50 protein-coding genes, 1 tRNA gene, 1 other RNA gene and 1 pseudogene (1 of these 53 running past the window's edge) are annotated in these 56,924 nt (G+C 67.2%); 33 read left to right on the top strand and 20 right to left on the bottom strand.

Annotated elements, in window-relative coordinates; genetic code table 11:
* Positions 1-1,474, bottom strand: the 5' portion of a protein-coding gene (locus RM50_RS01110; protein ID WP_043449002.1) for a glycoside hydrolase family 32 protein. Its footprint begins 206 nt before the window's first position; 1,474 of the gene's 1,680 nt are visible here — the first part of the coding sequence; the start codon lies at positions 1,472-1,474; its stop codon lies beyond the left edge, outside the window.
* 118 nt (positions 1,475-1,592) lie between these two features.
* Positions 1,593-2,210, bottom strand: a complete 618-nt coding sequence (locus RM50_RS01105; protein ID WP_043448999.1) for a YdeI/OmpD-associated family protein — start codon at positions 2,208-2,210, stop codon at positions 1,593-1,595.
* Positions 2,211-2,316: 106 nt separating this feature from the next.
* Here RM50_RS01105 and RM50_RS01100 point away from each other — a divergent pair, with 106 nt between their 5' ends.
* From RM50_RS01100 to RM50_RS01075, 6 genes are all read left to right on the top strand, one after another.
* Positions 2,317-3,054 (top strand): hypothetical protein, encoded by a 738-nt coding sequence (locus RM50_RS01100; protein WP_043448996.1) that lies wholly within the window; start codon positions 2,317-2,319, stop codon positions 3,052-3,054.
* Between the two features lie 9 nt (positions 3,055-3,063).
* Positions 3,064-3,603, top strand: coding sequence for an NUDIX hydrolase family protein (locus RM50_RS01095; RefSeq protein WP_043448992.1), 540 nt, complete (start codon positions 3,064-3,066; stop codon positions 3,601-3,603).
* Between the two features lie 88 nt (positions 3,604-3,691).
* Complete coding sequence (locus RM50_RS01090; RefSeq protein ID WP_043448990.1) at positions 3,692-4,723, top strand: DUF6707 family protein; 1,032 nt, start codon at positions 3,692-3,694, stop codon at positions 4,721-4,723.
* A gap of 72 nt (positions 4,724-4,795) precedes the next feature.
* Positions 4,796-5,524 (top strand): SRPBCC family protein, encoded by a 729-nt coding sequence (locus RM50_RS01085; protein WP_043448988.1) that lies wholly within the window; start codon positions 4,796-4,798, stop codon positions 5,522-5,524.
* A gap of 50 nt (positions 5,525-5,574) precedes the next feature.
* Entirely contained in the window at positions 5,575-6,861 is a 1,287-nt protein-coding gene (tgt, locus tag RM50_RS01080; RefSeq protein ID WP_043448985.1) for a tRNA guanosine(34) transglycosylase Tgt, read from the top strand.
* Positions 6,862-6,896: 35 nt separating this feature from the next.
* On the top strand, positions 6,897-7,646 hold the full coding sequence (locus RM50_RS01075) for a dienelactone hydrolase family protein (RefSeq protein WP_043448984.1): 750 nt from the start codon (positions 6,897-6,899) through the stop codon (positions 7,644-7,646).
* Between the two features lie 70 nt (positions 7,647-7,716).
* Here the strand turns inward: RM50_RS01075 and RM50_RS01070 are convergent, their stop codons facing one another.
* Positions 7,717-8,478: a queuosine precursor transporter gene (locus RM50_RS01070; RefSeq protein WP_043448982.1), complete on the bottom strand. Its 762-nt coding sequence runs from the start codon at positions 8,476-8,478 to the stop codon at positions 7,717-7,719.
* A gap of 190 nt (positions 8,479-8,668) precedes the next feature.
* Between RM50_RS01070 and RM50_RS01065 the strand changes: the two genes are divergently transcribed.
* The 3 genes from RM50_RS01065 (at position 8,669) to RM50_RS01055 (ending at position 11,233) form a co-directional block, all read left to right on the top strand.
* Complete coding sequence (locus tag RM50_RS01065) at positions 8,669-9,331, top strand: TetR/AcrR family transcriptional regulator (RefSeq protein ID WP_043448980.1); 663 nt, start codon at positions 8,669-8,671, stop codon at positions 9,329-9,331.
* A 21-nt stretch (positions 9,332-9,352) separates the two neighbouring features.
* Positions 9,353-10,264, top strand: a complete 912-nt coding sequence (locus RM50_RS01060) for a TIGR01777 family oxidoreductase (protein WP_043448978.1) — start codon at positions 9,353-9,355, stop codon at positions 10,262-10,264.
* A 111-nt stretch (positions 10,265-10,375) separates the two neighbouring features.
* The gene (locus tag RM50_RS01055; RefSeq protein ID WP_043448976.1) at positions 10,376-11,233 is read left to right on the top strand and encodes a hydroxymethylpyrimidine/phosphomethylpyrimidine kinase; all 858 of its coding nucleotides are present in this window, start codon (positions 10,376-10,378) and stop codon (positions 11,231-11,233) included.
* 136 nt (positions 11,234-11,369) lie between these two features.
* On the opposite strand, the gene RM50_RS01050 is transcribed toward RM50_RS01055, so the two are convergent.
* Together RM50_RS01050 and RM50_RS01045 are read right to left on the bottom strand one after the other, a co-directional pair.
* Positions 11,370-13,118, bottom strand: a complete 1,749-nt coding sequence (locus RM50_RS01050) for a pyruvate dehydrogenase (RefSeq protein ID WP_043448974.1) — start codon at positions 13,116-13,118, stop codon at positions 11,370-11,372.
* A 103-nt stretch (positions 13,119-13,221) separates the two neighbouring features.
* Positions 13,222-13,836 (bottom strand): TetR/AcrR family transcriptional regulator, encoded by a 615-nt coding sequence (locus RM50_RS01045; RefSeq protein WP_043448972.1) that lies wholly within the window; start codon positions 13,834-13,836, stop codon positions 13,222-13,224.
* 97 nt (positions 13,837-13,933) lie between these two features.
* Here RM50_RS01045 and RM50_RS01040 point away from each other — a divergent pair, with 97 nt between their 5' ends.
* Positions 13,934-14,236 (top strand): hypothetical protein, encoded by a 303-nt coding sequence (locus RM50_RS01040; RefSeq protein ID WP_043448970.1) that lies wholly within the window; start codon positions 13,934-13,936, stop codon positions 14,234-14,236.
* Positions 14,237-14,333: 97 nt separating this feature from the next.
* Here RM50_RS01040 and RM50_RS01035 read toward each other — a convergent pair whose 3' ends face one another.
* Positions 14,334-15,728, bottom strand: coding sequence for an MFS transporter (locus RM50_RS01035; RefSeq protein WP_043448969.1), 1,395 nt, complete (start codon positions 15,726-15,728; stop codon positions 14,334-14,336).
* A gap of 244 nt (positions 15,729-15,972) precedes the next feature.
* Here RM50_RS01035 and RM50_RS01030 point away from each other — a divergent pair, with 244 nt between their 5' ends.
* From RM50_RS01030 to RM50_RS01020, 3 genes are read left to right on the top strand one after another with little or no spacing between them, the layout of a single operon-like run.
* Entirely contained in the window at positions 15,973-16,644 is a 672-nt protein-coding gene (locus tag RM50_RS01030; RefSeq protein ID WP_043449074.1) for a response regulator transcription factor, read from the top strand.
* A complete protein-coding gene (locus RM50_RS01025; protein ID WP_043448967.1) occupies positions 16,641-18,095 on the top strand; it encodes a HAMP domain-containing sensor histidine kinase in 1,455 nt (484 codons plus the stop codon). Before RM50_RS01030 ends, RM50_RS01025 begins: the two co-directional genes overlap by 4 nt.
* Positions 18,088-19,116 (top strand): TAXI family TRAP transporter solute-binding subunit, encoded by a 1,029-nt coding sequence (locus RM50_RS01020; protein WP_240471785.1) that lies wholly within the window; start codon positions 18,088-18,090, stop codon positions 19,114-19,116. The genes RM50_RS01025 and RM50_RS01020 overlap by 8 nt, the downstream gene beginning before the upstream one ends.
* A 234-nt stretch (positions 19,117-19,350) precedes the next feature.
* Here RM50_RS01020 and RM50_RS01015 read toward each other — a convergent pair whose 3' ends face one another.
* The gene (locus RM50_RS01015) at positions 19,351-20,862 is read right to left on the bottom strand and encodes an XRE family transcriptional regulator (protein WP_043448964.1); all 1,512 of its coding nucleotides are present in this window, start codon (positions 20,860-20,862) and stop codon (positions 19,351-19,353) included.
* A gap of 149 nt (positions 20,863-21,011) precedes the next feature.
* Between RM50_RS01015 and aceA the strand changes: the two genes are divergently transcribed.
* Both aceA and aceB read left to right on the top strand, forming a co-directional pair.
* A complete protein-coding gene (aceA, locus tag RM50_RS01010; RefSeq protein ID WP_043448961.1) occupies positions 21,012-22,328 on the top strand; it encodes an isocitrate lyase in 1,317 nt (438 codons plus the stop codon).
* Between the two features lie 217 nt (positions 22,329-22,545).
* Complete coding sequence (gene aceB, locus RM50_RS01005; protein WP_043448958.1) at positions 22,546-24,198, top strand: malate synthase A; 1,653 nt, start codon at positions 22,546-22,548, stop codon at positions 24,196-24,198.
* Positions 24,199-24,384: 186 nt separating this feature from the next.
* Here the strand turns inward: aceB and RM50_RS01000 are convergent, their stop codons facing one another.
* Positions 24,385-25,578, bottom strand: coding sequence for a CynX/NimT family MFS transporter (locus RM50_RS01000; RefSeq protein WP_043448957.1), 1,194 nt, complete (start codon positions 25,576-25,578; stop codon positions 24,385-24,387).
* A 142-nt stretch (positions 25,579-25,720) separates the two neighbouring features.
* Between RM50_RS01000 and RM50_RS00995 the strand changes: the two genes are divergently transcribed.
* A complete protein-coding gene (locus RM50_RS00995; protein WP_043448954.1) occupies positions 25,721-26,680 on the top strand; it encodes a D-2-hydroxyacid dehydrogenase family protein in 960 nt (319 codons plus the stop codon).
* Positions 26,681-26,710: 30 nt separating this feature from the next.
* Entirely contained in the window at positions 26,711-27,244 is a 534-nt protein-coding gene (locus tag RM50_RS00990; protein ID WP_043448951.1) for a GNAT family N-acetyltransferase, read from the top strand.
* A 4-nt stretch (positions 27,245-27,248) separates the two neighbouring features.
* On the opposite strand, the gene RM50_RS00985 is transcribed toward RM50_RS00990, so the two are convergent.
* Entirely contained in the window at positions 27,249-29,429 is a 2,181-nt protein-coding gene (locus RM50_RS00985) for an amylo-alpha-1,6-glucosidase (RefSeq protein WP_043448949.1), read from the bottom strand.
* Between the two features lie 59 nt (positions 29,430-29,488).
* Complete coding sequence (locus RM50_RS00980) at positions 29,489-30,550, bottom strand: glycosyltransferase family 4 protein (RefSeq protein ID WP_043448946.1); 1,062 nt, start codon at positions 30,548-30,550, stop codon at positions 29,489-29,491.
* A 211-nt stretch (positions 30,551-30,761) separates the two neighbouring features.
* On the opposite strand from RM50_RS00980, the gene RM50_RS00975 reads away from it, so the two are divergent.
* Positions 30,762-31,460, top strand: a complete 699-nt coding sequence (locus RM50_RS00975) for a DsbA family oxidoreductase (protein ID WP_043448943.1) — start codon at positions 30,762-30,764, stop codon at positions 31,458-31,460.
* Between the two features lie 36 nt (positions 31,461-31,496).
* Complete coding sequence (locus tag RM50_RS00970; protein ID WP_043448940.1) at positions 31,497-32,147, top strand: TetR/AcrR family transcriptional regulator; 651 nt, start codon at positions 31,497-31,499, stop codon at positions 32,145-32,147.
* A gap of 14 nt (positions 32,148-32,161) precedes the next feature.
* Here RM50_RS00970 and RM50_RS00965 read toward each other — a convergent pair whose 3' ends face one another.
* Positions 32,162-32,824 (bottom strand): LytR C-terminal domain-containing protein, encoded by a 663-nt coding sequence (locus tag RM50_RS00965; protein ID WP_043448938.1) that lies wholly within the window; start codon positions 32,822-32,824, stop codon positions 32,162-32,164.
* Positions 32,817-33,116, bottom strand: coding sequence for a type II toxin-antitoxin system VapB family antitoxin (locus tag RM50_RS00960; protein WP_205622207.1), 300 nt, complete (start codon positions 33,114-33,116; stop codon positions 32,817-32,819). The genes RM50_RS00965 and RM50_RS00960 overlap by 8 nt, the downstream gene beginning before the upstream one ends.
* A gap of 162 nt (positions 33,117-33,278) precedes the next feature.
* Here RM50_RS00960 and RM50_RS00955 point away from each other — a divergent pair, with 162 nt between their 5' ends.
* Together RM50_RS00955 and RM50_RS00950 are read left to right on the top strand one after the other, a co-directional pair.
* Entirely contained in the window at positions 33,279-34,208 is a 930-nt protein-coding gene (locus RM50_RS00955; protein ID WP_043448932.1) for a hypothetical protein, read from the top strand.
* An 84-nt stretch (positions 34,209-34,292) separates the two neighbouring features.
* A pseudogene (locus RM50_RS00950) lies at positions 34,293-35,927 on the top strand (stealth family protein); the annotation flags it as partial.
* 68 nt (positions 35,928-35,995) lie between these two features.
* On the opposite strand, the gene RM50_RS00945 reads toward RM50_RS00950, so the two are convergent.
* The 3 genes from RM50_RS00945 to RM50_RS20965 all read right to left on the bottom strand — a co-directional run bounded on the left by RM50_RS00945 (position 35,996) and on the right by RM50_RS20965 (position 38,965).
* Positions 35,996-36,925 (bottom strand): phosphodiesterase, encoded by a 930-nt coding sequence (locus RM50_RS00945; RefSeq protein ID WP_043448927.1) that lies wholly within the window; start codon positions 36,923-36,925, stop codon positions 35,996-35,998.
* 159 nt (positions 36,926-37,084) lie between these two features.
* Positions 37,085-37,597, bottom strand: coding sequence for a glutathione peroxidase (locus tag RM50_RS00940; protein ID WP_052259876.1), 513 nt, complete (start codon positions 37,595-37,597; stop codon positions 37,085-37,087).
* Between the two features lie 48 nt (positions 37,598-37,645).
* Entirely contained in the window at positions 37,646-38,965 is a 1,320-nt protein-coding gene (locus tag RM50_RS20965; protein ID WP_240471784.1) for a M23 family metallopeptidase, read from the bottom strand.
* 168 nt (positions 38,966-39,133) lie between these two features.
* On the opposite strand from RM50_RS20965, the gene RM50_RS00925 reads away from it, so the two are divergent.
* A complete protein-coding gene (locus RM50_RS00925; protein ID WP_043448924.1) occupies positions 39,134-40,069 on the top strand; it encodes an oxygenase MpaB family protein in 936 nt (311 codons plus the stop codon).
* Positions 40,070-40,155: 86 nt separating this feature from the next.
* Here RM50_RS00925 and RM50_RS00920 read toward each other — a convergent pair.
* Positions 40,156-40,240: transfer RNA gene (locus tag RM50_RS00920), tRNA-Ser, on the bottom strand.
* Positions 40,241-40,635: 395 nt separating this feature from the next.
* Here RM50_RS00920 and ffs point away from each other — a divergent pair.
* The 4 genes from ffs (at position 40,636) to RM50_RS00905 (ending at position 46,444) form a co-directional block, all read left to right on the top strand.
* Positions 40,636-40,732, top strand: an RNA gene (gene ffs, locus RM50_RS20250) — signal recognition particle sRNA small type.
* Between the two features lie 21 nt (positions 40,733-40,753).
* Positions 40,754-44,167, top strand: a complete 3,414-nt coding sequence (locus tag RM50_RS00915) for a DNA polymerase III subunit gamma and tau (protein ID WP_082006924.1) — start codon at positions 40,754-40,756, stop codon at positions 44,165-44,167.
* Between the two features lie 87 nt (positions 44,168-44,254).
* Positions 44,255-44,854, top strand: a complete 600-nt coding sequence (recR, locus tag RM50_RS00910) for a recombination mediator RecR (protein ID WP_043448920.1) — start codon at positions 44,255-44,257, stop codon at positions 44,852-44,854.
* A gap of 231 nt (positions 44,855-45,085) precedes the next feature.
* Entirely contained in the window at positions 45,086-46,444 is a 1,359-nt protein-coding gene (locus tag RM50_RS00905) for an aspartate kinase (RefSeq protein WP_043448918.1), read from the top strand.
* Positions 46,445-46,520: 76 nt separating this feature from the next.
* On the opposite strand, the gene RM50_RS00900 is transcribed toward RM50_RS00905, so the two are convergent.
* Together RM50_RS00900 and RM50_RS00895 are read right to left on the bottom strand one after the other, a co-directional pair.
* On the bottom strand, positions 46,521-46,736 hold the full coding sequence (locus RM50_RS00900; RefSeq protein WP_043448916.1) for a hypothetical protein: 216 nt from the start codon (positions 46,734-46,736) through the stop codon (positions 46,521-46,523).
* Between the two features lie 129 nt (positions 46,737-46,865).
* The gene (locus tag RM50_RS00895) at positions 46,866-47,108 is read right to left on the bottom strand and encodes a hypothetical protein (RefSeq protein WP_043448913.1); all 243 of its coding nucleotides are present in this window, start codon (positions 47,106-47,108) and stop codon (positions 46,866-46,868) included.
* Between the two features lie 140 nt (positions 47,109-47,248).
* On the opposite strand from RM50_RS00895, the gene RM50_RS00890 reads away from it, so the two are divergent.
* The 4 genes from RM50_RS00890 (at position 47,249) to RM50_RS00875 (ending at position 49,610) form a co-directional block, all read left to right on the top strand.
* Positions 47,249-47,704, top strand: coding sequence for a MarR family winged helix-turn-helix transcriptional regulator (locus RM50_RS00890; protein ID WP_043449059.1), 456 nt, complete (start codon positions 47,249-47,251; stop codon positions 47,702-47,704).
* Positions 47,705-47,790: 86 nt separating this feature from the next.
* Complete coding sequence (locus RM50_RS00885; RefSeq protein ID WP_043448911.1) at positions 47,791-48,372, top strand: SSI family serine proteinase inhibitor; 582 nt, start codon at positions 47,791-47,793, stop codon at positions 48,370-48,372.
* The gene (locus RM50_RS00880; protein WP_156133802.1) at positions 48,341-49,285 is read left to right on the top strand and encodes a 3-methyladenine DNA glycosylase; all 945 of its coding nucleotides are present in this window, start codon (positions 48,341-48,343) and stop codon (positions 49,283-49,285) included. The genes RM50_RS00885 and RM50_RS00880 overlap by 32 nt, the downstream gene beginning before the upstream one ends.
* Positions 49,278-49,610, top strand: a complete 333-nt coding sequence (locus RM50_RS00875; protein WP_043448908.1) for a serine protease inhibitor — start codon at positions 49,278-49,280, stop codon at positions 49,608-49,610. The genes RM50_RS00880 and RM50_RS00875 overlap by 8 nt, the downstream gene beginning before the upstream one ends.
* Before the next feature lie 103 nt (positions 49,611-49,713).
* Here the strand turns inward: RM50_RS00875 and RM50_RS00870 are convergent, their stop codons facing one another.
* Complete coding sequence (locus tag RM50_RS00870) at positions 49,714-52,845, bottom strand: S8 family serine peptidase (protein ID WP_052259873.1); 3,132 nt, start codon at positions 52,843-52,845, stop codon at positions 49,714-49,716.
* Positions 52,846-53,094: 249 nt separating this feature from the next.
* Complete coding sequence (locus RM50_RS00865) at positions 53,095-53,280, bottom strand: hypothetical protein (protein WP_043448904.1); 186 nt, start codon at positions 53,278-53,280, stop codon at positions 53,095-53,097.
* Between the two features lie 268 nt (positions 53,281-53,548).
* Between RM50_RS00865 and purS the strand changes: the two genes are divergently transcribed.
* Genes purS through purL form a run of 3 tightly spaced genes read left to right on the top strand, consistent with a single transcriptional unit; the run spans position 53,549 to position 56,881 of the window.
* A complete protein-coding gene (gene purS / locus RM50_RS00860; protein ID WP_003798434.1) occupies positions 53,549-53,800 on the top strand; it encodes a phosphoribosylformylglycinamidine synthase subunit PurS in 252 nt (83 codons plus the stop codon).
* Between the two features lies 1 nt (position 53,801).
* Entirely contained in the window at positions 53,802-54,575 is a 774-nt protein-coding gene (gene purQ, locus RM50_RS00855; protein WP_043448902.1) for a phosphoribosylformylglycinamidine synthase subunit PurQ, read from the top strand.
* Positions 54,572-56,881 carry a phosphoribosylformylglycinamidine synthase subunit PurL gene (purL, locus tag RM50_RS00850; RefSeq protein WP_043448899.1) on the top strand — a complete coding sequence of 770 codons (2,310 nt, stop codon included), beginning with the start codon at positions 54,572-54,574 and terminating at the stop codon, positions 56,879-56,881. The genes purQ and purL overlap by 4 nt, the downstream gene beginning before the upstream one ends.
* The last annotated feature ends 43 nt before the right edge of the window (positions 56,882-56,924 follow it).

The following is a 56,924-nucleotide window of genomic DNA, read 5'->3' as shown; positions in this document are numbered from 1 at the left end:
CCACGGACCGGGCCGCGCGGTAGCTGTCGTCCACGCCGGAGCCGCCCTGCCGGTCCTTGCCCCCGGCCACGGCGTCGCCGTCCCGGAGCACGAACGCGCGTCCCGTCGTGAAGTCGTAGCCGACCGTGGCGTAGGTGGTGCCCCCGCTCTGCAGGAGGAGCCTGGCCTCACCGGTCCCGCTGGCAGGTCTTGCCAGTTCGACCTCGGCCTTGAAGGCTCCGCTGTCCGGCACTGGAAGTTCCCTCCCGTCGCCCAAGTCACCGCCGGGCACCTGGGCCGCCTCCCCTTCCAGCGACGCCAGCGCCGCGGTGGGGGACGATGCCAGCACGGGGCGGCCGCTGCCCGATTCCAGGCGGAGGTCGCGGACCACCGACGCGGCCCCGTGCCAGTCCGTCGGGGGCAGTTGCCGTGCGTACGCCCAGTTGTTCATCCAGCCGATGGCGTGGCGGGATGCCTTCCGCTGGGCGTCGGGAAGCCGGGGATCGTCCCAGGTGACGGCGGCGTAGAAGTCCGCTCCGCCGTCGAGCCATTGGTGCCCGCCCGCCGGGGTGAAGGCCTTCCCGTCGAAGCTGCCGGTCCAGTACGCCAGGCCGGTGGTGCGGCCCTCGGCGGAGCCGTTGGCGCTGGCGGCCAGGACCCAGGTGCGTTTGGCGGGGTCGCCGTCAACGTCCATCTGGAAGAAGTCGGGGCATTCGAGGATGCCCAGGCCGTCCTGCCGGAATCCGGACACATACGTCCACTGTTTAAGGTCTTTGGACGTGTAGAAGCCGATCTTCGACCCTTCGGCGAGCAGCATCAGCCACTGGTTGTTGGCGTCGTCGCGGACAATCCTCGGGTCCCGCCAATGCTCGGCGCCGGGGTTCTCCATCACCGGGTTCTGCCCGTAGCTTTGGAAGCTGTAGCCCTTGTCCGTGGAATAGAACAGGGACTGGCGCTGGACGCCGTCATGCTGCTGGGTCAGGACCGCGATGACCGCCCCCTTGCCGAATCCCGCCGTGCCCTCGGCGTCCACCACCGCGGAGCCGGTCTCGATATCGCCCAGGCCGTTGCGGAATTTCCGGATGGCGACGCCCTCGTTCTTCCAGTGCACCAGGTCCGTGCTGGTGGCGTGGAACCATTCGGTGCCGTTTCCCTCGGGGTAGTCGGCGTTGTAGAGGTAGTAGTAGTGCCACAGCCCGTCCAGGAAGAAGGGCCGCTGGGGATCGTTCATCCAGCGCTGGTCCGGGGTGAGGTGGTAGGCGGGCCGGTAACCGGGCCCCTCACCCGGAGCGGTTTCCGGGGGTGGCGGGCCGGAGGGGGCGGCAGGGGAACCGGCAGGTCCGGGCCGGGCCCCATCCTGCCGGCCTTCCTGCCCGTTTCCGGCAAGCACCAGCGAAACGGCCAGGGCCAGGACTGCCACGGCGGCTACCGCGGACCACAGGAACGGGCGGCGCCGAAGGGCGGCAAGGACTGTTCGGGGGAGGGTGGGGGGCATGGTGGTGTCGATCCGTCGCTGAATGCACAAATGCCGTCCCCCGGATCGGGGAACGGCACCAGCGCAAGTGAACCATCGAGTTTACCGGTTCCGCTCCCGGCACCCCAACCGTATGACGTTACCCCGCGGGCTCCGGGTCCACCCCGGCAGGCCGCTTCTTCTGCGGAAACGGCGTCTCCCCCCGCGCCAGCATGTCCACGAACCCTGCAATCCGGCGTTCCCGGGTGGCGGCCTGCTTTGCCGAGTTGGTGCGGTAGACCAGGGCGAACAGGTTGGTTTTGGTGAGGACGTCGAACATCGCCTGCGCCGCCGGGTTGGCAGCGATGGCGGCGGCGAGGTCTGCCGGGACCTGCACATCGGCCTGGCCGCCGTATGCTGCGTCCCACCGGCCGTCGGCCTTTGCAGCGGCAACTGCGGCGCGGCCGGCGTCGGTCATTTTCCCTGCCTCCTCCAGCCTGGCGATGTGGCCCACGTTCCGGGCGGACCAGACGCTGCGGGGGCGCCGCGGCGTCATCCGCTGGAAGGAGCTTTCGCCGTCCCGGCGGCGCAACTGTCCGTCGATCCAGCCAAAGCACAGGGCCTCGTCAAGGGCCGCCGGATAATCCAGGCTGGTCACCGTCCCGCCCTTTTTGTGCAGGACCAGCCACACTCCCGGGCTGGTGGCGTGGTTCTCCTCCAGCCAGGCGCGCCAGGCGGCGGCATCGGGCACCAGCAGTTCCTCAAGGTCTTCGGCCATGGCCTAATTCTGCCGCTGAAAACCCCGTCCACAAGCCCCGTGTGCAGCGCCGCTCCACGTGGCATCATTGCCCCTACAGACCAGTTCCCCACCCTAGGACAACGCCATGCTCCGAGTCCGCCCCGTCCACTCCACGTCCCGCCCCGGGTCCTGGACGCAGTTCCTCACGGCCTTGGGGATGGTCCAGACAGAGGACGACGGCGGGCGCCAGGTCTTCGATTCAGCGTCAGGACGCCTGGTGCTGCAGCCCGCGGAGGCGGGATCCGGGCAGGACGGCAAGACAGTGTTTGCGGTTGAGGTGGGGGACGTGGCGGAGTTTGCCCGCCGCACCAACCTGGCCGCGCAGGAGGACGGCGCGCCGGACGACGGAACCGGACCTGCGGAGCTGGCTCCGGCCGGCGGGGCCTGCCGGATCAGCGCGCCGGACGGGTTCAGCTTCATGGCGGACAAAGCAGGCCACTTTGCCCAGTGCGCGGACGCCGACCCCTTGCTGGCCGTCGTCGGCGTCTGGTACACCGCCGACCCCGAGGCTGCCGCCCGGACGCTGCTGCACATCGGAGCGCGGCCACGCCCGGTGCCGGACAATGATGAAACCGCCGACTTCACGGCCAAGAACGGCGGGGTCCTCCTGGTGCGTCCGGCGTCCGGGCCATCCCGCGCGGGGCTGGGCTTCGAGTACGGCGGCGGACTGGAACCCCTGCAGGAGCGGCTGGCCGCCGCAGGATTCGCCGCCAGCCTGACCGAAGAGGCCTTCGGCAGCACCCTGCACGTGGCCAACCCGGACGCCGGCAGCCCCAACGCGCCCGCCACCGTGTGGGTCTCCCAGCGGCGCCCCATGGGGTAGAACTTAAGCATGAACGTGCGCACACCTGACCCGAATCCCGGCTGGCTCTCTGAAGAAGACCTCTTTGAGGCACGGGGGCGGCTGCCCATGGTGTACGTGGAGGCAGTGCCGGTCCGGCTGGATCCGTTGGGGTACGTCAACGAGGTGGGCACGCTGCTGCAGGCGGATGCCGACGGGACCATGGTGCGGTCCCTGGTGTCCGGCCGGGTCATCTACCGTGAGACCATCCGCGCCGCCCTGCTGCGGCACATGGAAAAGGACCTCGGCCCCCTGGCGTTTCCGCAGCTCCCGCTTAGCCCCGTACCGTTCACCGTTGCCGAATACTTTCCCGCGCCGTCCCAGACCGGCTTCACCGACGAGCGGCAACACGCCGTGTCCCTGGCCTACGTCATTCCCGTCACGGGTGAGTGCGAGCCCCGCCAGGACGCCTTGGAACTGACCTGGATGACCCCCCAGGAAGTGCTCAGCCCCGGCGTCCAGATGGAGTTTGCCGGCGGCCGCGGCGGCCTCATCCGGCAGGCCCTGGCGTTTGCAGGCGTGGGCTTCTGACATCCCCGCCGGGACGTGGGGGTCCCCGGTTTCAGGGCTCCGCCTTTGTAGACTGTAGGGCGGACCGCAAGAGAACTTAAGGACTCCCATGACCGAAACACCAGCCGCCAGGCACCACCGTGAACAGCAGGCTGGATCTCTGACCACCGGCAGCCACATCCTCCTTCCCGACGGCCAGCGCACTGCCGAAATCGACCAGGTGGAGCTGGAACGGGACGATTTCGGCTCCCCCGCCCTGGTGCTGGCAAGCCTTTCCGGCGGCGGGACGCTGCGGGTCGCCGTCGGCACCACGGTCACGGTCGTGGAGGGAACGCACGACGACGTCACCCAGCTTCCGCTGCCGGCCACCCTTCCGGAGGCCGCCCCTCGTGCGGAAACCGCCGCGCCCAGCGACAGGGGGCAGGAGCAGCCCGGCGGCGGGACAGGGCCGATCGCCGTGGCGCCCGCCGTCGTCGTACCTCCGCTGCCGCCGGTCCCGCCTGCGGTGACCGGACCCAGCGACGAGGAACTTGCGCTCATCCCGGCACCGGCCGGCACTCCCGAATCCGTGGTGGAAGCCGCCGCCGAGGCACACCCGGATGCCCAGGGTGTCCTGCTCCTGGCGGACCGGCTGTCCAAGGGCGTCAATTTCAAGTCCGGAAGCTGCCTGAAGGACCTCAGCGACCTGGCGCACGAACTGTTCATCACGCTCAAGGACCCGAACGGCGCCCTTTCGGTGGCGGACCTCCTCACGGTGCTGCCCTACGACGGCAACCCGGGCCGGTGGAGCTCGGTGGAGGCCGCCCTGGCGCTGGCCAGCTACATCTGCCGGCAGGACGGCCAGGATGAACGCGCGGAAGTGTACGAAAAACTGATCCGCACCCCGGAAAACCAGGAAACGGACCCGTTCAAGGCGCGGATGGCCGCCAAGGTGCGGCAGCGCTCGCTCAACGAGCCCAACCTGTACGACAAGGAAATCTTCCGCTCGATCGACAACTCCAACCATGATGCAGAACGCGAATGGCGGCTGCTGCGGCTCGAATCCCTGCTGTTCCTGCGGGCCCACGGGGGCTCGGAGACCATCGGGATGTCCGAACTGGAGCGCCGCATCAGCAATGAGCTGGAGGCGGTCCGCGCCTGACCTCCCGGGCGCTGTCCCCATACGGGAATTTCCCCCTACCCGGGCCCCTGTCCGGGGCGTACATTCGGGGCTATGACGAACAATCTCAGCGTAGTGATCAACGCCGACGCGCCGCAGGTCTGGACCATGCTGCGCGAACCGTCCAAGGTGGCACAGTGGCACGGCTGGCAGGCCGAGGACCTGGAATCCGAGATCAAGGAGATCTACTTCTCCAGCGACGTGGAGGAATCCGCCGACCACACCAGGCTCACCGTGCACGGCGGGGACACGTTTGAACTCCACCCGGTGCCCGAAGGAACCCGGGTCAGTGTCACCCGCGGGGCGCTGGACCATGATTCGGAGTGGGCGGCCTGGGATGAGGACATCACCCAAGGGTGGCTGACCTTCCTGCAGCAGCTCCGCTTCGCCCTGGAACGCCACCCGCACGGCAAGCGCCACACCCTGTTCCTGCACCTGACGGACGGGAAGGGCTCCGCGATTGAAAAGCTCGGGCTTGCCAGCCTTCCTGCGCCCGGCGAGCCGTACCAGCTCACGCTGGACACCGGTGAGGAGATCAGCGGGAAGGTCTGGTTCCGGACCAGCCACCAGGTGGGACTGACGGTCCACGGCTACGCCGAGCACGGCGAGGGACTGCTGGTGGTGGCCGACCATCCGGCCATCAAGGATGTCCGGGCCGAAGGCGAAGGTTCGCTGGTGATCGCTTCCACCTACGACCTTGGTGCGGGCGCACTGGAGGCCATCAGGTCGTCCTGGGATTCCTGGCGGTCCAGCAACTATCCGGAGTCGGACCCGGCCAGCTGAGGACCCGGCTGGTTTGTTAGGGCGCCCCGGTTTGCTGGCACACTGGTACCGTGCCAGCCAACCCCGCCTTCGCCCTGCCTGATACCCGGTCACAGTTTTCCTTCACGGTGGGCACGCGCCTGGCGGAGTCCAACCCGCCCACGGACGCGCAAGTGGCCGGCAACGGCGGCGGGTTCCTGGGCCGGACCGGCACCATCACCACCCCGCATGGTGACATCCAGACGCCGGCGTTCATCGCCGTCGGCACCAAGGCCACCGTGAAGGCCGTGCTCCCGGAATCCATGGCGGACCTGGGTGCCCAGGCCCTGCTGGCCAATGCGTACCACCTGTACCTGCAGCCCGGCCCGGACATCCTGGACGAAGCCGGCGGCCTGGGCAGGTTCATGAACTGGCCCGGCCCTACCTTCACGGACTCCGGCGGGTTCCAGGTGATGAGCCTTGGGTCCGGGTTCAAGAAGGTCATTGACATGAAATCGGTGGACGCCTCCGGCCCGGACGACGCCGTTGCCCCCGGCAAGGAACGCCTGGCGCACATCGATGACGACGGTGTCTGGTTCAAGTCCCACCTGAACGGGGACCGCCACCGCTTCTCGCCCGAGATTTCCATGCAGGTCCAGCACCGGATCGGCGCGGACATCATGTTCGCGTTCGACGAGCTCACCACCTTGCAGAACTCCCGGCGCTACCAGGAGGAATCCCTGGAGCGCACCCGGCTGTGGGCAGAGCGGTGCATCGCGGAGCATTTCCGCCTGAGCGGGGAACGGGCGGCCAAGCCGTACCAGGCGCTGTTCGGCGTGATCCAGGGGGCGCAGTACGAGGACCTGCGCCGGAAGGCCTGCCGCGACCTCGGCGCCATGCCGTTCGACGGGTTTGGCATCGGCGGGGCACTGGAGAAGGAGAACCTGGGCACCATCGTGCGCTGGTGCAACGAGGAACTCCCGGAAGACAAGCCGCGGCACCTGCTGGGCATTTCCGAGCCGGACGACATTTTCACTGCCATCGAAAACGGTGCCGATACCTTCGACTGCGTTTCCCCCACCCGGGTGGCCCGCAACTCCGCCTTCTACACCCCGTACGGCCGGTTCAACCTCTCCGGAGCCAAATACAAGCGCGATTTCGGCCCGCTCCAGGACGGCTGCGACTGCTACGCCTGCACCAACTACTCCCGGGCCTACATCCACCACCTGTTCAAGGCCAAGGAGATGCTGTCCGCCACCCTGATCTCCATCCACAACGAACGGTTCGTGGTGAAGATGGTGGACGACGCCCGGCTGGCCATCGAGTCCGGCACGTTCTTTGACTTCAAGGCCGAAACCCTGGGCCGGTATTACTCCTGACCCCTGCTCCCGGGTGCCTCCGCTATCCTGACCCAATGCTCATCGAAATCCAGGCCGCTGCAGGCCCTGCCGAAGCCCTTGTCGCCCGTCCGTCCGCCGGTACCGGCCCGTTCCCCGGCGTCCTCCTGTACATGGATGCCTTCGGCCTGCGCCCCCGCATCCAGGACATGGCCCAGCGCATCGCGGACTGGGGTTATGTGGTGCTGGCGCCCAACGTTTTCTACCGCGAAGGAACGGCCGCCGAGCTCGCTCCCGCAGCTGACATGACCACCCAGGAAGGCCGTGAAGCCGCCGGCAAGGCTGCGTTCCCGCGGGTCGGCCGCCTGACCCCGGACAAAGCCCTGCCGGACATCGATGCCTGGGTTTCGGCACTGGCAGCGCTCGACGGCGTCGCGCCCGGTCCCATCGGCACCGTGGGCTACTGCATGGGCGCCAGGCTCGCGGTCCGCACCGCAACTTCCCACCCGGACGTGCTGGCTGCCTGCGGCGGCTTCCACGGCGGCGGCCTCGCCACCGAAGACCCGGACAGTCCGCACCTGGGCCTGGGGAAGGCCCGCGCGAGGTTCGTGTTCGGCCACGCGGACCACGACCGGAGCATGGCCCCCGACGCCGTCGCCCGGCTGGGGGAAGCGCTGCAGGCCGCAGGGCTGGCGGCTTCCAACGGCATTTACGACGGCGCGCCGCACGGCTACACCATGGCGGACACGTCTGCCTTCCACTCGGAAGCAACGGAGCGGCACTTCACGGAGCTGCGGGACCTCCTGGACGGGACGCTGAAGGCCTAAGCCGGCCTCCCGCCGCCGAACCAGGGCTGCCGGGCGATCAGCAGCCAGAAGGGACGGCGCCGGGCGGCAGCTACGCGGCGTTTGCCGCCGCTGCCGCGGCCCGGTCCGGGACGCCGTAACTGGGCTCGCGCTTCTTGACCCAGTTGATGGCCAGCGACGTGATGGGAACGAACAGGAACTCCACCAACGTCTTGTACACGAAGCCCACCACCACGTAGTTCACGAAGCTTCCCAGGTCCGCGATGCCGATGACGGATGCCGCGATGCTGCAGAAGATCAGCGTGTCCACGAACTCGCCGGCGCCGGAGGAGCCCATCAGGCGGGCCCACAACGACTTCTCGCCGGTGCGGGCCTTCATCCGGACCAGGATCCAGGAGTTGATGGTCTGCCCGGCCAGGAATGCCAGCAGTGACGCCAACACGATCTGCGGCACGGGACCCAGCGCGCCCTCCAGCGCCGACTGCTTCGCGGCACCGTACTCGTCGTCGAAGCCCGGCAGGGCGATGACCACCCAGTAGCAGAGGGATGCGAAGACGGACAGCGCGAAGGTGGTGAAGATGGCTTTGCGGGCCACCTTGAAGCCGTAGACCTCGCTGATCACGTCGCCCAGGATGTAGGCGAGCGGGAAGAGGAAGAAGCCACCGTCGGTGACGATCGGGCCGAAAGCGACCCCTTTGGACGCCCCGATGTTGGACAGGATCAGCACCACTGCCATGGACGCCAGCATGATTCCAAAAAAGGGCGAGCCGACGGCGGCGAACCGGACACTGGAGGCAGGGTCAGCTGCGTGGACGGTTTCGGGCGCGGCACTGTGGCCGGAGGCAGGGGACATAAAGGCATCCATTCAGGAGTGGTTGGCCGGCGCCCGGAACGGGGCGGCCGGTTGTATTAGCACTCAGGCCATTCTTCCATTGCCGCTGTGGCCGGCCGGTTTCGTGTCGGCTGCCCCGGAAGCCAGGAATTGAACATGTTCAACTATGTGTGCCACACTGCTTTTGAACACGTTCAAGAATCGGGGAACCATGGCCGCCAAGAGTGAGCAGACCAGGCAGAAGGTGGCGGAGGCCGCCCTGCGCATGTTCCGTGAGATCGGGTTCGAAAAGACCACCATGCGGGGCATCGCAGCTGAGGCAGGCGTGTCCGTGGGAAACGCCTACTACTACTTCGCCTCCAAGGACGACCTGGTCCATGAGCTGTACGTCCAGGTGCAGGCAGAGCATGCCGGCCTGGCTGCCAACGCCCTGCTGGAGGCAAGCGGACTGGCTGACCGGCTTCGGGCCGTCCTCCACGCAGGACTCGACGTCATGGCGCCGTACCACCGGTTCGGGTCCGACTTTGTGGCCACGGCCATCCGGCCCACCTCCCCCGTGAATCCGTTCTCGGCGAACTCCACGTCCGCCCGCGAAGCATCCCTGGCCATCTTCAGGACCGCGGTTGAGGGGGCCCGGCCGGCGCTGCCGAAGAAACTGCGGGCCGACCTGCCGGAACTGCTGTGGCTCTGCTACCTGGGCATCACCCTCTTCTGGGTCTACGACACCTCGGAAGGGCAGCAACGGACCAGGACGCTGGTGGACGGCGCGGCGCCGCTGATCGCCCGGGGACTCGCGCTGGCCCGCATCCCGGGTGTCAGCAAGGTCCTCGACGACGTCCTGGGCCTGAGCCGCAGCATCCGCGGCGGACAGTAAGTACGAACAATGGGGGAAGACATGGGCAGGGCAAAAACGGTTGTGGTGGCGGGCGCCTCGGGCTTCATCGGCAGCTACCTCACCCGGCGCTTCGAGCAGGACGGCTGGACCGTGCGCACCATCGGACGGAAGGGGAACGGCAGCTCCTCCGCCGGCTGGGATGACGACGGCGGCATGCAGCGGGTGCTTGACGGCGCTTCCCTGGTGGTGAATCTCGCCGGACGTTCCGTTTCCTGCCGCTACAACGACCGGAACAAGGCCGCGATCCTGGAGTCCCGGGTGGCCACGACCCAGGCACTCGGCCGGGCGATCGCACGCTGCCAGGAACCGCCGTCGACCTGGCTCAACGCCAGCACGGGCACCATCTACCGTGACGCGCGGGACCGGCCGCAGTCCGAGGCCGGTGGCGAGCTGGGAAGCGGATTCTCGGTGGACGTCGCCAAGGCGTGGGAGGCAGCCCTGGAGGCGGCGGATACCCCCGGAACCCGGAAGATCCCGCTGCGGATCGCCATCGTCCTGGGCCGCGGCGGTGGTGCGCTCCAGCCCTTCGCCAACCTGGCGCGGCTGGGGCTGGGCGGCCACATGGGCGACGGCAACCAGAAATTCAGCTGGATCCACGTGGAGGACCTGTACCGCAGCATCCGTTTCCTGCACGCGCGGACCGACGTCACCGGGCCTGTCAATGTGGCGTCGCCGGATGTGGTGTCCAACCGGGACCTGATGCGGCTGGTGCGCCGGGCTTATGGCGCCCGCTTCGGGCTGCCGACTCCTTCGTGGCTGCTCCGCGCCGGAGCGGTCCTGATCCGCACCGAAACCGAACTGGTGTTCAAGTCCCGGTGGGTGCAGCCGCAGAAACTCCTGGACGCGGGCTTCGTCTACAGCCAGCCGGAGCTGGGACGGGCACTGCTGCAGATCGCCAAGGGCCGGGCCTGACGCGGGCACCGCTCCCGGCGCCCGCCCCTTGTGGTCCTGAACACTGCGGCCCGTCATCCGCTGTACGCCGCCACATGGCAGGCGTCCGACGGCGGGTGGCAGGATGGGCCCATGACTTCCGCTTCCACTGACGCAACGCTGTCCGCCGCCGGCCCCGCCGTCGTCCTCACCATCGCAGGCTCCGAAGCCACCGGTGGCGCCGGAGCCCAGGCCGACCTGAAGACCTTCCAGGAACTCGGTGTCTTCGGCATTGCCAACCTCACGTGCATTGTCTCGTTCGACCCGAAGGACAGCTGGAACCACCGGTTCGTGCCGGTGGACCAGCAGGTGATTGCCGACCAGCTGGAGGCGACGACGGCGGCGTACGGTCCGGCGTCGGGCGCGCCGTCCGCCCTGGACACCGTGAAGATCGGCATGCTGGGCAGCCCCGCCACGATCAGCACGGTGGCGTCCGCCCTGCAGGAGAACAGCTTCGCCAACGTTGTCCTGGACCCGGTGCTGATCTGCAAGGGACAGGAGCCGGGGCACGCGCTGGACACGGACCAGGCCCTGAAGGCGCAGATCCTGCCGCTGGCCACTGTCGTCACGCCCAACCACTTCGAGGCGGAATCACTGTCCGGCCTGGAGATCACGGATGTGGAGTCGCTGAAGGCCGCCGCCGTCCGCATCCACGAGCTCAGCGGCGCGGCAGTCCTTGCCAAGGGCGGGGTCCGGCTGGAAGGCCCGGACGCCGTCGACGTCTTCTACGACGGCGACACCCTGGAAGTCTTGAGCGCCCCCAAGGTGGGCGAGGTGGCCGTCTCCGGTGCCGGCTGCTCGCTCGCAGCAGCGGTGACGGCGGAGCTCGCCAAGGGAGCCAGCCCCCTGGAAGCCGCACGGACCGCCAAAGACTTTGTCACCGCCGGCATCCGCAACCGCGTGGCCTCCGGCGCCCCGTTCGACGCCCTGTGGCAGGGCGGCGCCCGCTGACCAATCCCCCATCTCGTTTTGGCCCTAAAACCCAAACGCCCCATCACTTTTCGCCGGAAAATCCGGAACGCGTCTGCACTTTATGCAGACGCGTTCCGGATTTAGGGGCAGGATCTGATGGCGGGTCTGGACCCGGTCAGCGCCGCGGGATGTTGCGCAGGTTGCTGCGGGCCATACTCACGGCCTCGCCCGCGCCGCGGTTGAGGACCACCTTGGACATGGCCGTGGCGAAGCCGATCACCTGGGAGCCGGAGATCTTCGGCGGGATGGAGAGGGCCTTGGGATCGGTGATGAGCTCCACCAGCGACGGTCCCGGGTGCGCAAACGCCTCCCGGTAGGCCGATTCGATCTGCGCGGGATCCGTGACCCGCACCGCGTGGAAGCCCAGCGCCTGTGCAACGGCCGCGTAGTTGGCGTCCGGCACGTCCACGCCGAAGTCGGGCAGCCCGTCCACCAGCATCTCGAGCTTGACCATGCCCAGCGTGGAGTTGTTGAAGACCACCACGTTGACGGGCAGTTTGTAGGCGGCGGCAGTGATGAGCTCCCCCAGCAGCATGGACAGCCCGCCGTCGCCGGACACCGAGATGACCTGGCGGCCGGGGAATGCCAGCTGTGCGCCGATGGCATGCGGGAGGGCATTGGCCATGGAGCCGTGCAGGAAGGATCCGATCAGCCGGCGGGTGCCGAGCGGGTTGATGTAGCGGGCGGTCCAGACGTTGCACATCCCGGTGTCGGCGGTGAAGATGGCGTCTTCGGCCGCAACCTGGTCCAGCAGGGAGGCCGCGTACTCCGGGTGGATGGGCTGCTTTTTCTCCACTTTGCGGGTGTAGGCGCCCACGGCCTTGTTCATCAGGCGGTCGTGTTTCTTGAGCATCTGGTCCAGGAAGCGCCGGCTCTTCTTGGCCTTGACCAGCGGCAGGAGGGCGCGCAGGGTGGGCAGCACGTCGCCGTGGACGGCGATGTCGACGTCCGTCCGGCGGCCCAGCCGGTGGGCCGCCCGGTCCACCTGCGCGGTCCGGGTGTCCGGCAGGAACTGGTCGTAGGGGAAGTCCGTGCCGAGGAGGACCAGCAGGTCGGCGTCCTCGATGCCTTCGGCTGCGGCCCCATAGCCCAGCAACCCGGTCATGCCGATGTCGAAGGGGTTGTCATACTGGACGAAATCCTTGCCGCGGAGCGAGTGGCCCACGGGCGCCTTGGCCAGTTCGGCGAGCGCCATCAGTTCCGTGTGGGCGCCCTCCACGCCGGCACCGGCAAAGATGGCCACCTTGCCGGCGTCGTTGATGGCATCCGCGAGCGCCTGGACGCTGGCCGGGTCCGGAACCAGGCTGGCGGGCCGGAACGCGGCAGGCAGCGGGGTGGGTGCCGCGGCTTCCAGGCCGGCGATGTCGCCGGGCAGGGTCACGACGGCGACTCCCCCGAGTCCCAGCGCGTGCTGGATGGCGCTGTGCATGACGCGTGGTGCCTGCTCGGCCGTGCTGATGAGTTCCGAGTACACCGAGCATTCGTTGAACAGCCGGTCCGGGTGGGTCTCCTGGAAGAAGCTGCTGCCGATCTGCTTGCTGGGAATGTGGGAGGCGATGGCCAGCACCGGCGCCCCGGAGCGGTTGGCGTCGTACAGCCCGTTGATCAGGTGCAGGTTTCCGGGGCCGCAGGAGCCGGCGCACACCGCGAGCTTTCCCGTGAGCTGGGCTTCGGCGGCAGCCGCAAACGCTGCGGCTTCTTCATGGCGCACATGCACCCAGTCGATCCCGCCCTTCGCGGCGCCTCCCGTCTGGCGGACCGCGTCCACGATCGGGTTGAGGCTGTCCCCCACGATCCCGTAGATCCGCTGCACGCCGGCAGCCTGGAGTTGTTCGATGAGCTGGGTGGCAAGTTCCTTGGCCATGGGTGGCAGACTCCCGCGTTTGTGGTGGTGTGCTGACATGGCCAATATAGTCCGCCCGCCCTGGCCGCCTTCCCAGGCCCGCTCCCCCGGAGGAACGGTCCGCTTAGCGACGCGCGGCTTGCGGCACGGCCGCTGCCTCGGCTGTCAGGGCTTCAGCGAGCAGGGTTGCGGTGCGCACGATAAATGCACGACGGCGGGTGGTGCGGTCTTCGCTGCTGCCCGCCAGGAGGGTGTCGATCTGGGGAAGGACCGGCCAGCCGTCACACAGGGTGATGACGGTGATCAACAGGTCCGCGGCGTCGGTCCGGTCGATCCCGGGCAGGACGTCCAGGACCTGGCCCACCTTGATGGCGCAATGGTCGGACCGGGTGGCACGGCTGACAGTCTCGCCGCCCCGTTCCAGACCTTCCCAGAACAGGAGCCTGGGCAGGACGCCATCGGTGGTGTGCCGGTCGAAGAGGCGTCCGGCATAGTCCCCGAACGCCCCCGGCCCCCTGCCGTTGATAGGTACTTCAGTCATGACCCGGACCATTTCGGCGGCCAGGACGGCGTCGAACAGCTCATCCTTTTTGCCGAAGTACTGGTAAATGCGTTCCTTGTTGACGCCTGCGGCCGCCGCGATGCGGTCCACCCGGGCGCCGGCCAGGCCCTTGGCGCTGAACTCTTCCGTTGCAGCCGCCAGCAGCAGCTCTTTGGTCCGCTCCGTGTTCCATGCCATGACGTCAGTCTACGCAATTCCAACCAGGTAGTTGCAATTGCTTCCGAGCGCGCTTATTGTCATTGCAAGCAAAAGCAACTAACTAGTTGGAGTTTCCATGGATACTGTTTCACAGCCCGCAGCCCCGGCCATTGCCGAGCCGTCCGCGCCCTCGTCGGCGACCCCGGCGCCGGCAGCGCCGCCATCGATCCATGTCCGCGCCGCCATTACCTGGCTGGCAATTTTTCCGCTTGTGGCGACCGGCATGATGGTGGCCGCTCCCCTGATGGAAAACTGGCACCCCATCTTCCGGGCGATGGCCCTGACCATGGTGGTTGTTCCCACGGCGGTCTATCTCGTGCTCCCGCGCCTGTTCGCCGCGCACGGCTTCCTGGCCGCCAGGCGGAGCATCCGCCGCTAGGACTCCCCCGCAACGCAAAAAGGAGGCGTACGACGGCGGCCGGGCAGCCGCCGTCGTACGCCTCCCTGGTGACCAGGTGCTCTAGCAGGCCCCGGCGCTAGACGCCGAGCCGGTCCTTGTCCTGTCCGTCGCCGGCACCGGCCTGCACCCAGGCGTGGCCCTGCTCCGCGTCAAGGTGCGTGGCCTTCTTGTTCTTCAGCGCGAAGATGTAGACCAGCAGCGAGATGGCGATCGCCACGGTGACGTAGGTGAAGAACAGCTCCTCCTGGCCGGACTTCTGGAAGGCCGCACCAATCAGCGGAACGGTCCCGCCGAACAGCGAGTTGGCGATCGCGTAGCCCAGTCCCACGCCCAGGGCGCGGATGGAGGCGGGGAACAGCTCGGCCTTCACCAGCGCGTTGATGGAGGTGTAGCCGCCCACGATCAGCAGGCCGCCCATCATCAGCAGGAACGCGGTGAACGGATCCTTGGTGCCGGCCAGCGTGGAGAGCAGCGGCCAGGTGAACAGGACACCGGTGATGCCGAACCAGAGCAGCAGCGGCTTGCGGCCCACCTTGTCCGAGATGATGCCGTACACGGGCTGCAGGAGCATGAAGATGAACAGGGCCCAGAAGTTGATCACGGACGTGTCGGTCTTGGCGATGCCGGACGTATCGTTCATGAACTTCAGGATGAAGTTGGTGTAGGTGTAGAACGCCACGGTGCCGCCCAGGGTAATGCCGATGCAGACCAGCAGCGGCTTCCAGTAGGTGGTGAACAGCAGCTTCATGGTGCCCGGCTGGGCCTGGCCGGCCACCGCCGGGGTCTTGGCTGCCTCGATCTGCTCGGCCGAGACCGTTTCCTCCATGGAGCGGCGCAGCCACAGGACCACGAGGGCCGCAACGCCGCCGATGGCGAACGGGATCCGCCAGCCCCACTCGTTCAGGTCGCCCTTGGGCATCACGTTCTGCAGGATGACCAGGACCAGCAGGGCCATCATCTGGCCGCCCACGAGCGTGACGTACTGGAAGCTGGAGAAGAAGCCGCGGCGCCTGGAGGTGGCGGCCTCGGACATATAGGTGGCGCTGGTGCCGTATTCGCCGCCCACGGAGAAGCCCTGGATCACGCGGATGAGCACCAGCAGGATCATGGCCCACAGCCCGATCACGTCCTGCGTGGGCAGCACGGCAATGCCGAAGGAACCGGCGGACATCATGGTGACGCTCAGCGTCAGGGCGGCCTTGCGGCCCTTGCGGTCGGCGTACCGGCCAAAGAACCAGGCGCCGATGGGACGCATGAGGAACGACGTGGAGAAGACGGCCATCGCTTCCAGCCCCGCCTGCAGCTCGTCCTTGGAGTTAAAGAAGTGCGCCTGGAAGTAGGCGGCGAAGACGGTGTAGACGTAAAGGTCGTACCACTCCACAAGGTTGCCGGCGGAGCCCTTCAGGATGTTGCCCACCGCCCTGCGGGTCTGGGCGGCCTCCGACAGGGGCGCGGTTTGTTGGGTGCTCATCGGTGAGTTCCTCCTGGTGGTGACGGCGGCCTCCGACGCCGGAGGGCCCCATCCACGGTATGGGTGATCCACCGCACAACCAACGCGGACGGCACTTTCCTAACACTTCCTTAGGTTTTGCAGTCCGGGTTCCCTTGCCTGTCCTGCCGGGCCTGCCGCCGTCGGGCATATCCTGGCGCCACGCGGTAATCTCACGGGGCAGGGATGAACCGGACATACAGGAAAAGCAGCAAGGAAGATGGCCATGGACGTGCTGATCGTCGAGGACGACGACGCCATGGCCGGTGCCTTGGCCGCAGCCGTCGAAAGCGCCGGGCACCACCCTCAGCGGCTCTCCCGCGGCGCAGACGCGCTGCTCTCGCACCGGGACTTCCAGGTGATCCTGCTGGACCTGGGCCTGCCGGACATGGACGGCCTGGAGGTGCTGCGCAAGCTCCGGCAGGTCACCGACGTCCCCATCCTGATCCTGACAGCGCGCGACGACGAACGCAGCGTGGTGCTGGGGCTCCGCTCGGGCGCGGACGACTACCTGGTCAAGCCGGTGAAACTGGTGGAACTGCTGGCCCGGATCGAAGCCGTGACCCGGCGGGCGGGGCGGCAGCGCGGAACACCGCGGGAGGACGTCATTGTGCTGGACGACCTTGCCATCGACCTGAACCGGCACACCGCTTCCAGGGCAGGCACGCCCCTGCCCCTGACCGCCACGGAGTTTGAGCTCCTGGCCCTGCTGGCACGCCACGCGGGCTCCGTGGTCACCCGGGAACAGATCCTGGACGCGCTCTGGGGTGATGCCTTCCTGGCGTCCTCCCGGTCCCTGGACGTCCACCTCACCGGGCTGCGGGCCAAACTGCAGAAGCCCGGCTTCATCATCAACGTCCGCGGCGTGGGGTACCGGGTGGAGGCGGCGTCCGGATGAGGCTGCGGGTGCTGGGTGTCCTCAGCGTGCTCTGCCTGGTGGTGGTCTTCCTGATCTCGGGCACCATCCTGGGTTCGGCGTCCCGCGAGCTCACGCAGGAGCTGCAGATCAACCGGGCGGCATCCGTGAACCGGCTGGCGCAGGTGGCCTTTGATGCCGCGGGCGACGGGGACACGGTGCGGCTGCAGCAGGAGATGGACACCTACTCCGGCCTGTACGGCGAGGGCATCGTGGTGCGGGTGCAGCAGCAGACCCTGGCTTCCGGCGGCCTCCCGGCGGACCGGCCCGATGTGCAGAACGCGCTGGCCCTGGCCCGGCTCAACGTCAGCAACACATCGCTGGAGCAGCTGGAGCCCTTCGGTTCCGGTCCCCGCGTCATCTTCCGTCCCTTCGGCAGCGCCAGCCAGGTCCTGGGCGCCGTGGTCCTGGACGTCCACGCCGACGCGGCCCAGCAGAAACTCCGTGAGCGATGGCTGGGCGTGGGGGTTGCCGCCCTGGTGCTGGCCGCCGTGCTCCTGGTGGGGGCCGCCCGGGTCACGGGCTGGGTGCTGCGGCCGGTGCTGCGGCTCGATTCGGCCGTGCATGAACTGGAACGGACCGGGCGGACGGGAAGCCTGCCCGAGGACGGGCCGCCGGAGCTGCGCGAACTGAGCCGGTCCTTCACCGCCATGGCCAACACCGTCAGCGCCAGTATGGCGGCGCAGCGGCAGTTGATCGCGGATGCGTCGCACCAGCTGCGGAACCCGGTGGGGGCGCTCCGGCTGCGGCTGGACCTGCTCCAGCTCGAGCTGAAGACCGACCGGGAACATGACGCGGCCGGGCGGGCGGTGGCCGAACTGGACCGGGTGGAGGAGATCCTGGATGGCGTGCTGAAGCTCGCCGCCGCGGAGCACCGGGCGTCCGAGGGCTCCCTGCGGGCGGCCGGCACCGGGCACCAGCCTCCGGCCCCGCCAATGGACCCGTTCCCCGTCCTCCAGGGGGAAATCGAGCGGGCGGCACCGCTGGCGGAGCAGACCGGCTGCCGGCTGGTGCTGGAGCCACCCCCGCGGCCGCCGGTCCTGGTGGCGTGCCACCCCGCAGAGCTGGCCCAGATGGCCGGCGAACTCCTCACCAACGCCACCAAGTACGCGCCCGGCGCCACCGTGACGGCAGCGGTCCGGCAGGAAGCCGGCACGGTCGCCGTCGAAATTTCCGACGACGGTCCGGGGCTTTCCGCCGCCGAACGCGCCTCGGCTGCCACCAGGTTTTGGCGGTCCCCACGGCATGCTTCAATCCCGGGGACCGGGCTGGGCATGACCATCGTGGGCGAACTCGCAGCCGCCAACGGAGCGCGCCTGGTGCTGGCTGACGCGTCACCGCACGGGCTGTCGGCACGCGTCCTGTTTCCCATTCCGCCGCCTGCCCGGCCGGCCCCGGGACCTGAATCCGGTGGGGGTGGTGCCCGTGCGTGAACCTGCCGCTTCGGACACACCTGGTTCGCCCGGCTGCCGCACCGCCCTGCCGGCGCGGCGGTCCGTGCTGAAGTCAGCCGTCGCCGTCGGACTCGCCGCCTGTCTGCCGCCTGCCCTTGCTGCCTGCACCGGCGCGGACCGGCCGGAGGAGCTGGTGGTGGCCGGCGGCGAACCCGGCGGTTTCTACCTGGAGTTCTCCACCCTGCTGGCGACGGCGCTGGAACGCCACGGAGTGGCGGCCCATGCCCGGGCCGTCGCCACGGGTGGGAGCCTGGACAACATTGCGGAGCTGCGGGCGGGGCGGGCCGCCTTCGCGGTGGCTTTGGCCGACGCTGCGGGCCAGCCCGGCGGGGATTCTGCGGGGATCGCAGCCATTGGCAAGGTGTATGAAAACTATGTGCATTGCGTAGTCCGGAAAGACAGCGGCATCCGGGAGCTTTCCGGGCTGGCGGGGCGACGCGTTGCGGTTGGCCAACCCGGATCCGGGACGTCCCTGACCACTCCCCGCCTGCTCGAAGCAGCCGGGCTGGGCACCTCAGCGGATGCCGCCGTCCCCGCGGCCGGAACAGCCGCCGTCGAAAACCTTGGCCTCAATGACGGGATCGCCGCGCTCAAGGCCGGAACGTTGGATGCCCTGTTTTGGTCCGGCGGAGTTCCCACCGCGGCGATCGCCGCCGCCACCCAGGAGGTGGCGCTGGCCCTGCTGGACCTTTCCAGCGTGCTGCCGGAGCTTCGCCGGCGGTACGGCGGGTTGTACGACCGCGTCCTGGTTCCGGAGGGCAGCTATCCCGGCATCCCCGCCGTCTGGACGGTGGGCGCACCCAACCTGCTCCTGTGCCGCCGCGACCTGGACACTGCCACCGTGGAGCGGACCGTCCAACTGTTGGTGCACTCTGCCGCCGAACTCATCCCGCAGTCCAGCCTGGGCGTGCAGTTCCTCAGCGCGGAAAGCCTCATCAACACCGCGGGCGTCCCGCTGCACCCGGCAGCGGGCAACGCCTACCGGACGCTCCACGGCTGACCAACGCGCCATCACCTTTGGCCGCTCAAACCCAAACGCCCGATCACTTTTGGCCGCTCAACCCAAACGCCCGATTACTTTTGGCCGCTCAAACCCAAACGCCCGATCACTTTTGGCCGCTCAAACCCAAACGCCCGATCACTTTCAACAGGAAAGTGATCGGGCGTCGGGACGAAACCGGCAGGAGCTGATCGGGCGTCGGGAGGAAACCGGCAGGAGCTGATCGGGCGTTTCCTATGAGCCGGAGTGGGCCTGCAGGAAGCTGTACACCTCGGTCTCATCCACGCCGGGGAAGGCGCCCGGCGGCATGGCGGCCAGCAGGTGGGAGTGGGCCCGGGCGGAGGGCCAGGCGTTCCCGGCCCACTGGCTGGCAAGCTCGGCGGGGGGCCGTTTGCAGCAGGTGGGGTCGGGGCAGTTGGAGGTGGCCCGGGCGGTGGTCTCCCGTCCGCGGAACCACTTCACGTGCTGGTACGGCACCCCGATGCTCAGTGAGAACTCCCCGGAGGGTGAGCGCTCGGTGCGGGCCGTGCACCAGTACGTGCCGGACGGGGTGTCGGTGTACTGGCTGTAGGCGCTGAACTTGTCCGGGACGTCGAACACGGCCCGCGACGTCCAGGCTTTGCACGACGGCTGGCCCTCGATGGCGCCGGTGTGGTCCTGCGGGAAGTTCACGCCGTCGTTCTCATACGCCTTGTAGATGATGCCGCTCTGGTGGGTCTTCTGGAAATGTGTGGTGATGCCAAGGTGCTTCGTGGCCAGGTTGGTGAAGCGGTGGGCTGCGGTCTCGTAGGACACGGCGAATGCGTCCCGGATGTCCTCCACGGCAATTTCCTTGGCCGCTTTGGCTTTTTGCAGAAATTCCACTGTGGCCTGCTCGGGCAGCAGCAGGGCGGCGGCGAAATAGTTGGTGGCCACCCGCTGGGCCAGGAAGTCGCCGTAGTTCCGCGGGGTTTCGTGGCCCAGGACGTAGTGGCCCAGGGCCTGCAGCAGCACCGAGCGGGGGTCGTGGTCCTGCCGCTGGCTCTGCGTCAGGTAAATTCTGCGGTTCTTCAAATCGGTCACTGACCGGGTGGAATGGGGCAGATCGCCCACGTGGTGCAGGGTGAAACCGAGGTGCGCGGCGATGTCCGCGATGACGTGCTGGCTCAACGGACCGGTGGTGTAGCCCACCTCCTTGAGGACCTTCTGCGCCTCAGCCTCGTACTCCGGGAAGTAGTTGCCGCGCTCCCGCATCATGGCCCGCAGTTCACCGTTGGCGCGGCGGGCTTCCTCGGGGGTGGCCACCTGTTCGTTCATCTTCCGTTCGAGCTCGTGCAGCAGCCCCACCTGGGCCTCCAGTACATCCAGCGGAAGCCGTGAACTGATGCGGATTTTGGGCAGGTCCAGGGACTCGTAGAGCGGGCCGCGCTGGTACCGTTCCAGCTCGATTTCCAGGGCGGCCCGGCGGCTGGGCGGCTCCGCCCCGAGCAGTTGGTCAATGCTGACGTTGAGCGCCGCCGCAAGGTGCTGGAGCAGGGTCAGCTTCGGTTCGCGTTTGCCGTTTTCGATCAGGCTCAGCTGGCTCGGGGCAGTTCCGACGGCGGCGCTCAAGTCATCGAGCGTCAGCCCGGCCTGCTTGCGCAGATGGCGGACACGGCGGCCCAGGGAAATGACATCAAGGTCCGTGGACGAGGCGGACGGCGGCTGGGAAACGTCCCTGTTCCAGCTTGAAGGCGACATTTCTGAAGAATACGCGAAGAACTGCATTTCTTTCCACCCTTTTTATCTGGAAAGGCGGTTGAAAGTACTGAAAAGTAGTTCACACGGAAAGAAACACTGCACCGGAAAAGCCGGTGGGAACCTCAACGGCGCGGTTCCCACCTACCTCCTCCGGAGCTCAATCAAGGAGATCAACGATGACTGCAGCATTTGAGCCCACCCAGCAGACGCCCGAACAGCAGGCCGCCGCCCTGGAGCTCGAGTGGGCCGCCAACCCCCGCTGGGAAGGTGTGACCCGGGACTACTCAGCCTCCGACGTCGTCCGTCTCCGCGGCCGCGTCTCCGAAGAGCACACCCTGGCGCGCCGCGGTTCGGAAAAGCTGTGGAAGCAGCTCACCGAGGAGCACAAGACCGGCGGCTACACCAACGCCCTGGGCGCCCTCACCGGCAACCAGGCCGTGCAGCAGGTCAAGGCCGGCCTGCGCGCCATCTACCTTTCCGGCTGGCAGGTCGCCGCGGACGCCAACAACTCCGGCCACACCTACCCGGACCAGTCCCTCTACCCGGCCAACTCGGTTCCCACCGTGGTCCGCCGGATCAACAACGCCCTGCTCCGCGCAGACCAGATCGAGTTCTCCGAAGGCATCCAGACCGTCGAGGACTGGCTGGTGCCGATCGTCGCCGACGCCGAGGCCGGCTTCGGCGGCCCGCTGAACGCCTACGAACTCATGAAATCCATGATCCAGGCCGGCGCCTCCGGCGTGCACTGGGAAGACCAGCTTGCCTCGGAGAAGAAGTGCGGCCACCTCGGCGGCAAGGTGCTCATCCCCACCCAGCAGCACGTCCGCACCCTGAACGCCGCCCGCCTGGCAGCCGACGTCGCCGGAACCCCCACCGTCGTCATCGCCCGCACAGACGCCGAGGCAGCCACCCTGATCACCTCGGACGTCGACGAACGGGACCAGGAATTCATCACCGGCGAGCGCACACCCGAGGGCTTCTACAAGGTCCGCAACGGCATCGAACCCTGCATTGCCCGCGCCAAGGCCTACGCCCCGTACTCCGACCTCATCTGGATGGAAACGGGCACCCCGGACCTGGAGCTGGCCCGCAAGTTCGCCGAATCCGTCAAGGCCGAGTTCCCGGACCAGATGCTCTCCTACAACTGCTCGCCCTCGTTCAACTGGCGCAAGCACCTGGACGACGACACCATTGCCAAGTTCCAGCGTGAACTCGGCGCCATGGGCTTCACGTTCCAGTTCATCACCCTGGCCGGCTTCCACGCCCTGAACTACTCGATGTTCGACCTCGCCCACGGCTACGCCCGGGAAGGCATGAGCGCCTACGTCGAACTCCAGGAAAAGGAATTCGCCTCCGAGTCCCGCGGCTACACCGCAACCAAGCACCAGCGCGAAGTCGGCACCGGCTACTTCGACACCATCTCCACGGCGCTCAACCCGAACGCGTCCACCCTCGCCCTCGTGGGATCCACCGAAGAGGGCCAGTTCCACTAACACTTACGACGGCGGCGCTTCCGTCCGGCCTTCGGACCGGCATCGCTCTGCCTGCTATTCCCCACGTCCGGCCTTGGGCTCGTAGAACTCGCCGAGGCCGGACGCAGGGCCCCTTTTACGCAGGCTGCCGCGACACCGGCTCCTCGGCCTCGTGCCCAAGTCGCCACCCTGCCGCTACCCGCCGTCGAACTTCCCTTTCGTCTTTAAGGAGACTGAGATGAACAGCTTTACCGATAGCTTTACGATCAATGGCATTACTCTCACCGCACAGCCGATTTGCCGGCAGAATGAGGTGCTGACCCCGGACGCGCTGGAGTTCATTGCCAAGCTGCACCGGGCCACCGCCGAGCGGCGGCAGGAGCTGCTGCAGGCACGGCGTACCCGGCGTGCCGACATCGCCGCCGGCGCCGACCCCCGCTTCCTGCGGGAGACCGAGCACATCCGCAACGATCCGTCCTGGCGGGTTGCTCCCCCGGCCCCCGGCCTGGAGGACCGCCGCGTGGAGATCACCGGTCCGGTGGACAAGAAAATGACCATCAACGCCCTGAACTCCGGCGCCAAGGTATGGCTCGCTGACATGGAGGACTCCTCCACCCCCACCTGGCGGAACGTCATCAAAGGCCAGCTGAACCTCACCGACGCACTGGAGCGCCGGATCGACTTCACCAGCGAAGAGGGCAAGGAATACAAGCTGAAGCCCGCCGGTGAACTCCCCACCATCGTGGTCCGGCCCCGCGGCTGGCACCTGCCGGAGAAGCACATGCTCATTGACGGCCAGCCGATCGCCGGCGGGATCGTGGACTTCGGCCTGTTCTTCTTCCACAACGCCCGCCGCCTGCTGGCCCAGGGCAAGGGACCGTACTTCTACCTGCCGAAGATCGAGAACCACCTCGAGGCCCGGCTGTGGAACGACATTTTCATCCTGGCCCAGGACCTGCTCGGCATCCCGCAGGGCACCATCCGCGCCACGGTGCTGATCGAGACCATCACCGCCGCGTTCGAAATGGAGGAGATCCTCTACGAACTGCGCGACCACGCCTCGGGCCTGAATGCCGGCCGCTGGGACTACATCTTCTCGCTCATCAAGAACTTCCGCACCCGCGGCCCCCGTTTCGTCCTCCCGGACCGCGGCCAGGTGACCATGACGCAGCCGTTCATGCGTGCCTACACCGAACAGCTCGTGCGGGCCTGCCACAAGCGCGGCGCCATGGCCATCGGCGGCATGGCTGCAGCAGTTCCCAACCGCAAGGACCCGGAAGCCAACGCCAACGCCCTCGAAAAGGTGCGGGCGGACAAGACCCGCGAGGCCAACGACGGCTTCGACGGCTCCTGGGTGGCGCACCCGGACCTGGTGCCCGTGTGCCGTGAGGTGTTCGACGGCGTCCTGGGCAGCAAGCCCAACCAGCTGGACCGGCTCCGCGAGGACGTCACCCCGGACGACCGCGCCCTGATCGACGTTGCCGCCACCACCGGCACCATCACCGAGCAGGGCATCCGGAACAACATCGAAGTGGGCATCCGTTACATCGAGTCCTGGCTGCGCGGCAACGGCGCGGTGGCCATCCACAACCTCATGGAGGACGCCGCCACCGCCGAAATCTCCCGCTCCCAGCTCTGGCAGTGGATCTACGCCCGGGCCATCACCGACCACGGAGAGATCATCAGCCACGAGTGGGTGGAGGAACTCCTGGACGAGGAATTCGCCCGGCTGGAGCGATTCGACGGCGACCGGTTCGAGGACGCCCGCGACATCTTTGAAGAGGTCACGCTGAGCCGCGAGTTCCCGTCCTTCCTTACCCTCCCCGCCTACGCCCGCTACCTGACCGAGGCCCGTGAAAAGGCCACGGTCGAGGAGCTGGCCGCGGCATAGCAAGACTTCCGTCCGCCGGGCCGGCACGCCCTTCGCAACAGGCCCCCCGAAATCCGGGGCGCCGGCCCGGCGACGGAGCACCACCCACAACGCCCGCCCACTTTCCCCAGGAATGTGGGCGGCGTTGTCGTGTTTATTGCGCTAAGTGAGCGGGCGTCCAGGGAACGTACGACGACGGCCCTCGCCTCAGCGCCCTTTCGGCACCTTCCGGACGGACAGGGTGGTGCTGACGAAGAAGGTCAGCACGGAAGCCAGGATGACCAGCAGTGCCGGCGTCCACGATCCGGAGCTGTCATGGACGAAGCCCACGAGCGGCGGCGCGACGGCGGCGAGGCAGTAGCCCAGGCCCTGCACCGTAGCCGACATCCGCCCCGCGGAGGCCTGGTCGCGGGCGAGCTTGATGATGGCGATGAAGATCAGGGTGATGCCGCCGCCCTGGGCAATCCCGCCGGAGGTGGACCACAGCCACCACAGCTGCGGCAGGAAGAGCAGCCCCACGGGAACGGCAAGCCACAGCGTGCCCAGGGTGACCGCCACCGCCGTCGTACTCATGTACTTGGCCGCAAAGGGCACCCCAAGGCCGCCCACAATGGCCAGGATCTGGAAGATCGAGGACGCGGCGCCGGCCTCGGACGTGGACATGGCCAGCTCGTCGTGCAGGTAGCTGGGCAGCCACGCCGTAACGCCGTAGTAGGAAAACGCCTGGCCGCCGAATCCTGCGGTGAGCCCGAATGTGGTCCAGCCCGAGCCGGAAACCCGGGCCGCTGCCACCCCTGCCCCGTCCCCGCCGTCCACCAGGAATGCGGTCCGCGGCCCCACGGCCAGGACCCACACCGCCACCGCGGCCACGGCCAGGAGCGCCACGGACGCGAGGGCAACCCGCCAGCCCGTCAGGGACGCCAGCGGGGCCATGGCCACTGAGGTCAGGAACGAGCCGATGTTCAGGGCGGCGGTGTAGATTCCCATCGCTGTCCCCTGCCGCCGCGGGGCAAAATCGCGGCGGATGATCAGCGGCACCGCGATGTTGCCCACCGTGATGGCCACACCGATGACCACCGTTCCGGCCACCACCAGCACCGGTCCTCCCGCAGAGCGGACCAGCACCCCGGCGAGCACGCCCAGGATGGTCAGCGTGACGGCGAACTCGGCGCCGAACTTCCGGGCTGCCAGGGAGGCCAGAGGTGCGGCGAGCGAGAAGCAGAGCACGGGGATGCTGGTCAGCAGTCCCAGCAGGACCGGCGAAAAGTGCAGTTCCGCCTGCATCGGGCCCACCAGGGGCGCGACGGCCACGAACGGGCCGCGGAGGTTCAGCGCCAGCAGGCCGATGCAGGCCAGCAGGACCCAGCTCTTCGGGACGCGGGACAGGACGCGGCCGCTCACAGCGGCAAAATCGGGAATGGGCGTGGATTCATCACTTCCATTGCTATCACGCCCCGCGGTGCTGGAGTTTCAGGCGCCCTGTCCGCCGGCGCTGCCATACGATGAACCTGAGCCCAGGACGAAGCACCCGCGGAGGATACCCATGACGCACCGCCTTGCCATCCTCGACGACTACCAGGACGTGGCCAACGGCTTCGCCGACTTCGCGGCCCTGGAGGCTGAGGGAGTGGCCGTCACCTCCTACCGCGAGCCGTTCCCTTCCCGGGACGCCCTGGTCTCGGCGCTGGCAGACACCACCATGGTGATCGCCATGCGCGAGAGGACGGCGTTCCCGCGCGAGGTGTTCGAGAAGCTGCCCGCACTTGAGCTGCTGGTCACCACCGGAATGGCCAACGCCGCGATCGACCTCGCTGCCGCAGCCGAGCACGGAGTGACCGTGTGCGGCACCGCGGGCTCACCCACGGCCGCACCGGAACTGACCTGGGCCCTGCTGCTCGCCATCGCGCGGCACCTCCCGGCGGAAGAGAACTCCCTCCGGGCCGGAACGTGGCAGTCAACGGTCGGCGTGGAGCTCGCCGGGAAGACCCTGGGCATCGTGGGGCTGGGAAAGATCGGGCGGCGGATCGCGGCCTACGGCCAGGCCTTCGGAATGGACGTGGTGGCCTGGAGCCAGAACCTGACCGCGGACGCTGCCGCCGACGCCGGAGCCCGGCTGGTCTCCAAGGAGGAACTCTTCACCGTCGCCGACGTCGCCACCCTCCACCTGCGGCTCTCCCCGAGGTCGGAGAACACAGTAGGCGAGGCCGAGCTGCGCCTGCTGGGCCCCGAAGGCATCCTGGTGAACACCGCCCGCGGTCCCCTGGTCGACCAGGATGCCCTGGTCAAGGCCCTCACCAACGGATGGATCCGCGGCGCCGCCCTGGACGTCTTCGACCAGGAACCCTTGCAGGCCGGGCACCCGCTCCTTGCCGCCCCGAATACCGTGTTGTCCCCCCACCTTGGCTACGTCACGCAGGAAAGCTACCGCCAGTTCTACGGCGGCGCCCTGGAGGACATCACCGCGTGGCTGGCCGGCTCCCCCATCCGCAAAATCACCGCCTGAGCGGGGAAGAACCGACCCGGAAGAAGCACCATGACCCACACCATCCGCAAAGCAACAGCAGACGACGCCGGCCGCCTCGCCGAGCTGGCGGCCGTCACCTTTCCGCTGGCCTGCCCGCCGTCGTCGTCGCCTGACGACATTGCCGCCCACCTGGCCAACACGCTCAGCGAAGACCACTTCAACGAATACCTGGCGGATCCGGACATCACGATCCTGGCGATCGACGCAGACGGGGACCTCACCGGCTACAGCCTCCTGGTGAACAGGCCCGCCACGGACCCGGACGTTGCCTCCGTCCTGTCCCTGCTGCCCTCCGTGGAAATCAGCAAATGCTACGTCCACCCCGACTACCACGGGCTTGGCGCCGCCGCTGAGCTGATGCACGCAAGCCTGGAGGCGTCCGCCGCGCTGGGCGGCGCGGGAGCCTGGCTGGGGGTCAACAGCCAGAATGCCCGCGCCATCCGCTTCTACGAAAAATCGGGCTTCCGCAAAGTGGGAACCAAGTCCTTCCGGCTGGGCAGCACGGTGGAACATGACTTTGTACTGGAGCGGCCCCTGCCGTAGCCTCTCAGGCTTCCGGTTGATGCAGCCGTCGGATGTCCGGGCCTGCCATCGACTCTTCCAGAGGGTAGGCCAGCGGCGGGCGCGGTTCATCCAGCAGTTTCAGGCCCGGCGGCAGTCCGTCGATGGTGCCGCTGGAGCCTGTGGCACTGATGGTCACCCTGCTGGTGTCCAGCAGGACATTTTCAGCCCGGAAGGTTCCCACGGACTCCGGCAGGATCGGCGCCAGATGCACCACCCGGCGGGTGAAGACGGGGTCGAACCGCAGCAGGATCCGTGCGAGCTGCACAGGGGCCGCCGCCGCCCACGCCTGCGGGGAGCACGCGGTGGGATACGGAACAGGGCCTGGGAACTCGCCGCGGTCGAACCCGCAGAACAGTTCCGGCAGCCGGCCATCAAAGTGCCGGGCTGCGTCGAGGATGCCCAGCGCCACCCGTTTCGCCTCGTCTACGAACCCGTAACGCATCAGCCCCGTAGCCACCAGTGCGGTGTCGTGTGGCCACACTGAGCCGTTGTGGTAGCTGACCGGGTTGTAGGCGCCCATGTCGGAGGCCAGCGTGCGGATGCCCCAGCCGGTGAACATCTGAGGGGACATCAGGTTTTCCATGACGGACACGGCTTTGTCCTCGTCCACGATGCCCGTCCACAGGCAGTGGCCGATGTTGGACGTCAGCGCATCGACGTGCCGTTTGTCCTTGTCCAGTGCCACCGCAAAGTAACCCTTGTCCGGCAGCCAGAACTTCCGGTTGAACTCCTCCTTGAAGGCTGCGGCCTTGTCGGCCCAGTGCTTTTCCAGGTCCGGGTCCCCGGTCCAGTGGGCCAGCAGCGACCTGCCGAGGTAGGCAGCATAGACATAGGCCTGGACCTCGCAGAGCGCGATGGGGGCTTCCGCGATGGTCCCGTCCGCAAAGTTGATGCCGTCCCAGGAGTCTTTCCAGCCCTGGTTGACCAGGCCGTGGTCGTTGGGCCGGAGGTACTCCACGAAGCCGTCGCCGTCGCGGTCGCCGTATTTTTCGATCCATTCCAGGGCCCGGTCGGCGTGCGACAGGAGCGGCTGGATCGCGTCGCGGGACAGTCCCCACCGGCTCAGCTCGCCCAGGGTTGCCACGAAAAGCGGGGTTGCGTCGGCCGTGCCGTAGTACGCGGTGCCGCCCAGCGACAGGCCCGCAGTGACGCCCAGCCGGACCTCGTGCGGAATGCGTCCGGGTTCCTCTTCGGAGTCCACGTCCACTTTCTTCCCCTGGATCCCGGCCAGGGTCTGCAGCGTGCCCAGAGCGAGATTGGGGTTGACCATCATGCTCATGTAGGACGTCAGCAGCGAATCCCGCCCGAACAGCGCCATGAACCAGGGCGCACCCGCCGCGACTGCCGCGCGGTTGGGGTGGTGGGCATCGAAGATCCTCAGGGCACCGAGGTCACTTTGGCTGCGGTTGAGCACGTTCTGGAAACTGGTGTCCTCGATGCTGATCCGCGGCACGTTCTCCTCCCAGGCCAGGTGGCGCCGCACGCCCTCGCGGTGGTGCGGCAGCTGGCCCTCCGTGAAGGGCTTTTCCGGGGCCTCCCCGTTGACCAGCGGCACCACAATCACGCTGGTGCTCCACTTGCCGCGGGCCGGGACGGTAACGCGGAAGCGGAGTCCGTCGGTGCCCACCTCCGCATCCTTGGCCCCGATGGCGGAGCCGCGTTGCTGGCCGTGGCGGGATGCTTCGATGATGAGCTTTCCGTCCACCACACTGCGGGTGGTGTCATCGGGGCCCGTGGTCCGGCCGCCTTTCACTTCGAAGAGGTCGGCCTGGTCCGCGTCCACAAGCAGCTCGATGTCGCATTCAACGGGTTCCGCTGCGTAATTCTCCAGGATGATGTCGTCCTGCAGGCCCGGTCCGATGTGGCGGACCTGGCGGACCACCAGCGGACTGTCGAACCGGCCTCCCGGCCACGTGGCGCGGCCAACGAAGGTTGCTTCGAAAGGCTGGGCCTTCTGGGCCGACAGCGGTTCGCGCCGTGAGCCGTTGATCCGCAGCACCCAGCCCGAGACGATCCGGGTGTCCTGGTAAAACGCGCCGTTCGTGCCGCCGTCAGCACTGATGTCGCCGGTTCCTGCAGAAATGCAAAACGAGGAGCCTTCCAGCACGGTGACGGCACCAACATCCGAGCCGGAGGCCTCATTGTCTTCGTTCCAGGCGGTCATGGAAGGACTCCCTTCTCAGTCTGGATGCTGCCGGGGAGCCCGATGCCCGCCCGTGCCCCTTAACGATTCTGGTGCACCGGCGGAGTAACCGGAACCCCTCCCGGCAATCTCCCGGCCAGCAGGTCGTCAAAGAGCCTGAGGTGCTGCGCCACCATCCGCTGGGCACTGAACCGTTCCTTCACTGACGCACGGCAGCGTTCCCGGCTGAGGGACGCGGCCGCCTCGACGAAGCCCGGCAGTTCCTCGGTCTTTCCGAGGAAGCCCGTACGGCCGTGTTCCACGATCTCAGGGGCTGAGCCGATCCTCGTGCCGATGACGGGGGTTCCGGTGGCCAACGCCTCGATCATGACCAGGCCGAAGGGTTCCGACCACTGGATGGGGTTCAGGAAGGCGGTGGCCTCGCCCATCAAGCGGTACTTCTCGGCATCGTCGACTTCCCCTACGAAGTCCTCGTTGGGACCGAGCATCGGTTCGATGACTTCCCGGAAATAGCGGATCTCATCCGGCTCCCGCATCTTGACGGCGATCTTGAGGTGCATGCCCACCTCCCGGGCGACGGTGATGGCCTCGAACAACCCCTTGTCCTGGCAGGCGCGCCCCACAAAGCAGAGATAGCCACCGCGGCCATTGCCTACGGGAACCGCGGAAACGTCCATGCCGTGGTGGATCACCTGGGTCACGGGGACCTCCGGGGCATGCGACGCCTGGTCACGGGAGATCGCCACAATGGCCACGTCCTTCGCCATGGCCCGGTAGAGGTCCTCTGCATCCTGGTGGAGCGGACCGTGGATGGTGGTCACCACGGGGATGTTGGCCGGCCGGCGTGCATAGAGCGGTCCCGCCAGGGTGTGGTCATGGATCAGGTCCACATCCCTGAGCCCGTCGTAGGCCCGGATCACGTGGCTGAGCTCGGACATGGTCAAGCCGAGCTCATCCCGGCATGCCGGCCGCATCCCCTTTACCAGCGGCACGGGGCAGGTGCTTTCGGACGGCGCCGCGAGCAGGACCTCGTGTCCGGCCTCTGCGAAGCCGCGCGCCAGGGTGTCCACCACCCTTTCGATGCCGCCGTACGTCAGCGGGGGAATGGGAATCCATGGTCCGGCAATAAGTCCAATACGCATATCTGGCCTCCAGGGCACGAGGCCCGGACTCCCAGCTGCCAGGCACTTCCCGCCACGGAAAGTGCAATCCCGTGGTGGTCTAGGTTTGTGGCGACTGCTTCACCTACTTCAGAACTATTGCCCACCATGGCCTGCGCCACAAGACCTGTTTGTGGGGCATGTCATAGCGGGCGGCCGGAATTGCCGCAGCAACGCCACGGTTGTGCAAGGCATGAAGATTGAGATCTGGTCCGACGTTGCCTGCCCGTGGTGTTTTATCGGCAAGCGCCGCTTCGAGGCAGCCCTGGCGTCCTTCCCGCACCGCGACGCCGTCGACGTCACGTGGCGCAGCTACCAGCTGGACCCCACATTGCCCGAACACTTCGACGGGACCGAACTCGAGTACCTGGGCAGCCGCAAGGGCATGCCAGCCGAGCAGGTCGCCCGGATGTTCGACCACGTAGCCCAGCAGGCAAAGGGCGAAGGCCTGGACTACCACTTCGACAAGGTGGTGGTGGCCAACAGTTTCACTGCCCACCGCCTCATCCACCTTGCTGCAGCCCATGGGAAGCAGGATGCCGCCAAGGAACGGCTGCTCAGCGACCACTTCGAACACGGGAAGGACATTGGCAACCGCGGGTACCTGTCCTCCCTCGGCGCTGACCTCGGCCTGCCTGCCGGCGAAGTGGAGGAGCTCTTCACCACGGACAAGTACACCGATGAGGTCAGGTTCGACTTCCAGGAGGCCCGGGCACTGGGCATCAGCGGCGTTCCGTTTTTCGTCATCGACCGCAAGTTCGGCCTGTCCGGTGCCCAGCCCACCGAGACATTCACCGCCGCCCTCAACCAGGCATGGCAGGAAGCCAACCCCCTGGTCCTGGTGAACTCCACGGACGCCGGGGCCTGTGGTCCCGACGGCTGCGCGGTGTAGCGGTCTTTTACTGACACATCACGGTAAAGTGTCTGTATGCCCCGGATTACAGCCGCCAGCAACGCGGAACAGCGTGCGGATACCCAGCGACGCATTCTCACGGCGTTTGGCGAGCTCCTCTTCACCCACGGCCTGCCAGGGCTGACCATGACGGATGTGGCGCGCCATGCGGGAATTGGCCGCACCGCCGTCTACAACTACTACGCGGACATTGAGGAACTCCTCATTTCCTACGCGCTGGACGAGACGGAGAAGTTCCTCTCCGACCTGCGCGAGTCGCTGAACCGCCTGGAGAACCCGGTGGAGCGGCTGGCCCTGTACGTCCGCGCCCAGGTGGTTGACCTCAGCCGCCGCCACCTCCCGCCGGGACCTGCCATGGGGGCGGTACTCTCGCCGTCGTCCTTCGCCAAACTTTCCGACCATGTGGGTGAGCTCAGCGTCCTGCTCCAGGGCATCCTGCGGGACGGCATGGAGCAGGGCTACCTGCCGGTGGCGGACGTGGGCCAGCAGTCCCAGTTGATCCTGGGCACCCTGTCCTCCAGCGCCGCGAGGGGCAGCGACGAGCCTGCGGAACTTGAAGCCCGGGTGGCCCGGACGGTGCGTTTCATCCAGCTGGGTGCCGGCGCGAGGTTCGACGACGACGGGCGGCCCCTTCGCGTGGCGCAGCTTCCCCCGGCGGCCGGGTAGGTTCCGGCCGGCCGTCAGGGCACCGGTGCGACGGGCAGTTTGTCAGGGTCTGCCGTGCGCCGGCTTTCCCGGGGGCAGCTGAGCTTGCCGGGCGTTTGATCCACCAGCTCGGGCGGGACCAGCGCCTTGTAGTCCTGCGACAGGATCACGTCAACGCTGGCGTCCGTCCTGCCGTCCTGGAAGTAATCCGAGCCCTGCAGGTTCCGCTGCACGGTAAACGCAGCAGCCTGCCCGGCAGCGCCTGACACCACGGCCGCCACGCCCCGGTATCCGGCGCTGGTGTTGGACACGTTCCCCACCGCGAACTTCCGCGCCAGCAGCTCGTCCGCCACCGAGCGGGCCAGTCCGGCACGGCCGGTGGAGTTGAAGACGTTGACGTTGACCTTGTCGTTGGGTGCGTAGTCGAAGATTGTGGCCGGGCACGAGGACACCGGTGTGGGGGCGGGCTCGGCAGTCGGGATCTTCAGGCGGCCATTGATGACGGCAAGTGCCACGATGATGCCGGCGGCGATCAAGCCGACCAGCAGGACCAGCACCGCCCCGTGCAGCACCCGGCGCCGGACGCGGGCCGTTTCATCGGCGTCCCGGGCAGCAGCCATGGCCGCCCGCAGCTCAGCACCGGAGACAACGTGGTGGCCGTGAAGGACTCCCGGGTCCTTCGTCCGCGTCCTAGCCATCGAGCACCAGGACCCGGGCGTGGATGGCGGTGCGCTGGTGCAGTGCGGTGCGGACGGCGCGGTGCAGCCCGTCCTCCAGGTAGAGGGTCCCCCGGTACTGCACCACGTGCGGGAACAGGTCCCCGAAGAACGTTGAATCCTCCGCCAGCAGGGCTTCCAGGTCCAGGGTGCGCTTGGTGGTCACCAGCTCGTCCAGCCGGACCGGCCGCGGGGGCAGCGACGCCCATTGTTTGGGGGTGTTGTAACCATGGTCGGGGTAAGGGCGGCCCTCGCCCACAGCTTTGAATATCACCATGCCACAGTAGGCACCGCGCTGCTCCAGCGAAAGTAGCAGGGGTGACCGGCGGCAGGTTGTAGCCAAACAGTGACCAACACCAGGGAAGTGAAGGGCGGCTGCGCGGCGGCAGGGCAGCACCCGCACCGGGCGTCCCGCTCCTGCTGACAGAATGGAGCCATGACAGCATCCGAGTCCCCTGCCGTTCCCGTGCCCGGAATCCGCCTGCCGTCCGCACCACCGCTGGCGCTCCTGCTGGACGTGGACGGGCCCGTGGCCAGCCCCGTGACCCGTGACGTCAAGCCGGAGATCATCCTTGACCTGGTGGCACTGGCAGCTGCGGGAATTCCCGTCATCTTCAACACCGGCCGCTCCGATGCCTTCATCCGGGAGCAGGTCATGGAGCCCATGATCGCGGCCGGCATCCCGGCCGGCACCATCATCCATGCCATCTGCGAAAAGGGTGCCGTCTGGTTCAGCTACACGGCGGCCGGCCCCGGCCCCATCCACGTGGACCGGGAACTCGCCGTGCCGGCGGCGTACGGGGATGATGTCCGCCGCCTGGTGGCCGAGGACTACGCCGCCCACATGTTCTTCGACGAGACCAAGCGGGCCATGGTGTCCGTGGAGCAGCACATCGACGTGCCCAGCGCCGACTACCTGGCCGAGCAGAAACTGTTCGACGCCGACGCCATGGAACTCATGGTGCGCCACGGCCTGGGCGTGGTGCGGCTGGACCACCATGCCCCCGATTCCGACGACGAGGTGGACTACCGCGTGGATCCCACCATCATCTCCACGGACATCGAGTCCGTGCGGCTGGGCAAGGACCTCGGCGCCAGCCGGGCGGTGGAACTCCTGGCGGCCCAGGGCATCACGCCCCAGGCGTGGCGGACGGTTGGAGACTCGCGCACCGACTATGCCATGGCGGACTGGCTGCACCACAACGACCACCCGGTCAAGCACGTGGACGTGCGGCCGGCGGACGGTGTGCCCAGCAAGCCCTACCCGGTGCTGACGGCGGCGGACCTGGGGCTGGACGGCACAGTGATCCACGACGACGCCGGCGGCGCCTTCCTGCGCGCCTGGCGCGAGGCGCTGGATGCCTGAGCCCCTGCCGGGCCGCCGCCGCACAAGTCACCACGGGACGCCTGTGTGGTCCCGGAAACCTGCCGTTACCTTGGCAGGACTATCATGCAGGTAAGAATGCCCACATCCACCAGCACGGAGACAACCATTACAGAAGCACCGGTCCAGGACGAGGTCTACTACGGCGGCCAGGCGTCCGTGGAGGAACAATTTCACGCCGAGATCACATCGGCGGCGGCTGAGCAGCGGCTCGGCCACCGGCCTGACGTCATCCGGCACAAGGGCCGGTATGCCCTGATCAATGACACCAGGACGCCCTACCAGGCCATGGTGGAGGACCTGCTGTTCATGCGCAACGTCCTGGCGAACGCCAACCTTGCGTACCTCCTGGTCCGGGGCAACAACGACCGTCCCGTCCTGGCCCTGGACTGGAAGGACCGGAAGAAGCTGCGGGCTGCCCTGGTGGAAGCGTGCCGGGACGAGCCTTTCTATTCCATGACCGTGGACGCCAAGAAGAAAACCTCGGTGCTGGTGGCAGACGGCGAGCTCTCCCCCAACCGGCAGGCACGTATCTTCCGCCTGTACCGGCCCCGGGTCGAGCCGGTGGGCGGCTTCGAGTTCGGCGCCTCCGCCGGGGTCCAAATCGAGCTGTGGTCCTTCGAGGGCGACGAACTGATCCTTCCCATCGAAAACTCCCTGACCCGCAGGACCCTGCTGCGGCAGGACGCCGTCCGCGGCACCGTGGAACGCTACGGCCACACCTGGCCCACCATCGAGAACATGTTCGCCGACCACGCAAGCGACATCAGCTTCGATATCGACCTTGTCTTCTCCTGGGTGGACGGAAGCTCCCCGGAATACATTGCCGCCCGCCGGGCCCAGCAGCAGGGACACGTCCTGGGCGAGGGTGACGACCACGAAGCCCGGTTCCGGCAGATCAACGAACTCAAGTATGCGCTGCGTTCGGTGTACATGTTCGCACCCTGGATCCGGCGCATCTTCATCGCCACGGACTCCCCCGCGCCCGCCTGGCTGGCGGACCACCCGTCCGTCACGATCGTCCGCAGCGAAGAGTTCTTTGCCGATCCGTCAGTGCTGCCCACGCACAACTCGCAGGCGGTGGAGTGCCAGCTGCACCACATCGAAGGGTTGTCCGAGCACTTCCTGTACTCCAATGACGACATGTTCTTTGGCCGCCCCGTGGGGCCGGACATGTTCTTCACTCCCGGCGGCATCACCAAGTTCATCGAGGCCGAAACCAGGATCGGCCTGGGCGAGAATGCCGCCGAGCGGAGCGGGTTCGAAAATGCGGCCCGGGTGAACCGCAAGCTCCTCTGGAACCGGTTCGGCCGGATCACCACCCGCCACCTGGAGCACACCGCTGCGCCGCTGCGCCGCAGCCTGGTGGCGCAGATGGAGGAGGAGTTCCCCGAGGAGTTCCGCAAGACTGCGGCCAGCCGCTTCCGTGCGGCCGACAACATCTCCGTGACCAACTCGTTCTACCACTACTACGCGCTGCTTACCGGCCGCGCGGTCACGCAGACGGCCGCCAAGGTGCGCTACGTGGACACCACGATGCGCTCCGGACTCAAGTACCTGCCCAAACTGCTGGCCAAGCGGAACATGGACTTCTTCTGCCTGAACGACGGCAGCTTCCCGGAGGTCAGCGCAGACGAACGTGCCGACGTCGTAACGGACTTCCTGGAGCGGTACTTCCCCATCAAGGCACCCTGGGAGAAGTAGCCGCGCAGCACACGCGTCGGGAGCCGGTCCTGTGGCAGGACCGGCTCCCTTTTGCGTTAACTGCCCTAGCGGCCCGTGGAAGCCCCGAGCCTGGAGTTGCCGCGCTGCTTGGTGGTCTCCGGGATCCGGATGCCGGCAGCCTCGAGCCGCCGGGCCGTTTCCTCGGGCGATACATACTCGCCAACGGTGGGTGAGCTGCCCAGCGGAACCACGGAGTGCACAATGGTGTGCTCATACACATGCACCAGGTTGAAGGCCTGGCCGCCGTCCTGCCCGCGGGTCCCTCCCACCGGCACGTTGAGGTCCTGGGTGTAGCAGGATGCGGAGGCCACCGACACGGGAACTCCGGCGAAGCTGGCGGTGGTGGAGTAGTGCAGGTGGCCTGCCAGGATGGTGCGGACATCCGAGTTGCGGACGACGGCGGCCAGCGACGCCTGGTCCCGCAGTTCCACCAGCACCGAGAGGTCCAGCACGGACGGCACCGGCGGGTGGTGCAGGGCCAGGATGGTGCCGTCCGGGGCGGGGGTCTCCAACTGCCCGGCGAGCCATTCCAGTTGTGCCGCACTCAGTTCGCCGTGGTGGAAGCCGGGCACGGTGGTGTCGAGGGTGATGACGCGCAGCCCGTTGATGAAGTAGCTGTGGTCCACAGGTTCGTCACTGCCGGGCTGGTCAAGCAGGCCCCGACGGAAATTCGCCCGGTCATCGTGGTTGCCCATGGCCCAGATGACCTGGGCGCCGAGTTCCCTGCAGGCAGGATCGACAATGGCCCGGAGCTTTACGTAGGCTTCCGGGTCGCCCTTGTCAGCGAGGTCACCGGTGAAAATCACGGCTTCAGGCTTTGCCCCGGACGCTTTGACTTCGTCGAACAGCTGGATGAGCCTGGCTTCGCTGTCGACTGATCCGTAGAGGGGGTCCGGACCTCCCAACAGGTGGGGATCGCTCAGGTGGAGTAGGAAGTGGCGTGGCCGGGGATGCTCGGCCTCGATGTGCTCCATTGCTACCTCTATGGTCGGTGGGAAGGCTCTCTTCCCTTGTACCCTTCAGTAATATTTATCCAATCAGACATTTGGCAAACATGGGGTAAATCGCCGGAGCTGATGTGGAAAAAGTTGGAAGAACTGCGCTTTTGCAGATCTGATTCGCTGAGAACGCGTTTACCCGAGTGCTTCTTCAATCGAGTCGATCACCTCAGGGGAATCCGGCTCCACGGTTGGGGCGAAACGGGCTACCACGTCACCTTCCCGGTTGACCAGAAACTTCTCGAAATTCCACTTCACCAGCCCCGGAAGCAGGCCGGTCTTGAACTTGGTGAGCTCGGTGTACAGCAGGTGCTGGTTCCTTCCACGGACGTCGGTTTTGGCCGTCAGCGGGAAGGTGACACCAAAGTTCCGTTCGCAGAAGTCCGCGATTTCGCTGTCCGTTCCCGGCTCCTGCCCCGCGAACTGGTTGCACGGCACGCCCAGGACCTCGAACCCACGGTCCCGAAACTTGCCGTAGAGAGCTTCCAGGCCGGCGTATTGCCGGGTGAAGCCGCAGTTGGAGGCCACGTTGACCACCAGCACCACTTTTCCTTTGAATTGCCCGAAATTGGTCCTGGTCCCGTCGTTGAGGATCAGCGGGATCGGATACAGGGGACGCGGGCGGCGCAGTTGCGAAAGATTGTTCATACCGTAGGTTCGTTGCCGAGCGCGCGGCGTACGGGTCCGCGATAAAGATTAGGGGGTTAACGATTCGGTCGGTGTGGGCGTCGGCGACGCAGTCGCAGTCGTAGTCGTAGTGGGCGTCGGCGACGCAGTCGCAGTCGTGGTCGGCGTCGGCGACGCAGTCGCAGTCGGTGTCGGCGACGCAGTCGCAGTCGGTGTCGTGGTCGGCGACGCAGTCGCAGTCGGTGTCGGCGACGCAGTCGCTGTCGCAGTCGGTGTCGGCGACGCAGTCGCAGTCGTGGTCGGTGTGGGCGTCGGCGATCCGGCGCTGACTGAAGGATCGGCGGATGGTGGTGCCGCCGTCGTCAATTGCGCGTCAGGCGGCGGAAGCACCACCCCCGTCGCCTCGGACGGCGAAGACGCCGTGGACGGCTCCGGGACAGGAGGAAAGGGCGACGCCTGGAGCCCGGCCGCGGGGAATCCATTGTCAATCTGGAGCGGAATGGTCCAGCTGATCCATGCCGCGGAGAACTGGCCGGAGGCGTAGGAAACCATCTCGCCCGGTATCGCCTGGTTCAGCGTGCGGAGCGGGAGGAACGTCCATAGCAATGGGTTGGTGTAGCGGCCGTTCATGATGGCTTCGAAGTGCAGGTGGCATCCGGTGGACCAGCCGGTCGTCCCCACCCGCGCCAGAGCTTGCCCTGCCTGGACTCTGTCCCCCGTGCGGACGGCAATGGATTCGAGATGGTTGTAGGTGGTAATGAGGCCGTCGCCGTGGTCGATCTCCACCCGGTTGCCGCCGCCCCAGGGATGCCAGCCGGCCGCCCGCACAACCCCCGAGTCCGCGGCATACACCGGGGTGCCGCACGCTGCGGCGTAGTCCTGGCCCAGGTGGAAGTCGCCGGCTGCCCCGCTGAGCGGGCTGACCCTGGGACCGAAGGGTGAACTGGGCGCCAGGACCTGCAGCGGTGCCATGAGGAACCCGGATAACGGCCGGTCCGCACCTGTGGGGCCCACCGCCAGGGCGCCCGCGTTACCGTGCTCGGCGTTCCCAAGGGACGTCTGCAGTGACGTCCGCGGGAAAGCCAGCGCGGCATGCGGGTCGGACTCAACGACAGAGGGAAGGGTGCCGGCACCAACCACATCCGAGGCCGAAGGGGCTATCCCACCCTGCGGATGGCCCGCACCGGAACTTCCGGCGGGAGCCGCGGCCGGCGAGGCGCCGGGCCGGGCCATGGACGCGGCCATCCATGCCTGGTCTGCCGAACTGGCGGAAAGATTCACGGCGCAGACGGAGGCAGCAAGGACACCGGCAGCAGCGACGGCACGGGTAACCGGTGCTAAGGGTCGCTTGCCCGGCCTGCTGTCGCCGGGCACGGTTTTCTTGCCCAATACACTGACTCCACAATGTGGCCTGCCGCACGGTGTCTCGACGGTATTCCCCATGGGACCACAGGACCGCAGAGCTGGAAACCCCATCGCCGGACAATGGGGGCGTTAGGGGGATGCCCCTGTCACCAGCGGGAATACTGCTCCCGCCAAAATGGGCAACAATGTTCCATGCGCAATGTCTTCCGTACCTGGCGGGACGAGATCAAGAAGACCTTCTCGGGCAGGGCCGATGCCCCGCCCGACTGGACGGTGCGGCTGGCCGAAGGAGACGATCCCGGCTACCACCTGCCAGGCTCGGCGGTCTGGGCCGTGCACGGTTCCATGACGCCGATCGTCGGAGGCATCCGCACGCTGCTGATGCAGTCGCTCCACCCGGGCGCGCTGGCGGGGGTGCACGAGCACTCCAACTTCCGCGAAGATCCGCTGCGCAGGCTGGCCAACACCATCCGCTGGATCTTCACCGTGACCTACGGCTCGACGGCAGCGGCGCAGGAGGCAACGAGGCGCGTCCGGCTGCTGCATGAGCCTGTCCAAGGCAACTACAGGGACAACGACGGCGGCCTCCGCACTTACAGTGCCAACGATCCCGGGCTCGCGGGCTGGATCCACATCGCCTTCACGGACGGCTTCCTGTCGGCGCACAGGATCTGGGGTGGACCCATTCCCGGCGGCGCGGACGCCTACGTCCGCGAGTGGGCGCAGGCAGGGCAGCTGATGGGGGTGGCAAATCCGCCGGTCACGGAGGCGGAGATGCGCAGCCAGCTCGACGAGTGGTACCGGAGCGGAGATCTGCGGGCAGACGACAGGGTCAGGGAAACTGTGGAGTTCATCCGTGACGCCCCGCTTCACCCCCTGCTCAGGCCCGGTTACCGGATCCTGTTTGCCGCCGCCGTGTACAGCCTGGAGCCCAGGCACCGGCAGATGCTGGGACTGTCCGTTCCACGGCTGGGGCCGCTCCCCCTGCCGGTGAGGTTGGCCACAAAGGTGGTGCTCGGCGTCGTGCATCTCGCACTGGGCGGACTCCATCGGGGGATGGGACCCAGCGAAGCGGCGGCGCGGAAGCGCCTGAAACGGCTTGGAGTACCGGCTGCCGACTTTGCCTGACCTGGGAATCCCCCGGGACCGGGCAGCTCTGGCCTGGAAATGCAGGAAGCCGGCCCCGGGATTACCGGGACCGGCTTCCTGACCGGCGGAGAATGGGGGATTTGAACCCCCGAGGGCGTTAACCCAACACGCGTTCCAGGCGTGCGCCATAGGCCGCTAGGCGAATTCTCCAACTGCTTCTGAATCAAAAGCAGGTACAAGACTACCTGAACTTTTCCGCGTGGACCAATTGGCCTTTGCAGCGCGCTTTTTGCACGCCCGCGCCGCTGCCCGCCGCGCCTGCCGGGCCGGGTCGCCTTAATCGGAAAATGGACGCCCCCAACGCGCCCATTCCCTGTTGCACCGTTGAGCTGCCGGGTCCGGATCTTCACGCCAGGCCACGCAGCTCACAACCTTGAGATTGCCCCAATCGGTGTACAAGCCCAATGATCGTCGCTGGGCCAAAGATAAGCAATGAAAATCCGGGAGACACCCGGTTGCCCGAAGTCCGCCGCAGGACATTGGCCGGGCCGGCGGCAAGCGTAAAGGCCGATTCGAGTCGTGCCGGATGATCGGGTAAAGTATCTGACGGCCCCTCATGTGGCGTCATCCTGTTGAACTCCCCCAGGACCGGAAGGTAGCAAGGGTAGGCGGGCTCTGGCGGGTGCATGGGGGGTCTTTACTATTCCCCCACAGGGCGGCATGATGTCAGCCCGGATTGGTAGGGTTTTCTCTGTGACAGTTACTACCGCCCTGTACCGCAGATACCGTCCCGACTCGTTCGCTGACGTTATCGGACAGGAGCATGTCACCGAGCCGCTGATGACGGCCCTGCGGAAAAACCGCGTGAACCATGCCTACCTTTTTTCCGGCCCCAGGGGCTGCGGCAAAACCACGTCCGCCCGCATCCTGGCCCGCTGCCTCAACTGCGCCCAGGGGCCCACGGACACCCCCTGCGGAACCTGCCCAAGCTGCGTGGAGCTGGCACGCGGCGGGTCCGGCTCACTGGACGTCATTGAGATCGACGCTGCCAGCCACGGTGGCGTGGATGATGCCCGGGACCTGCGCGAACGGGCCACCTTCGCGCCCGTGCGGGACCGCTACAAGATCTTCATCATCGATGAGGCCCACATGGTCACCTCCGCGGGGTTCAACGCCCTGCTGAAGATCGTGGAGGAACCGCCGGAACACATCAAGTTCATCTTCGCCACCACGGAGCCGGAGAAGGTCATCGGAACCATCCGGTCACGGACGCACCATTACCCGTTCCGCCTGGTCCCGCCCGAGCCCCTGATGGCCTACCTGGAACTCCTGTGCCGCCAGGAGAACGTTCCCGTGGCTCCCGGCGTCCTTTCGCTGGTCATCCGGGCCGGCGGCGGGTCCGTCCGCGACTCGCTTTCCGTCCTGGACCAGCTCATGGCGGGGGCAGGACCCAACGGGCTGGACTATGAGCTTGCGGTCGCGTTGCTGGGCTACACCCACGCATCGCTGCTGGACGACGTCGTGGAGGCGATTGCCGCGTCCGACGCCGCCACGGTCTTCCGTGCCGTGGACCGGGTCATCCAGACCGGCCACGATCCCCGGCGCTTTGTTGAGGACCTGCTGGAGCGGTTCCGGGACCTTATCATTGTCCAGGCAATGCCGGAGAGCGCCCACGCCATCCTGCGGGGCATGCCGGCGGACCAGATCGCCCGCCTCCAGAACCAGGCCCACAATCTTGGCGCCGCTGAGCTGTCCCGTGCCGCGGATGTCACCAACACCGCCCTCACGGAGATGACCGGTGCCACGTCGCCCCGGCTGCATCTGGAACTGCTGTGCGCCCGGATCCTGCTGCCCAGCTCAGAGCAGAATGAGCGCGGCCTCGCCGCACGCATCGACCGGGTGGAGCGGCGGCTGAACTACGCAGGGAACGACGTCGGTGCTCCCGCAGCGGCTGTGCCCGCGGCACCTGTCCCGGCAGCAGCCCCCGCGGCACCTGTCCCGGCAGCAGCCCCCGCGGCAGCGGCTCCTGCCGCAGCCTCCCCCATCTCCCCGCCTGGATCCCGTCCTGGCTCCGAGGAGGGCCATCCTGCTCCACGTCCCGAACAGGGCACCCCTGCGCAGCCTCCGGTTTCCGATGGCCCGGCCGGACACCAGCCGGCGGCCCAGGCACCGGCTGCCCAGTCCGCTACCGTCCATGCTCCTTCCGAGGCCGCCGCCGGCCAGGACGTTTCCCCGGTTGCTGCCGGTCCCCGGAGTTCACTCACTCCGCCCCGGGTAAGCACCAACGACTGGCCTGTGGAAGAACCGGGCCGCCAGCGCGCGCAGGGTGCTGCCGCAGCCAGCATCCCCGCAGCAACGCAACCCGATGCAGCACCCCAATCACCTGTTGGACCCCGCGCCGACGGCGCATCTCAGCCCAACGCAGCCGGCCAGCAAGCCTCAAGCCCGCAGGCACCAGCACCGCAGGCATCCGCACCGCAGTCGCCTGGCCCGAGCCAGCAGCCACCTGCCGGCTCCAGTCCAGCCGCTCCCCCGGCCATGGGCGACGTCGAGGTCCTCCGGAGGGCGTGGCCCGATGTCCTCCAGGCCCTGACCAGGATCAAGCGCAGCACCTGGGCCCTTGTCGAGCCCAATGCACAGGTCAGCGCCTTCGACGGCACAGTGCTGACGCTGTCCTTCACCACCCAGGGACTTGCCGGAGCCTTTGGCCGGGCCGACCACGCGGACAACCTGCGCCAAGCCATCCACAAGACCGTTGGCATCGACTGCCAGATCCATGCGGTGGCCGGCGGCGCCAGCCAGGCGAGCTCTGAGCCAAACCCAAAAGCACCCGCCAGCCCGGTAGTCCAGGCCACTTCGGCTGACGTTGCATGGGGGCTTGCCCCCGCACCTGCCCAACCGGCTCAGGGACAGGCTGCCCCGGCCGGGGCGGCCGGGTCGGCCGAAAGCTCCGCCGTTGCCGGCGCCCCAACCGGCCCTGGCAGTGCCAATGCTGCCGCAAGCTCCGCCGTTGCCGGCACGACACCAGGTTCTCCACTGGCCGGACATTCCGGCAGCTCCGCTGTTGCCACCAGTCCGTCAGCCGCAGCCGCTGTTGGTGCTGCACCTGCACGACCAGCCGGCCAAGGCCTGGGAACCCCTGCCAACGCAGCCGGCGCGGACGCAGGGCAGTCCCCCTACCCGTCGGCCGGGGGCGACTACTCGTACTCGGATGACGACTGGGGCCCGCCGCGGGACGAGGACGCTCCCCCGCTGGACGAGGAACCTCCCATGGACTGGGAGCCCTCCGCCCGTCCAGGGAACCGTCCAGGGAACCGTCCAGGAGCTGCTTCCCCTGCTGTTTCCCCGTCTGCAACCGGCAGCAGCAACAACGGCACCAGTGGCCGCAATGGTGCTGCGCCCAGCCGGGAGACTGAAAGGAACGGCTCGAGCACGGCAGCCTCTGCCCGGGCCGCCACACCGCCGGCGGGTGCCCCGCACGATCCTTGGTCCCGGGCCGTGGAACAGGCTCCCGGCGTGTGGGTGGTTGGCGACAAAAGCAACGTAGGCGCCAAGCCCGCGCCTGCGGCGACAGCTGACAACCTCGGAACACAGGCAACCGTTCCCCATTACGCTCCTGCCACGGCGCAGGTGCCGCAGCCCTCCATCCCCGTCGCCGCCGCGGCCCCTGCCCCGGTTGCGGGGGCAGGCTGGGAGCCTGGAACCGCCGCCAATTCCGGCAGCGGCCCGGCTGGCGGACGTTTCCAGGCTGCATCCCCCGAACGGTCGCCGGCGCCCGAATTCGCCATGGCCTCCGCCGCGCCTGCCGTAGCCCCACCCACGGCGGCTGCCGCGACCACGGCTGTCCCCGCCCGTCCCCAGCCAACGGCCGCTGCGTCGTCGGCGGTTCGGACGGAAACACGGCAAAGCCTTTACCAGCGGCTGTCCAACAGCCCGGAGGCCGAGGCAGGCCGGGCCCAGGCGCCCGCGAGGACCGTCGCCGAACCCAGCGCCTACATCCAGGACATCCCGAGCGCGGACGACGAGACGATTGAGGAATCGGGCGTGTTCGGCCGCGCGGCCGTGGAACGCATCCTCGGTGGAAAATTGATCGAAGAGCGGTCCCCGGACGGAAGCCCGATTCCGCCGCGCTATTAGGGCCTGTTGAACGCCTGACAAGCTGTCCCGGCGCTCAACCCGCCGTTTTGTTCCACCCGCCATCCACACCAAGCTAAAGAGGGAAAAGTGTACGAAGGTGCAGTCCAGGAGCTGATCGACGAGCTCGGACGCCTTCCGGGGGTGGGCCCCAAGTCCGCGCAGCGGCTGGCGTTCCACATCCTTGAAGCTGACCCGCAGGACATGAAGCGGCTGGTGGAGGCGATCACCACTGTCAAGGAAAGGGTCAAGTTCTGCACCGTCTGCGGCAACGTCACGGAGCAGGAGTTGTGCAACATCTGCCGCGATCCCCGCCGCGACCCCGCTGTCATTTGCGTCGTGGAAGAGTCCAAAGACGTCCTCGCCGTGGAACGGACCCGCTCGTTCCGTGGCCGGTACCACGTGCTGGGCGGCGCCATTAATCCGATCGCCGGGGTAGGCCCGGAACAGCTGCGGATCCGCGAACTCCTCACCCGGCTGAACGACGGCGAAATCCAGGAAGTCATCATCGCCACCGACCCGAACCTGGAGGGTGAGGCAACGGCCACGTATCTGGCCAGAATGCTGAAGACCATCGGCATTGCGGTCACCCGCCTGGCGTCCGGCCTGCCCGTGGGCGGCGACCTCGAATATGCGGACGAAGTGACCCTGGGCCGCGCCTTCGAAGGCCGCCGGAATGCCCTGGCCTGACGCCTTGTCTACGAACGGCAGCCGCTGGCAGCGCTGAATTTGTCCCATGGGGAACGATGGGGTCCGCGCCCAGGCGGCTGAGTCCGGCCCCAATAGCGGGCTGGGGCCGGTATGTGGTCACAATTCAGCGCGGCTCTGGACGCGGCGATAAACTGTCGGAGGAAAGTCGCGCCGCCCGGCGTCAGGCTGCCTGGCCTCCAGAACTCCAATTGATCCAATGAAGGTACGCGCATGAGTACGCCCACTACCGAAGTGCACAACGCAACCCAGCCCCGGGTGGAACCCACCTCCGGCGCGGTGACCAAACAGCTCATCGTGCAGAAATTCGGCGGCTCCTCCGTTGCGGACGCTGACGGGATCAAGCGCGTCGCCAAGCGTGTGGTCGATGCCCAGGAAGCCGGCAACGAAGTTGTGGTTGTGGTCTCTGCGATGGGCGACACCACGGACGAACTCCTGGACCTCGCTGCCCAGGTGACCGATTCAGCCCCGGCCCGCGAGATGGATATGCTCCTCTCTGCCGGCGAGCGCATCTCCATGGCGCTGCTGGCCATGGCCATCAACAAGCTCGGCGCCTCCGCCCAGTCCTTTACCGGATCGCAGGCGGGCATGATCACCGACGGCATCCACGGCAAGGCCCGGATTATCGACGTCGACCCGCACCGTATCCGCACCGCGCTGGACAAGGGCAACATCGCCATCGTGGCAGGCTTCCAGGGCATGAGCCGGACCACCAACGAAATCACCACCCTGGGCCGCGGCGGTTCGGACACCACGGCGGTGGCGCTGGCGGCAGCCCTCGAAGCGGATGTCTGCGAGATCTACACAGACGTGGACGGCATCTTCACCGCGGATCCGAGGGTGGTCCCGTCGGCCCAGAAGATTGAGACCATCTCCAGCGAGGAAATGCTGGAACTGGCCGCTTCGGGCGCCAAGATCCTCCACCTGCGCTGCGTGGAATACGCCCGCCGGTTCGGCGTCCCGCTGCACGTCCGTTCCTCATTCAGCCAGCACGAAGGCACCTGGGTCATTCCCAGCGCCGATGACAAGATCACCACTCAAGAGGGAGTTGCCTTGGAGCAGCCAATCATCTCCGGCGTTGCGCACGACCGTTCCGAAGCAAAGGTCACCGTGGTCGGTGTCCCCGACATCCCCGGCAAGGCCGCCGCGATCTTCCAGGTCATCGCCGACGCCCACTCCAACATCGACATGATCGTCCAGAACGTGTCCACCCACGGCACGGGCAAGACCGACATCTCCTTCACGCTGCCCATCGTGGAAGGCGCCGACGCCCTGGCCGCCCTGCACGCGGCCCAGGACCAGATCGGCTTCGAAGCCATCGAATACAACGAGCAGATCGGCAAACTTTCCCTCATCGGTGCGGGGATGCGCTCCCACCCCGGCGTCTCCGCCACCTTCTTCAAGGCGCTGTCGGACGCCGGCATCAACATCAACATGATCTCCACCTCCGAGATCCGCATCTCCGTGGTGACCCACGCCGACCTGCTGGATGAGGCTGTGCGCGTGATCCACAAGGCGTTTGGGCTGGACACCGAAAGCGAAGCAACCGTTTACGGCGGCACCGGCCGCTAGGCGCAGAGAAATGCCGGGCTGCCTTTCCGCAGGAAGGGCAACCCGGCATTTTTGGTTCCGGGTGCGGCCTGGACAGTCAGCTTTCGCGTTCCAGGTCTTCGCGGCGCACTGCGTAGTGATGGCCGGTTGAATCGGTCTCGACCACGAAATGCGAAAGGTCTTCTTCGGAAGCCTGCTCGAATTCGTCGTGTTTGTGCACCACGGGCGTATCAGCATCCAGCCGGGTGGCGGGACCAAAGACGAAGCGTAGCCTCTCGGTCAGGCCCATGAAACTGCTGAGGACATGTGCCACTGTTTTCCACCCCCTTCCCGAATCCCCGGGCGAAAGCGCACTGGGCTCCGGCAGGAGCCAGTGCCCTCATTTTAAGCCCGGGGCAGGAAAAAGGCGCCGGTCCATTCGGGCGGCAAAGAGAGGGTACGGCTAGCGCAGGGAGCGGTCTTCAGGGTTCCTCGGTACGACGTAGGTGCTGCCGTCGGGCCGGGTAATGGTCTCCCACTGCCGGGTCTCCGCCTGGCGCTGCGCCAACAGCCGGCGGTTTTCCTCGGACATGTCATGTCCCAGGGCGGTCCGGTTCGCGGGACCGAAAACGGCCCTGAGCTTCCCCGTTGCACGCATGAAGCGCTGGGAAGCGTTGCCCTTGTCCGCAGACCTGTCCCTGGCCATGAAGAGGTTCCTTCCACTCATTGCTACCACTACTAAATGTACACTAATGATTAGTGCACTAATAGTTGGAGGAAGCCATGCCCGCTACAGCGGCAACGGATGCAGCAGCAACGGAGACCAAAGGCAACCACCCCGGGGCGATGGACCGCGCGGGGGCGGATGCAGCCGAGGAGGAAGACCTGCTGCTTGAACACCAGCTCTGCTTCGCCCTCACGGTGGCTGCCCGAAGCGTTGTGGGCGCCTACAAGCCGGTGCTGGAGAAACTCAACCTCACGCATCCGCAATACCTGGTGATGCTCTGCCTGTGGGAACACAGCCCGCGCACCGTACGGAACATCAGCGAGGCCCTGGCCCAGGAGCCGGCCACTATTTCCCCGCTCCTGCGCAGGCTGGAAGCAGCGGAGCTGATCACACGGCGCCGCATGGACGGAAACGAGCGTGCACTCGCCGTCGAACTCACGCCCAAGGGTGCCGCCCTTCGGCAGCAGGCGCTGCAGGTGCCGGGGACCATGATGGAGCGGCTGGGGTTGACGCGGGACCAGGTCACGGACCTGCATGCGTCGATGATGGCGCTGATCGCTGCGACGTCCGCGTAGGCGCCGGCCGTGAACCCTGGGAGGCCGGAGGCGCGGCCATACCAAGCGCAACGGCTAGAATGACTGGACCAAGGAGAGGTGGCCTGATGCGTGATTTTCGGATGCTCGCAGCAGTCCTGGCCATAAGCGCCGGGCTGGTATCAGGTTGCAGCGGCACTCCGGACAGCAGCACGTCCCCGGCGCCGCCGGCGCCCTCCACGTCGGGCAGTCCCACAGCCCCGGCAGTCAGTCCACCCGCCGGTTCCGCCACTCCTTCGCCTGATACCGAAACCACCGTGGCCGCCCCGGCCCCGGCCACGTCGCGGCCCAGCGCCGGGCCGGGCCAGGGGAACGCTGAACTTGCCATCACCGTGGTGCCGTCCCAAGGCGCACCGGAACTCGACTACACCCTGGTCTGTTCCGCCGGCACACCTGCAGCGGAAAGCAGCCACCCCAATGCCGTCGCCGCCTGCGCAGCACTGAAAGCCAACCCCGGCATCGTGGCCCCGGCGGCGCCGGGGAGCTCCCAGCCCTGCACGCAGCAGTACGGCGGCCCGCAGAAGGCAACCGTGACGGGCATGGTTGACGGTGTTGCCGTGGATTCAACCTTCGCGCGTACCAATGGTTGCGAGATCAGCGCCTGGGATGCCGCCAAAGATGTGTTGGGCGCTGCCGGTGGAGCCTCTTAAGCTCCTCGCGGCGGACACTGCACTCACCCGGGAAGAAGCCCACGTGCAGCGCGTCAGCCGCTATGCCGATCCCTATCTGGCCCGCCGGTCGGCGGGGCAAAAACATCCTGTGGAGGATTTCCTCTTCACGTACTACACCCAAAAGCCCGGCCAGCTGAAGCGCTGGCACCCTGGTGCCGGGGCAGTCCTTACCGGCGGCCAGGCCGTCCAGCGGTCCGGCTGGAAGCACTACCGGACGCTCGACGACGGCGAGCTCGCCTCCCTGGGGCTGGCGGCGGGAAGCACTGCGGTCACCTTTGACCGGCGCGCCTTCCTGGCGGACCGCAAGGATGCGGTGGCCTTTGCCGGCGTCATCCTGCGGGGCACCGCGGCCAGGCCGGCACAGTTCGGCTGCTTTGGCCTGCACGAGTGGGCCATGGTGTACCGCCAGGACAAGTTCGACCTTCGCCATGAGTATCTTCAGTTGCGGCTGGGCGCGGAAGGCACCGACAAGGTGGTGGAGGAGAACAGGATCCGCTGCACCCACTTCGACGCCTTCCGGTTCTACACGCCCGATGCCATCCCGCTCAACGAGCATGCACCCAGCCGTGAAACCCAGCGCCACCTGGAACAGCCCGGCTGCCTGCACGCCAACATGGACCTCTACAAGTGGGCGTACAAGCTGCTGCCTGCCCTGCCGAGCGAGCTGGTGATGGACTGCTTTGAACTGTCCTGGCGGATCAGGACCATGGACATGCAGGCATCCCCGTACGACCTTGCCGCTTGGGGCTACCCTGCCATTCCCATTGAGACGCCCCACGGGAAGGCGGCGTACGTCGAACACCAGCGTGCGTTTGCCGCCGAAGCCGGAGTCCTGCGGGAAAGGCTCGCCTCGGAACTCGAGGCCCTGTCACGGGGGCACAGCATTGATTGACCTGACCATTAGCCTCCGGGAGGCGCCCGGGGAGGCCGGACACGTATTCCGCCTGGTGGCCAGGGACAACCAGCCGGCCGCCGGCACCACTGTGCCGGATCCCGGGGCCGCCCTGACCGCAGTGGAGCGGTTCGGCGAGGAGATCTTTTTCCCCAAGCCCGGGCCGCCCAAACTGTGCACCCAGCAGTACGGCGGACCCCAGGTCGCCGTGGTCACTGGAACATTCCACGGGCGCCCCGTGCACGCAACCTTCACCCGCACCGATGGTTGCGAGATTGCGCGCTGGAAGGCCATGGCACCTTTACTGGGCGGAACTGCGGTCTAACCTTCCCGGCGGCGTTGCGGAACGGGATGGAGCCAGGGCAGGAACAGAAAAGGTCCCGGGCGGCCGTATCGACCACCCGGGACCTCCCCCCATGTTCTTCCGGTCAGGTTCCGGGAACCGCCTGCGCAAGGTCAAGTTGCGGAGCACCGGCAGGAGCGGAGGCAGAGCCTGGTCCCACCTGCACGTTCACCCAGGTCCTGATGCCGTTGCTGCCCAGGCTCAGCCGTGAGAGGTAGGATCCCTCCGGGAGCCCGGTCCAGTTCAGGGTTGCCGAGGTGGCGGTTCCGTTCGGCGCCACGATCGGGTTCGGGTCAACCGTGAGGTTGCCGGCATCCCCGGCGAAGCTCACCGCCTGCACGGACGCGGTGGCGGGCCCGTTGTCCGGAGTGGCATACAGGTTGGCCACCACATAATAGGTGCCTGCCCTTGGTGTTTCCAGGTCCAGGAATTCGCTCGCGGAAGCGGTGGCAACCTGGGTGGCCGTAAGGCCGCCCACAGCGTTCGGCGCGTAGACCACCATGTCCCAGTCGACGTCGTTCGACTGCGCCTGGATGCCCAGCCGGGCAAACGAGGCCCCGGCAGGGATCTTCACCTGAAGCAGGGCATTGTGCGCGTCATTCGTCGGTGCGTACTCACCCGGGGTCTTGGTGATGGCGGTCTGGCTGAGCGGTGCCAGCCCCTCCACCCCCACGGCGATGGGGCTGTCCGAGCCGGACACGAGCTCCATGGTGCCGCTGCCGGTACCGGTGGCAGAGCTGAACGAGAACGACGGCGCGATCTGGGCGTCTACAGGCCGGATGGCGATGGGCGACGTCACGGTCCGCGGGCCCGTCCACCTGATGCTTCCTGCGCTGAACTTGCCCACCGGTGCGCTGACGTTCCGGATGGTCACTGTCACTTCACGGGTCTGGCCTGCCTTCGAGAAGTTCAGCGCCTTGGGTTCGACATTGACGCTGAAGCCCGCCATGTCCACCTCCGGCCGGTACATGCCCGGCACCAGTGCAGTCAGCTTCCGCTTCACCTGGACTTCCCCCACGAGGCTGCCTAGTGCAATGGAGGGCAGGTTGAGGTCGCGGGCAGCAATGGTTCCTGCCTGCGGCGTACCGGTTTCCACGCCCTGGCCGTTCAGGAAGGCGAGCCAGTCCTGGATGCCGGAGTCGTAAACCAGTCCAGGGTCGGTGACGCGGGTGGAGTCGATGTGGCCCGCGCCGCCCTGGAAGGGGTCGGTGTTGGGCGAACCGTCGGCGTTGACCAGCGGGTAGGCGGTGGTCATCATGGCGGACTTCACCATTGCGGGGCTCCACTTGGGCTGCTTGCCCAAGACCAGGGCGCCGAAACCGGCGATGTGCGGGGCAGCCATCGAGGTCCCGGACATGAATCCGAACTGGTCACCGTCGTTGCCGATCGTGGAGACACCGGCCAGGACGTTGACGCCCGGGGCGGAAATATCCGGCTTCAGCAGGTCCCCGCCGGACGCGAGGGTGGGGCCGCGGGACGAGAAGCCTGCGATCTGGGGGGCCGCAGCGGGGGGCAGCCCGGTCAGGTCGCCCTTGACCAGGCTGACCGTCAGCGCCGGATTCGCTTCCAGCTTTGACTTCAGCTCCAGGCTCTTGGGGGCATTGACATGGACTGTGGGAAGGACATGGTTGTCCGCGTCCTCCGAGCTGCTGGTGAGGTTCACCAGGATCATGCCCACACCGCCCTTGTCCAGGACTTCCTGGCTCTTGGCAGTGCGGTCCACCACGCCGCGGTCACAGACAACTACCTTGCCCGCCACCTTGGTCGCGTCAAGGGATCCGGGCCCGCAAAGATTGGCGTTTGCGGCCCCGGGGGCCGCGGCCGCCGCAGCCAGGACGGCCGGCTTGTCCGCGACCTCGGACTTCATGATGGACGCGCCGCGGTAGAGCGAACCGTCCGAGACCTTGACGGTCCCCACCAGATCACTGGGGAAGGTCGAGGCAGCAACCGTGGTGAGCCACGGGGATGCGTGGTTCACGGTGGAGGCCGCAGGGCCGGAGTTGCCGGCCGATGCCGAAACAAAAATGCCCGCGGCAGCGGCATTGAGGAACGCAAGCGCCACGGGGTCGGTGGTGCTGTTGTTGTTGCCCGAAATGGAGTAGTTCAGGACGTCGACCCCGTCCTTGATGGCGGCATCCACGGCTTCCACCGATGCGGAGGAGTAGCACCCTCCGGTGTCCGGGTTGGTGTCCTCCCAGCAGACCTTGTAGACGGAGACTTTGGCCGCGGGAGCCACACCCGAGCTCTTTCCGAAGCTGGTTCCGTCGATCACCTGCTCGACATTCGCATTGCCGGCTGCCGTGGTAGCGGTGTGCGTACCGTGGCTGCCGACGTCCACGGGGGAAATCAGTTCTTCCGGCGCCCGGTTTCCCGGGGCCACGTACTGGAGGAAGGAATCGGCGAAATAGCGGGCGCCGATGACCTTGGAGTTGCACAGGGAACCGTCAAAGGCGGCCCCGGATCCCTCGCCCTTTTGGCATTCGCCTTCGAAGGTGGTGCCGTCCGCCTTGAGCATGGCGATCTTGCCGTCGCCGGTGCGGTAGGGGACGCCGACCTGCGGGTTTCCCTGCAGCGGTTTCACCGGTTCGCCCTGCAGGAAGGGATTGTCGGGCGCGTAGCCGGAGTCGATGACCCCCACCACGACGCCCTTGCCGGCGTTGGCTTCGCCGCCGAACTGCCTGGCCCATGCACCCTCGGGTCCGGTGAGCTTGAGGAAGTCGGTAGTGGTGTAGTCAGGCTTGTTTTCGACGTCGGGCGCCACCACCAGGACGCGGCTGTCCTTGGACAGGGCTGCCGCCTGCCCGGCGGTCAGCTCGGCGGTGAACCCGTTGAGAGCCGCCGTGTACTGCTTGGCCGGGCTGACGCCCTGGGCAGCGGCAACGTCCCGCTGCTGCTTTCGGAGGTGCGCGTCGTAGGCCTGGTAGTTGGGGCTGCCGGCGTCCAGCTTCCTTCCCTGCTGCGGCTTTGTAGCACCCAGGCCGGCAGTTCCCCCTTCATACGCCGCGGCAGCCGGCCCGGCAAGCACCACGATGTACCTGCCGTCCTTGAACTGACTGTCCGTGGCAGCGGAGGAGGGATTCTCCCGACCCTGGCCACCGGGCGCGGCCGAGGCGGGCCCGACTGCCAGCGAGCTGAGGAGAAGGGGCAACCCGACGGCCAGTGCGGCCGCTTTCCGGAGTCCCCCAGCCCGCGTGGGGCTCTTTCCAGTTGATTTCACGCGCAACCCTTTCACGATGTGCCGCCCAGCCTTGGTGGGCGCCGAACGACTGGATCCGCAGAGAAAATTACAGGTTTTGTAATTTGCTGAGACCAGACTGTTCAAAGAGTACAGACTGATAGCGCGTTATGACATAGGGCACATTCCGGAAATTTTCGCTTGTCACACGGTGCGCCGATAGCCCTCCTGCTGCACAAAAAAGGGCATCCCGAAGGATGCCCTGCCAAGGACGGATGAAGAGGTGGCGCCCTACTGCCGCGGGGTGCGGACCACGTCACTGATCCATTGCCGCGTCTTTTCATCGACCGGGCCGGCCAGCCGGGTTTGGCGGGCGACGCGGTCGGCCTTTATCTTCTGGAACACCATCCTGCCGAGGCCCGCGAATACCGCCGCGGCGACCATGGGCAACAGCACGGACTTCGAATTCTCAGCCATCCAGCAATCCTAGTGAAGGCCTTCCGGCAACTCCAGAACCACGCCTGCAGGAGGCCTGCGCGGAAATCTCCAGCCGCTCTGCGCCGGTCCGGATCCACCGAATACAGAGGGGCGCGCCCGGGCCGGTAGAATGATAGGGCAAGCTCGCGGAGCGCCCGACCTCATGGTGAACCAACGCAGGTGACCCCAGTCCCCCAAACCCCGGTACGGCGTGAGACGGCACCACTCCGCTGCGCCCTTACCCAAGCTCACGCACAGGAGTTACCGGATGCCCCGGATCGTTGTTGACGTCATGCCCAAGCCCGAGATTCTGGACCCGCAGGGGAAGGCAATCGTTGGCGCTCTCCCCCGGCTGGGCTTCACCAGCTTCAGCTCTGTCCGCCAGGGCAAGCGTTTCGAACTGACGGTCGACGGCGAGGTGACGGAGGACATCCTGGCCCAGGCCCGCGACGCCGCCGAGACCCTCCTGTCCAACCCGGTGATCGAAGACGTCGTCAACGTCGAGGTCGTCGAGGCCTGAGATGACTGAACTTCCCCTGATCGGCGAGGCCGTCGCCGTCGCGGCGGAGCCGCGCCTCGCTGGCGCCCGAATCGGCGTCGTGACCTTCCCCGGCACCCTGGATGACCGCGACGCCGCCCGTGCGGTGCGCCTGGCCGGTGCCACCGCCGTCGAACTGTGGCATGGCGACGCCGAACTCGGTGACGTCGATGCCGTCATCATCCCCGGTGGATTCTCCTACGGTGACTACCTGCGCGCCGGCGCCATCGCCCGCTTCGCCCCGCTGATGTCCAAAATCATCGACGCCGCGAACTCCGATGCCAAGCTGCCCGTCCTGGGCATCTGCAACGGCTTCCAGATCCTCACCGAGTCGCACCTGCTGCCCGGTTCGATGATCAAGAACGACCACCTGAAGTTCCTCTGCCGCGACCAGGTGCTGCGCGTCGAGAACAGCAACACGGCGTGGACCCTGGACTATGAGGCGGGCCAGGAGATCACCATCCCGTTGAAGAACCAGGACGGCCAGTACATCGCGGACGAAAAGACCCTGGATGCCCTTGAGGCCGAGGGCCGCGTAGTCTTCCGGTACGTCGGCTTCAACCCGAACGGTTCGCGCCGCGACATCGCCGGCATCTCCAACGCCGCCGGCAACGTGGTGGGCCTCATGCCCCACCCCGAGCACGCCGTTGAGCCTGGCTTTGGCCCCGAGTCACTGGACGGCATCGGCGGGTCCGACACCGACGGACTCGGGTTCTTCACCTCCGTACTGAACAAGATTGTGGGAGGCGACAAGTGACCACCGAAACCACCAAGAAGTTCAACATCGACACCGTCGAGAACGCCGCGAAGACCCCGGACACCGAGCTGCCCTGGGCCGAGCTGGGCCTGAAGCGGAACGAGTTCGACGAGATCGTCAAGGTCCTGGGCCGCCGCCCCACCGGCGCCGAGCTGGCCATGTACTCCGTCATGTGGAGCGAGCACTGCTCCTACAAGTCCTCCAAGAACCACCTGCGCCAGTTCGGCCAGAAGGTCACCGAGGAAATGAAGAAGGACATGCTGGTGGGCATCGGCGAAAACGCCGGCGTGACCAACCTGGGGGACGGCTGGGCCGTGACCTTCAAGATCGAATCGCACAACTCGCCGTCGTTCGTTGAGCCCTACCAGGGTGCCGCAACGGGCATCGGCGGCATCGTCCGCGACATCATCTCGATGGGCGCCCGCCCGGTGGCCGTCATGGATCCGCTGCGTTTCGGCGCGATCGACCACCCGGACACCGCGCGCGTCATGCACGGTGCAGTGGCCGGCATCGGCGGCTACGGCAACTCGCTGGGCCTGCCCAACATCGGTGGAGAGATGGTCTTCGACTCCGTCTACCAGGGCAACCCGCTGGTCAACGCCCTCGCCGTGGGCGTCATGCGCCACGAGGACATCCGCCTGGCCAACGCCTCCGGCAAGGGCAACAAGGTGGTCCTGTTCGGTGCGCGCACCGGCGGTGACGGCATCGGCGGCGCGTCGGTGCTGGCCTCCGAGTCCTTCGATGACACCAAGCCGTCCAAGCGCCCCGCCGTGCAGGTGGGCGACCCGTTCGCCGAGAAGGTCCTCATCGAATGCTGCCTGGAGCTCTTCAAGGGCTCCCTGGTGGAAGGCATCCAGGACCTCGGCGCGGCCGGCATCTCCTGCGCCACATCCGAGCTGGCCTCCAACGGTGACGGCGGCATGCAGGTTGAGCTGACCTCCGTGCTGCTGCGCGACCCCACGCTGACCCCGGGCGAGATCCTCATGTCCGAGTCCCAGGAACGCATGATGGCCGTCGTCACGCCGGAGAACGTGGAAGCGTTCGAGGCGGTGATGGACAAGTGGGCCGTGGAGTACTCCTGGCTGGGCGAGGTGACCGACACCGGCCGCCTCATCATCACCTGGGAAGGCGAGGTGATCGTCGACGTCGATCCCCGCACCGTAGCCCACGACGGCCCGGTCTACGACCGCCCGTACGCCCGCCCCGAGTGGCAGGACGCCGTCCAAGCCGACACCTTCACCGGCTCCGTGCAGGACGCCGGCCGCCCGGCCGCTCCCGCCGAGCTGGCGAAGGCCGTGACCGAGCTGGTGGCGTCGCCGAACATGTGCTCCAAGTCCTGGATCACCAACCAGTACGACCGCTACGTCGGCGGCAACACCTCCATGGCGTTCCCGGACGACGCAGGCGTGGTCCGCGTGGACGAGGAAACCGGCCTCGGCGTTGCCCTGGCCACCGACGCCAACGGCCGCTACACCTACCTCGACCCCTACCACGGCGCGCAGCTGGCACTGGCTGAGGCCTACCGCAACGTGGCCACCGCGGGCGCCATCCCCATGGCCGTCAGCGACTGCCTGAACTTCGGCTCCCCCGAGGACCCGGACGTCATGTGGCAGCTGGCCGAGGCCATCCGTGGCCTCTCGGACGCCTGCATGGTGCTGGGCATCCCGGTCACCGGCGGCAACGTCTCGCTGTACAACCAGACGGGCACCACGCCCATCCACCCCTCCCCCGTGGTGGCAGTGCTGGGCAAGCTCGACGACGTCGCGCGCCGCACGCCGTCGGGCTGGCGCGAGGATGGCCAGGCCATCTACCTGCTGGGCACCACGGGGGCCGAGCTGGACGGTTCCGAGTGGGCCAACATGCGCGGGCACCTGGGTGGCCAGCCGCCGAAGGTGGACCTCGAGGCAGAACGTGCCCTGGGCGAGATCCTGATCAACGCGTCCCGTGACGGCATGATCGACTCTGCGCATGACCTTTCCGAAGGCGGCCTCGCGGCTGCCCTGGTGGAGTCGTCCCTGCGCTACGGCGTGGGTGCCCGGATCGCGCTGCAGGACGTCATGGACCGGGACGGCGTGGACCTGTTCACGGCGCTCTTCTCCGAGTCCCAGGGACGTGCCGTGGTGGGCGTTCCCCGCTCCGAGGAAGTCCGCTTCACGGACATGTGCACCGCCCGCGGCTTCGCGCACACCCGCATCGGCGTGGTGGACGCGGCCAGCGGCAAGCTGGAGATCAACGGCGTGGAGGGCCTGTCCCTGGACGCCCTCCGCGAAGCCCACGAGGGGACCCTGCCGAAGTACTTCGGCTGATTCTCCCCACAGCCTCCCCTATCGACTGCTGCGTACTTGTCGT

This window comes from Pseudarthrobacter phenanthrenivorans, from assembly GCF_000813845.1.
Taxonomy (GTDB): Bacteria; Actinomycetota; Actinomycetes; order Actinomycetales; family Micrococcaceae; genus Arthrobacter; species Arthrobacter phenanthrenivorans_B.
This window is presented reverse-complemented; position numbering and strand designations above follow the sequence as displayed.

Bases quoted from the DNA above. Each gene is read 5' to 3' on its own strand.
- RM50_RS01095 (WP_043448992.1), top strand. From the start codon at position 3,064: ATGAACGTGCGCACACCTGACCCGAATCCCGGCTGGCTCTCTGAAGAA.
- RM50_RS00940 (WP_052259876.1), bottom strand. From the start codon at position 37,597: ATGAACAATCTTTCGCAACTGCGCCGCCCGCGTCCCCTGTATCCGATC.
- RM50_RS00915 (WP_082006924.1), top strand. From the start codon at position 40,754: ATGTCAGCCCGGATTGGTAGGGTTTTCTCTGTGACAGTTACTACCGCC.
- RM50_RS01065 (WP_043448980.1), top strand. From the start codon at position 8,669: ATGGCCGCCAAGAGTGAGCAGACCAGGCAGAAGGTGGCGGAGGCCGCC.
- RM50_RS00865 (WP_043448904.1), bottom strand. From the start codon at position 53,280: ATGGCTGAGAATTCGAAGTCCGTGCTGTTGCCCATGGTCGCCGCGGCG.
- RM50_RS00895 (WP_043448913.1), bottom strand. From the start codon at position 47,108: ATGGCCAGGGACAGGTCTGCGGACAAGGGCAACGCTTCCCAGCGCTTC.
- RM50_RS00945 (WP_043448927.1), bottom strand. From the start codon at position 36,925: ATGGAGCACATCGAGGCCGAGCATCCCCGGCCACGCCACTTCCTACTC.
- RM50_RS01045 (WP_043448972.1), bottom strand. From the start codon at position 13,836: ATGGCATGGAACACGGAGCGGACCAAAGAGCTGCTGCTGGCGGCTGCA.
- RM50_RS00965 (WP_043448938.1), bottom strand. From the start codon at position 32,824: ATGGCTAGGACGCGGACGAAGGACCCGGGAGTCCTTCACGGCCACCAC.
- RM50_RS01085 (WP_043448988.1), top strand. From the start codon at position 4,796: ATGACGAACAATCTCAGCGTAGTGATCAACGCCGACGCGCCGCAGGTC.
- RM50_RS00970 (WP_043448940.1), top strand. From the start codon at position 31,497: ATGCCCCGGATTACAGCCGCCAGCAACGCGGAACAGCGTGCGGATACC.
- RM50_RS00905 (WP_043448918.1), top strand. From the start codon at position 45,086: ATGAGTACGCCCACTACCGAAGTGCACAACGCAACCCAGCCCCGGGTG.
- RM50_RS00990 (WP_043448951.1), top strand. From the start codon at position 26,711: ATGACCCACACCATCCGCAAAGCAACAGCAGACGACGCCGGCCGCCTC.
- RM50_RS01035 (WP_043448969.1), bottom strand. From the start codon at position 15,728: ATGAGCACCCAACAAACCGCGCCCCTGTCGGAGGCCGCCCAGACCCGC.
- RM50_RS01100 (WP_043448996.1), top strand. From the start codon at position 2,317: ATGCTCCGAGTCCGCCCCGTCCACTCCACGTCCCGCCCCGGGTCCTGG.
- RM50_RS01055 (WP_043448976.1), top strand. From the start codon at position 10,376: ATGACTTCCGCTTCCACTGACGCAACGCTGTCCGCCGCCGGCCCCGCC.
- RM50_RS00955 (WP_043448932.1), top strand. From the start codon at position 33,279: ATGACAGCATCCGAGTCCCCTGCCGTTCCCGTGCCCGGAATCCGCCTG.
- RM50_RS00885 (WP_043448911.1), top strand. From the start codon at position 47,791: ATGCGTGATTTTCGGATGCTCGCAGCAGTCCTGGCCATAAGCGCCGGG.
- RM50_RS00925 (WP_043448924.1), top strand. From the start codon at position 39,134: ATGCGCAATGTCTTCCGTACCTGGCGGGACGAGATCAAGAAGACCTTC.
- RM50_RS01040 (WP_043448970.1), top strand. From the start codon at position 13,934: ATGGATACTGTTTCACAGCCCGCAGCCCCGGCCATTGCCGAGCCGTCC.
- RM50_RS00985 (WP_043448949.1), bottom strand. From the start codon at position 29,429: ATGACCGCCTGGAACGAAGACAATGAGGCCTCCGGCTCGGATGTTGGT.
- RM50_RS01025 (WP_043448967.1), top strand. From the start codon at position 16,641: ATGAGGCTGCGGGTGCTGGGTGTCCTCAGCGTGCTCTGCCTGGTGGTG.
- RM50_RS01030 (WP_043449074.1), top strand. From the start codon at position 15,973: ATGGACGTGCTGATCGTCGAGGACGACGACGCCATGGCCGGTGCCTTG.
- RM50_RS00890 (WP_043449059.1), top strand. From the start codon at position 47,249: ATGGACCGCGCGGGGGCGGATGCAGCCGAGGAGGAAGACCTGCTGCTT.
- purS (WP_003798434.1), top strand. From the start codon at position 53,549: ATGCCCCGGATCGTTGTTGACGTCATGCCCAAGCCCGAGATTCTGGAC.
- RM50_RS01050 (WP_043448974.1), bottom strand. From the start codon at position 13,118: ATGGCCAAGGAACTTGCCACCCAGCTCATCGAACAACTCCAGGCTGCC.
- RM50_RS01105 (WP_043448999.1), bottom strand. From the start codon at position 2,210: ATGGCCGAAGACCTTGAGGAACTGCTGGTGCCCGATGCCGCCGCCTGG.
- RM50_RS01090 (WP_043448990.1), top strand. From the start codon at position 3,692: ATGACCGAAACACCAGCCGCCAGGCACCACCGTGAACAGCAGGCTGGA.
- RM50_RS01015 (WP_043448964.1), bottom strand. From the start codon at position 20,862: ATGCAGTTCTTCGCGTATTCTTCAGAAATGTCGCCTTCAAGCTGGAAC.
- aceB (WP_043448958.1), top strand. From the start codon at position 22,546: ATGAACAGCTTTACCGATAGCTTTACGATCAATGGCATTACTCTCACC.
- RM50_RS00995 (WP_043448954.1), top strand. From the start codon at position 25,721: ATGACGCACCGCCTTGCCATCCTCGACGACTACCAGGACGTGGCCAAC.
- aceA (WP_043448961.1), top strand. From the start codon at position 21,012: ATGACTGCAGCATTTGAGCCCACCCAGCAGACGCCCGAACAGCAGGCC.
- purQ (WP_043448902.1), top strand. From the start codon at position 53,802: ATGACTGAACTTCCCCTGATCGGCGAGGCCGTCGCCGTCGCGGCGGAG.
- RM50_RS01075 (WP_043448984.1), top strand. From the start codon at position 6,897: ATGCTCATCGAAATCCAGGCCGCTGCAGGCCCTGCCGAAGCCCTTGTC.
- RM50_RS00975 (WP_043448943.1), top strand. From the start codon at position 30,762: ATGAAGATTGAGATCTGGTCCGACGTTGCCTGCCCGTGGTGTTTTATC.
- RM50_RS00980 (WP_043448946.1), bottom strand. From the start codon at position 30,550: ATGCGTATTGGACTTATTGCCGGACCATGGATTCCCATTCCCCCGCTG.
- RM50_RS01070 (WP_043448982.1), bottom strand. From the start codon at position 8,478: ATGTCCCCTGCCTCCGGCCACAGTGCCGCGCCCGAAACCGTCCACGCA.
- RM50_RS01060 (WP_043448978.1), top strand. From the start codon at position 9,353: ATGGGCAGGGCAAAAACGGTTGTGGTGGCGGGCGCCTCGGGCTTCATC.
- RM50_RS00880 (WP_156133802.1), top strand. From the start codon at position 48,341: ATGTGTTGGGCGCTGCCGGTGGAGCCTCTTAAGCTCCTCGCGGCGGAC.